The organism is Providencia sp. PROV114 (assembly GCF_032704305.1).
Classification (GTDB): domain Bacteria; phylum Pseudomonadota; class Gammaproteobacteria; order Enterobacterales; family Enterobacteriaceae; genus Providencia; species Providencia rettgeri.
Genome location: NZ_CP120528.1, coordinates 2595211 through 2652881, shown reverse-complemented (window position 1 = coordinate 2652881; position 57671 = coordinate 2595211). Strand labels below are relative to the sequence as shown.

The window sequence follows — 57671 nt, the reverse complement described above, 5'->3', positions numbered from 1 at the left end:
GCAATTGCGGATGCCTTAAGTGGTTTTTCCAATGACCTAATCTGGTTAATTGGTATTTCTATTATGGTTTCCATGAGCTTGAATAAAACAGGTTTAGGGGCGAGGATAGGTTATTATGTCATTTCTTTATTTGGTAAAAAAACATTGGGTATTGCTTATTCATTGGCAATAGCAGAAACAATTTTGGCTCCTGTCACACCAAGTAATACTGCGCGAGGTGGGGGAATTATTCACCCAATTATGCGCTCGATTTCAGATAGTTTTGGGTCAAAGGCCGAAGATGGAACCGCAGGTAAAATAGGGCGCTACTTATCACTCGTTAACTACAATATTAACCCGATTACTTCCGCAATGTTTATTACGGCGACAGCCCCCAATCCATTAATTGTTAGCTTGATAATTAGCGAGACTAGCCAAGAAAATGAATTAACTTGGGGGATGTGGGCTATTGCCGCATTTGTTCCAGCCATCGTGTCATTAATATTAATGCCCTTGGTTATCTATTTTATGTATAAACCAGAAATTACCTCAACACCGGATGCACCAAATTTCGCCAAAGAACGTTTGCAGCAATTAGGTCCAGTTTCATTGCCTGAAAAAATAACGCTTGGTGTTTTTGGGTTATTACTTTTGATGTGGGCAGGTGTACCTGCAATGATTTTTGGGCCTGCATATAGTGTTAATGCTACCACTGCTGCCTTTATTGGGTTGAGTATTCTATTAGCGACAGGGGTCATTAATTGGGATGACGTGCTAAAAAACAAAGGGGCTTGGGATACGGTTGTCTGGTTCTCCGCTTTAGTGATGATGGCGAGTTTCTTAGGAAAACTCGGTCTCATTAAATGGATGTCATTAACAGTTGGTGCAACCATTGATGGAATGGGCATTAGCTGGGTATGGGGAATGTTAATTCTTGTTTTAATTTATGTGTATTCCCATTATTTCTTCGCGAGTACAACGGCGCATATTACGGCAATGTATGCGGCATTTTTCTCCGCGGGTTTAGCGCTTGGCGCTCCACCAATGTTATTGGCCTTAACGTTAGCATTCTCATCATCACTAATGATGTCATTAACACATTATGGTACAGGAACAGCCCCGATTATCTTTGGGTCAGGTTATGCCACTCTTGCTGAATGGTGGAAAACTGGTTTTGTCATGAGTGTGGTTAACTTAGCCATTTGGTTCTTCATTGGTAGCGTTTGGTGGAAATTCTTAGGTTATTGGTAATTAGCTGAATTAGTTATTAAAAACAACCAATAGAAATCGGGCTATCGGCTCGATTTCTTCTTTTTAATATCCCTTGCTACAAAGAAGTGGCTATTGTGACAACAAGGCCACTTATTATAGAAATCAACATCACTTTCCCCCAACTACAGACTGACGATGATTTTAATGCGTGTTGCCATAACAGACTTATTTCGTTGGCATGTGCATACTTTCTTTTATTGATCGCCGCCTTTACCTTTTTGATTGTATCGTTATCTATCGGTAATGTTTTTTGAATAACCATGCTATGACCTTCCATTAAGTTGAAGATGAAACTTCAATCGGTAAGATTGACACTGTTCGCCTGTCTTAATTATCTCAGGTCATACAAGAAGAAAAATTGATGAGCTTTTATGCAAACTTCCTCTTTTATCCTATTTGAAATGAGATTTAATCTATTTAATAAGGAAAAAGGTAGCTTAAGAGAAAAATCCTCTTTATTAAGAGGAAATGGCTCTTGATTTAAGGTTACATTTATTATTTTTGGGCGAGATATTTTTTATTTAGAGAAGTCGGAGATAAAGGCCATAAATGTGATTGGTTTACATGCAAAAGCCAGTATGATGTAGCTGCGAGTCAGTTAATTCATTCAGAGGAACACATGTATTCACAAAGGAAGGCAGAATTTTTCTTGGTGCTTACCACGATAATTGCAGCTTGGGGATGGGTATTTTCCCGAGAAGCTGTGCAGGGAATGCCAATATTTGCCTTTCTTGGTAGCCGTTTTTTACTCGCTGCTATCATTTTAGCCCCTTTTTGCCGAGGGAAAAAAAATAGAATAACGCTGAAGCAATTACCAAAAATATTAATGACAGGCGGTTGGATGTCATTAAATATGGCGCTCTGGATCCACGCGGTGGCAATAACAGACTCAATTGGCGAAGGGGCTTTTATTATGAGTCTCGCTATGTTATTTGTTCCGTTAGTTGCATGGGTCATTTTAAAAAATAAACCTGTCCGTTATTTCTGGGAAGCACTCCCTGTTGCGGTATTAGGGCTGGCATGCTTAACCCTATTTAAGGCTCAGCTTGAATTTAAAGCAAGTCAACTGTGGTTTCTTGGCGCGGCAATTGTCCAAGCTATCTATTTTTGTTATACCAGTTTATATACCCGAACAATTCCTCTTTTACCGTTAACGGCCATTCAACTTGCTTGTACAGGAATGACAGGGCTAGTCTTGTCATTCTTTTTAGAAGAATGGCCGAGCAGCATGACAACGCCTACCATGATGTGGTTTATTGCTAGTGTGGTGATAGCAACGAGTTTGCGCTTTGTGTTACAGCTTATTGGTCAAAAAAATACCACAGCAGGAAATGCGGCAATTATTATGATCCTTGAACCCGTGATGACCGTTTTTGTCGCGGCGATTTGGTACCATGAAAGAATGCCTTTTATCCAAATTGTGGGTTGTGTGCTAATTTTATCATCATTATTCTACTATCGATGGCGCTGTTCTAATTCATTGCCAAGGTAGAATATACATAATAAAAAATGGGTTAATACAGCTTTTTTACCAGAAAACAGCTATGATTGTTATGAATAGTCAGTGATAGGGATATTAATCTTAATAAGAGCGTCTTATTTTGCGTATTAAGATTAATGGTATTGAAAATATAAACGATATATCCAAAATAGCGTGAACTAGGAATAATAGCGGTTTATTATTATCACCTTAGTTAAAGCTGAATAGGAAATGGGCATAAAATGAAAAAATTAGCATTAATATTAGGTATGGCGGGAGCGATGGTTGTGTTGTCTGCATGTTCTGATGAAAAATCAGAAATTGCGGAGTACAAAGAGAATTTTGTGAATACCTGTGTTGTTGCATCAGGAAACCCGCAAGGTGAAACGGCAAATGCGGTCAGTGCAATTTGTGGTTGTGCCTACGATAAAACAATTGAAAAATATGGTTTAGCTGAGTTTAAACGTATGGATGCGGAATTAGAAAAATCAGGTACTGCAGAACCTGAATTCCAAAAAACCATGATTGAATTTGTTCAACAGTGTTCGACTAACGCGCGTTAATTGTTTATTACTCGCAGCTATTTATTATCAATCAACAATAGCTGCGAGTTTATTATTTTTATTTAAATAAATGTTTAAATTGATGTGGAGCACTGCGCAAGTATTGTGGCGCAACATCTATCTGTTCATTCAATTCGCTCGCTGCTCGCCAAGGCCAACGTGGCTCAAATAGGATCCCTCTGCCAATAGCCACCAAATCTGCTTGGTGGGTTGCAATAATGGCTTCAGCTTGTAAAGGTTCAGTGATAAGACCTACAGCAATGACAGGCATCATGGTATTTTCATGAATAGCTTGGGCTAAAGGGACTTGGTAATTTGGGCTCAATGGTATTTGTTGCTCTGGTGATAGCCCACCTGACGAAACGTGAATGTAGTCGCAACCCAAATCCTCTAGTAATTCAGTAAGCTCAATAGATTCAGGTGTATTCCAACCCGATTCAAGCCAGTCTGTTGCAGAGATCCGCACGCCAATTGCAATATTAGGGTTAATCGCTTTTCTCATTTCATGGAAAATATTGATAAGTAATCGAGTACGCCCCTTAAAGCATCCACCATATTCATCTTGTCGTAAGTTTGATACTGGTGATAAGAACTCATGCAGTAAATATCCATGAGCGGCATGGATCTCAATAACGTCAAAACCTGCTTTTTCAGCACGAATAGCTGCATCAGTAAACTGTTGTTTTAGCTGTAAAATTTCTTCAATGGTTAATGCATGTGGTACCGCATTATCACCAAAAGCGAGCGCAGATGGTGCAACAGTTTGCCAACCATTAGGTTGTGTGGGCTGGATACTTTTACCTCCCAACCAAGGTAAATCAGTTGATGCTTTCCTGCCTGCATGAGCGATTTGTACCCCTAAGCGTGCATCTGAAAACTGCCTGATATCGTTGAGCATTTGTTGCATTGCAGTCATTTGTTCATCATTCCATAAACCAAGATCTTTGTAGGTAATACGCCCTTCAGGAACAACAGCGCTAGCTTCTACAATAACTAAAGAGGCACCAGATAAAGCAAGGTTCATATAGTGGGCTTTATGCCATGCTGTTGGCATGCCATTTTCTGCGGAGTATTGGCACATAGGGGGAACAATAATTCGATTTTTCAGAGAAACTTGGCCTATTGATACAGGTGAAAAAAGGCGGCTCATTGAAACATTCCTTATTAGCAAACTTAAATTATTCTAATATTATACTCGGTTAGCCAAGTTTTTTTTGTGAGATGGTGTGGTTTTACGGGGAAATTTTATTTTTAGACGGATCGTTGATAGAAAATCAAGTAAAATTTTGCATATTTGATCAAAACCATAAAAAGTATATTTCCCTAGCAACATAATGAAAAAAGAGGGAAAAAATATAAAAAAATGAGATAAAAAATAAAATATAATAATAACTATTATTTTTTGATTGTTATAATTCTGTAACTTATAAATAAAATTAATTACCACCAACTTAGAGTGGCGTTAATTTATGCTTATGGTTTTAATGGTTCTAATAGAGAATAAAGCTATTTTTTTATTTTAAATGATAATTTAAATAAGAATTAATGCATTGTTTGTGAAGCAAAAATATAAAATATTCCTTGCGGTTATATTCAATGGTTTATATAAGAAACAAGCTTGTTAAGCTAATGCGAGCCAAGCTAAATTTTGTGTTCACCTGAAAAATATAATTCTAAGAAGGAAGTAGATGTGCTGACAATTATTGGTATTTTAATCATTTTATCGATAGTAACATTATTGATGATGGGGAAAGTTAGCCCAATTATCGCAATGTCTTGTATCCCCTTTATTGGTGCTTTATTTGCTGGTTACTCTGTTGCTGAAATTTCAGTATTCTTTGAAAGTGGTATTAATAAAGTGTCAAAAGTCGCTGCGATGTTTTTATTTGCGATTTTATTTTTTAGCTTAATGAAAGACCTGCACATTTTTGATCCGTTGATTCGTTTTATGGTTAAAATGACGCGTGGAAATATTATTATTGTTTGTATTATGACAACGTTAATTGCGGGGGTTGTCCATTTAGATGGGTCAGGCGCTGCGACATTCTTAATTATTATTCCTGCCTTATTACCTTTATACCGCCAACTAGGGATGAGCCCTTATTTAATGTTATTGCTGATGTGCGCCAGTATGGGGGTCATGAATATGGTACCTTGGGGTGGCCCATTAGGTCGAGCTTCGGCAGTCACTGGAATTGACGCCTCGACTCTATGGCAACATTTGATCCCTGTACAATTAATTGGCATGGCTGGCGCAGTGGTATTTGCTATTCTGATGGGATTACGTGAGAAAAGACGTATTGCAGCGGCAAGTTTGAAAGGCACTACGCCATATGAAATGGATTCTTTACTACCTGTTAGTGATGACACTGCAGATATAAGCGATACAGTTCAGAAACCCAAAAAACCACTTATCAATGGTGGGTTAATCATCGCATCTGTTATCTGTTTAGCATTCGGATTATTATCAGCGCCTTATGTTTTTATGATCGCACTTTCCATTGCTTTAATGGTTAACTTCCCTAACCCTAGGGACCAAATGAAAATTTTGGCAGCCCATGCACCGCAAGCGTTGGGAATGGTGGCCATAATATTAGCAGCGGGAGCATTCTTAGGTATTTTATCTGAAGGTGGGATGCTTGAGTCAATTGCAACAGACTTAACGGCTATTTTACCAACAGAATGGGTTTCTAAAGTCCATATTTTTGTCGGTATTTTAGGTGTACCGATGGATATTTTTACGAGTACAGATGCTTACTATTTTGCTTTATTACCAATAATTCAACAAATTGCAGCCACAGTTGGTGTTGACCCATCTTCCGTTGTTTACGCCATGGCGATAGGTAACAACGCGGGAACCTTCGTGAGCCCATTTTCACCAGCAGCTTGGTTAGCAATGGGTTTGGCTGGAATTGATATGGGCCGTCACTTACGCTATTCATTTGGTTGGATTTGGTTGTTTAGTTTCTTTTTGTTAGCAGTTGGGGCGCTACTCGGCTTGTATTAATTTGCTCGTTGGCTTCAAAAGTAAACCCTAGTCACATACTTGTGTATGCTCCTAGGGATTTACTTTTTTGCGGCCTAGCTGTGACATGAAATCCTTAGAGCAAATTATCTCTTCTTAAATCCTTATATCAAACCATCTCCATCTTGCTTGCCACCGCGTTTTTGGCTTCAAAAGTAAATTCTAGTGATAGGTAACTAGGGTTTGATTATTTTTTAGCTATTCAACTATCACGTATTAACTATCAGATAGTTACTATGTCGTAATACGAATGGCTATGACATGATTTATTGGTTAATTATATCAATAAGGTTTGTTATGCGTAGGCCACTTTCTTCCTATCATCCTATTCTCTATTGGCTGCGCGTGACTCAAAAGCGCTTAGTTCGAAGATTGCATTGGGTATGTTCTGCCAAGCATTATGCGAAGTCAAAATCCAGTGAACGCCTTGAGTATCGCTACAACAAGCATACATCTAAGCTGATCCGTAAATTAGGTGAATCAGACCTACGTTTGCAATACAACAAAGTAACGAACTTGCGTATTGCTGCCGAAGCGATGAATGGGGTTATTATTTACCCAGGAGAATATTTTTCATTTTGTCGTCTCGTAGGAAAACCGACTTCGCGCAGAGGTTTTCTTGAAGGTATGGAACTTTCATTTGGTGAAGCTCGTTCAGGGATTGGCGGGGGAATTTGCCAACTAAGTAATTTAATTCATTGGATGGTATTGCATTCTCCATTGCAAGTGGTTGAGCGCGCTAATCATAGTTTTGACCCATTTCCAGATGAAGGTCGTGTATTGCCTTTTGGTTCAGGGGCGGCAATCTTTTATAATTATATCGATTTGGTTTTCTATAATCCGACACAAAGTGCTTTTCAATTGGTATTTAATATCGCTGAGCATCAACTCGAAGGGGAATTATTGAGTTGTACCTCACGTGAACATAAATACCATATTTATGAGAAAAACCATAAATTTACCCGAGAAAATGGAGTTATATACCGGCATAACGAAATTTGGCAAAAAGTGACAACTAAAGGACAAGAACCTAGTACTTTGCAGGATAATTGTTTGTATCGTAATAAGGTGATAGTGAAATATTCCTTAGATGAAAGCCAGATAGTGGTTGAATAATATCGCTAGCAATGAGATTAGGAATAAATTGATAGCCTTTTTCTTGACAATTAGACTAAAATTCAACTGTTTTCCTTCAATTTCGCTAATTTTGACCCTTAGCTAAGTAAAAATGAGGCCGTTACTCGGAATAGATATGTAATACCTACACTTGATTTCTCAACAATTAAAGACGCAAATCTAGCAAAAAGATTTGTGGTTATTTCTATTTCTTTAGAGAAAGCATGATGAATATGCAATCAAGAAAGTATGGTAGAACGTATCACTATCCGTTCTCCCCTGGTACGACTAGTGATGATCGCATTAATCGCGATTGGTGGTCGCACATCCAAAATATAGACAAACTGGTTCACACAGAAAAACTGGACGGTGAAAATAATTGCTTAAACCGTTATGGGGTTTTTGCGCGCTCTCATGGGGCTCCAACTCAATCGGCATGGAGCCAGCAAATTCGCCAACGTTGGCAGTTGATTAAAGACGATTTAGGGGATATTGAACTATTCGGTGAAAACCTTTACGCAATACATTCCATTGAATATCAACATATTGAAGATTATTTCTATGTGTTTGCTGTTAGGCAAGGGGAGTATTGGCTTAGTTGGGAAGAGGTGCAATTTTATGCGGCTTTATTTGATTTTCCAACTGTCCCCCAATTAGATTTATCACTCAGTAAACATATGGACAAGCAAGAATATGCAAGTTTATTAATTACTGCTGCATCTTTAGATAGCCAATTTATTGCGCGTGATACTCACACAGGGAAAGCCTGTAGCATGGAAGGGATTGTGAGCCGTGATAGCCAAGGGTTTCATGTGGATGATTTTATGGCACATGTTTTTAAATATGTGCGTAAAAACCATGTCAAAACGGATATCCACTGGAAGCGGCATTGGCAGCGAGCCAAGCTGGCCTTTGAATTACAAGGAGAACAACCATGAGTTGGCAATTAACCCAATATCGTGATTGGGCACAGCTTGAAAGAGAGTTCGATTTTGTGCGTGATATGCAATATGTGCAGCAAGACCGTTTGCACCATGCGGAAGGCAATGTGGCTATTCACACTCAAATGGTGTTAGCGGCTTTGGAGGGGTTACCTGAATATCAACAGCTTCCAGAACTTAAACAACAAATCGTTTGGGCGGCAGCGTTGCTACATGACGTCGAAAAACGCAGTACAACAAAAGAAGATGAAGAAGGGCGAATTCATTCGCCTGGACATGCCAAAAAAGGCGAGTTATCGGTACGCAATATATTATTTCGACAAATAGAAACTCCTTTTGCTATTCGTGAACAAATTGCAGCTTTAGTTCGATTTCATGGTTTACCGCTTTGGTTAATGGAAAAGCCAGATCCTGAACGCACGTTATTTGCCGCCTCGTTGCGCGTTGAAATGTCTTTATTGTGTATGCTAGCGAAAGCCGATGCGATAGGGCGTACGTGTGAAGATAAAGCGGAATTGTTGGTCAGAATCGAACTATTTGAGTTGTTCTGTCGTGAGCAGGGTTGTTGGGATCAACCTAAATCATTTGCTTCGCAAGCTGGGCGTTTCCATTATTTTCATCACCAAAAGGGTACTACAGATTATCAACCTTTTGAAGAAACTGGGAGCGAAGTCGTTATGCTATGTGGTTTGCCGGGGATGGGAAAAGACCATTTTATCAAACAGTTTTACCCACGAACTCCGGTGGTATGTTTAGATGATGTTCGCCGAGAACATAAAATTAACCCAGCAGATAAAAATGCCCAAGGCTGGGTGGCGCAGCAAGTGAAAGAACAGGCTAAGGTTTTTTTGCGAACGAAAACGGATTTTATATGGAATGCGACCTCATTAAGTGCTTCGCTACGTGCCAGTATGATCAGTTTATTTGAACGCTACCAAGCCAAAGTTCATTTAGTTTATTTGGAAGTGTCATTTAAACAGTGGCGACAACAAAATCAACAGCGTAAATATGCGGTTCCAGAGCTGGTTATGGAAAAAATGGCAGGGAAGTTAGAATTACCAACGCCAGATGAAGCCCATCAGGTTTCCTATTATATTGACGGTAATTTTGAACCGTTACTTGCAGAAAAGTAAAATTAATCGCCTGCCTCTTAGCTAGAGGCAGGACGTGATATTAGTTTTAAGGAACGTACACATCGCCCTCGAAGAGTTTTCTCGCTGTACGAATAATTGATGCCTGAATCCCTTCCGGTGAATTGCCTTGCTGGTTTAACGATACGTCAAATTTTCCACTTAAATGTTCAATGGAAATATTATTCATATCAACAGAGTGAATATATTGCTGAGTAATACTATTAGGAACAATAGTACTTGTCGCAATGGCGATAGCACCAGTCACGGCAAGTGCGCCATGGCATTTATGTGGCATAAAATAACGGACATTAATTGTTCCACCGTGAATGGCTGGTGAAATCAATATAGGTTTAGGAATAACTTTTTTGCTAACATCACCAAGTCCCATCACTGCGCCTGCTTGTATACGAATAGCTTCGAGCTTTTGCATAAATTCGGCATCGGCTTCAAGCTGTTCCGCGGTTTCATAACCAGTTTTGTTAAGCTGAGGGGCATCAATTAACACCACAGGCATCGCCATATCAATACAACTAACATCAATACCTTCAATGGTGTCAATTGCATGGCCAGTCGGGAGCAATTTTCCTGTTTTAGTTCCACAAGCATTTAAAAATGTCAGTGCAACAGGCGCGGCATGACCGGGTACACTCGCAATTTCGGTGTCACCATCATAATCGACATGGCCATCAGGCGTTTGTACAGTAGAGTTGACGAAGGTGTTTGTATTGACATTACGGATCCTCACAGTCGTTGTTTCTCCTGTGATGGGCACCAAGCCTTTTTCAATAGCAAAAGAACCTACGGCACAAAGAATATTGCCACAATTTGGTGCCGTATCAACAATGCGCTCAGTAATAGAAACCTGAGCAAATAAATAATCAATATCAGCATCACTGTGAGTTGAAGGGCTAATAATAGCGACTTTACTGGTTTGTGGGCTGCCACCACCAATGCCATCAATTTGCAAAGCATGACCAGACCCCATAATCGCTAGGATCAGCTCATCCCGTTGTTTTATGTCTTTAGGAAGGGAGTCTGCTAAAAGGAATACGCCTTTCGAGGTGCCGCCACGCATTAAGGTACAAGGAATTTTTTTCATCTGTTTACCCGTTATATTTCACGCTATGCCTGTGTTTGCTACGCTCAGTCACCCAAGTCACATACTTTTGTATGCTCCATGGGATGCCTTCACTTGCCGCCTTGCCACAACGTGAACTATTTAGGGTAAACCCGTTCAGCTTCCCGCAGTGGCGGTGTTGGCTACGCTCAGTTACCCAAGTCACATACTTTTGTATGCTCCATGGGATGCCTTTGTTTTGCCGCCTTGTTACAACCCGAACTATTTAGAGGATTAGCGTGAATTACCGTTATATTTGGGTTTAGGGCACAATTTGCATTGCGCCCCATGGAATAATTTAATGAGAGATTAGAATAGAGCGCATTAAATCAGCCCCATGCTAATCAAGATCTCCCACCAACCTAAACCGATAGTCATGTGAACGAATAAGCTAATGAAGGCCACTAACCCGCCAATGATCCACCAAGAACGGATATCGTTATAACCCGCACCGAATACGATAGGTGCTGCGGCGCCGCCATAGTGAGTTACGCTTCCGCCGTAAGCATTCGAGAACAGCAAACCTAGAGCGAGTAACATCGGAGGAGCCCCTGCAACCATACCGACAGTGGCAAATACCGGAACCATGGCTGCAACATACGCACCACCAGAGGCAAATAAGTAGCGAATGGCAACACTGATGAACATGATGACAAAGAAAGCTAGCATCGCTTGGTCACCGAAGGAGAGATATTGACTCATGGTATCGGCGAGCCACTTGAAGAAGCCTGCTTTTGTGAGAACACCAGACATACTGATGATACCACCGTACCAAATCAGGGTATTCCAGCCGCCTTTATTCTTCAGTACGTCATCCCAAGTTACAACACCTAGGATCAGGGTTAATGCCATGACCGCAATCGCGACGCTAGAAGCGCTGACACCGATAAGGTCAGAGAAAATCCAGCCACACAGCGCGATAATGAAGACAATTCCCAGCAATTTTTCACGCATAGTCATTGGGCCTAAGTCTTCCAGGCCTTTGGCCGCGATCTCTTTGTTATTCACCTTTTTCAACTCAGGTGGATACAGTTTGTAGATCATTAACGGTGTCAAAATCAGCATGATTAAACCCGGTACAGAGGCTGCAAGTGCCCATCCACCCCAACTTAAATGGATTCCCATAATGTCACTCATCATGGCAAGAGCGAGTGCATTTGGCGCCATTGCGGTCAAGAACATATAGCTGGTGGTTTTAGTCACCATATAAACGTTGACGAGGAGATAGTGGCCTGCTTTACGTGGACTTTTTTCTGGATCAGACCCTAAAGCAACGGCGACACTATTGATGATTGGGAAAACAATCCCTCCTGCACGTGCGGTATTAGATGGTGTTGCAGGCGCGATAATTAAATCAAGGATTGCGGTTACATAACCGAGTCCTAACGTTGTACCACCTAACTTACCAATCAAGATATAAGAAAGACGTTTACCTAAACCAGTAATAACAAAGGCAGCGCTCAGAGTAAATGCAGCAAATACAAGCCATGTCGTACCGGATGCATATCCACTTAAAACTTCACTTGCTTTGACATCTTTAGTACCTGTTACTCCAATAATTACTGCACTTGCAGCAATAGTGGCTAATAAAATAACAGGCTCTGAATATGGTTTAAGTACCAAACCAACAATAGCGGCAAGATAAAGACCGAATAACAACCACGCAATATGTGGTAGCCCCGCTGGTGTAGGTATTAAAGCAATAATAATTGGAATGGCTATTAACACGAATAGCTTCCATATTTTTTCTTTTTGCATAAGCCAATTTCCTTGATTAAATCAATATTAAATTTATTTAATATTAAATTGAATGAACTTTAATATTAGGAATTTGTTAAAATGATAATTTTTAATATGGCTGTATCTTGAATGAAATATAATGATTTTAATTTTCATTAATAATTCACTCTAAGGTGTATAATTTAGTTAAATAATTAATTGGTTTTTATTTGGTTAAATTGTTTTATTTTTAAATTATTCCTGTTTTATTAATGTTAAAAAATTACGTAATGTTAAATAAAGGATTGGTTGGGTAATCGAGCAAAAAACCAAGTTAGAATTAGTAAATCCGCACTTCCCCCAGGACTCACATTTAGCTGAATACATTCACTATCGAAATGTTTAACCTTAACTAAGTCATCATGAGTATTTATACCAGCAGTTAATAGCTGTTTTGCACGTTGCTTGATCCACGTTAAACTCTTGATACCACCACGATTGACAATATTCGTATCATCATTCAGGCTCATGAGTAAAATTAAAGTATCAAGTAGAGCGATATCGGCGAGTTTGCCTTTAGCAAGTTGCTGCAAATAATAAGGAAGTGAATGTTTGATTACTAACGAATAACCGCCCTCAGCTTCACCTCTTGCACCTGTTAACCCATGTCTCTGATATAAGCGATGGCCAGCAGTAGGGTTTTCGGTTTTTTGTTTAAGTTCATTGGTAATTCCCATACACATACTAGCAACCAATAAGCTGATATTTTCAGGTGAGACACATTGTTGTTGTGCAATCAAACGGCCTATTGCGGTTAAGACTAAACCCAAGGAAAAAATACTGCCTTTATGGGTATTAACCCCTTTTGTTGCACGAAACATCGACCTTTCACAATCCATTCCGATAGGACGAATGTGGGGTAATAGTTGCTCTACAGGACAATTTTTGTGTTGAGCACCGGCCTGCAAAAATCGTGGAAAATGTGTCGCGATGGCATTGGCACTTAAATGAAAATCTGTCAGTGCCATATCTTTATGGGCACCGGTATTATGTTTATCCACTAACCCAGGTTTAGGGGTTAAGTTTACTTCAGCTAACATCGCTTGCCATGCTAATTGGCTGTAATAGTGGGTTAATTTATCATTTATATGGCTGAGTTGTTTAATGGGTTGCATGCGCTAACTCCTCGATACGATTAAGTATCTCAACCAATGAATGTGTCCGCTGACGAGCACAAATTTTCGCTTCATTTTCACAAATTAGGCATTGTCTTGGTGGCAGATTTAATTGACTACGTGAATATTGCTGCCCCTTGGCATCAAACACATCAAAATCCCATAACCGACCAACAGCAGACGATTCTTCCATGCGAATTAACGCTTTTTTAATCTCGATAGCATCTCCGTCAACGGCAACCAAGCATTCCGGCCCCGTTTTTAATGCCCAAGATTGTTGTGATAAAAACACCCACTGCCCGCATGAAGCAATTTGTTTAAGCGCATTTAGGCCCTGATTAAACACATGTCTAACAAGAGAGTTGTCTTTGACAGCTCCAGGAAAAACGACAGTAAATGAAATCAAGGTTACCTGATGGAGACCAATCCACGCTTGTTGGCGAGCCTGACGGGCATCTCGGCTATCCAACAGTTCAGGTAAAGAAATATCAAATTGCTCTTGAGTATCAGGCAGTGGGTAAAACATATTTACTCCTTCACTTGATGAACAACATCAATGACTGAGCCATCACGATAACGAACAACCGCAACAGCTTTATCTGTAAATTCAATTGGGTTAGGAGTACCAGTTAATAATTGTGCTCGTTCTCGTAACCAGTTCATTGAAACGGTTTTAATACCTTGGCTTTCAAGTTGCTGTTTTAATTCAGGACGAGCAGGGTTAACTGTAATTCCATGGTCAGTGACAAGAATATCGACACTGGAACCAGGTGTAACACACGTGAGCACTTCATCCACTAATGTTGGAATACGGCCACGTACCAGTGGTGCAACAATGATAGATAATTTTGATGCAACAGCTGTGTCACTATGGCCACCAGATGCACCACGAATAATGCCATCAGAACCCGTTAACACATTGACATTAAAGCGAGTATCGATTTCTAACGCGCTGAGCACAACCACATCAAGCATATCAACGGAAGCACCTTTTGAATCAAAGCACGCATATTGGTTAGCACTGATTTCAATATGATTCGGATTGCGAGCGAGTGATTCAGCTGCCGCTTTATCAAAACTTTGGACATCCAATAATTTACGAATTAACCCTTTTTCATGCAGATCAACGATAGTTGAGGTAATACCGCCAAGTGCGAAGCCTGCTTGAATATTATGGCGTCTCATTTTGTCTTCAAGGAAGCGAGTGACGGCAAGAGAAGCCCCGCCCGTACCCGTTTGTAATGAAAAACCATCTTTGAAGTAACCTGATTTTTCAATAACATCAGCTGCAGTACGAGCAATCAGCAGCTCACGAGGGTTCGACGTCATACGTGTCGCATCAGCCCCAATTTTATCGGCATCACCCACCCGTTTAACTTTGACGATGTAATCGACTTCATCTTGCTTAATACTGGATGGGTTATGGGGGTAATCTAATATCTCTTCAGTGAGCATCACCACTTTTTTCGCGGTTTCAGCATCAATTTTGGCGTAACCTAAAGAACCACAACTTGCGCTTCCGGTGTAGCCATTGGCATTACCGTACTCATCGCAAGAAGGAACCCCGATGAACGCCACATCAATAACTAGTTCACCGCTATGAATTAAATTAGCTCTTCCACCATGCGAATGAATTTGTACAGGTTCTTCTAATTCACCACGTGAAATGGCTTCAGCGAGTGGGCCTCGGATACCAGAGGTATAAATTTTACGGATAACACCATGACGAATATGTTCAACAAGTGGTGAATGGCAAGCACTTAATGAACTAGATGCAAGAGTTAAGTTGCGAAAACCCATTTCAGCAATGACTTGCATCACCATATTGACCGTAAGATCTCCACCACGGAAGGCGTGATGGAAAGAAATAGTCATACCATCTTTAAGACCAGAACGACGGATCGCGACTTGTAAGTCATCACATAATTTGCGATTTCTCGGCTTTTGTACCTGTTGTTGTACTTTGCCGATATCTTTAAATTCACGTAGTACATCGTCAGTATTTGGTTGTAAGTAGGCTGATACGCGAGCCTGGCGCTGAGTATTATTTGTCATTTTATTGCCCCTCACTCTTCCCGAATTCCTGATAATGCTGCTCGTGATAACACGAGGCGAGCTCTGTCAATAACTGGGCCATCGACCATTTTCCCGTTCAATGAAACCACACCTTTACCTTCAAGGGCTGCAGCATCAGCGGCTTCAACAACACGCTGTGCATGGTCGACTTCTTTTTGAGTTGGTGCATATAAATTATGAAGTAACTCAATTTGTCTTGGGTTAATTAATGATTTGCCATCAAAGCCGAGCTGTTTAATGTGAGCGGCTTCGCGTAGGAAACCTTCTTCATTATTCGCATCAGAATATACGGTATCAAACGCTTGAATACCGGCTGAACGAGCGGCTTGTAAAATGGCGCACCGAGCATAGAGGAGTTCTACGCCGTCTGGAGACCGCTCGGTGCGCAAATTGCGGACATAGTCCTCGGCACCTAATGCGATGCCTATAAGTCTTGGTGATGAATGAGCAATATTGACTGCTTGAGTGATGCCCATTGGAGATTCGATAGCGGCGAGCAAACCCGTGCTACCTTCTTCGCGGCCACAACTTTTTTCTATACGTAAGATTTCACTTTCAATATCAATAACATCTTGCGCAGTATCTGTTTTAGGAAGGCGGACAATATTTGCACCACCACGAACAACGGCCTCAAGGTCAGCAACACCAAAGGCGGAATCTAATGCATTGACCCGTACAATGGTTTCAATATCTTGATAAAGCGGGTGCTGCAATGCATGGTAAACCAAGCGACGAGCCGTGTCTTTTTCGCGTAAAGTTACAGAGTCCTCAAGGTCGAACATTAAAGCATCCGCTTTATAAATAAAGGAATTGCTTAACATGGCTGCATTGGAACCGGGCACAAATAACATACTTCTGCGTGTACGTGATTTTTGTTCTGGAGTCATTATTTATCCTCCCAAGGCAGATAGTCGATATCACAGGCGCGAGCCAATAAGGCTTCTAAACGCGCTTTAAGTACGCATTCCAGTGCACCTTTATCATCTACAATGATTTGTGCTCCTTGAATATCATGCTGCTGAATCATTTCTTGTACGATTTTTGCGATAGCATCCCCAAACTGCTTTTCAACACTACTGGTAATTTGTATTGAGACCTCTTGAGTGTCTTCTAGCGGTTCGATACGAACCATGACATCACTTGATTCAAGTGTGCCAGCTACTGCTGCGTGTTTTATCTTCATATTTCACCTATGGCTAATTCAGAACTTTCGGTGTGGCTTTGAGCGGATGCGACTTGATTGGCGACCATCTCTTGTAAATATTGATAGGTTGCCTCAGGTACAATCGGCTTAATCGCCGCAAGATCTTTTTTAGCGAGCAATCGTCTAACTTGTGAGGCAGAAACTGCCGTTCCATTGATGATTGTTCGCGGAAATTCAACGAGTTCTATAGGTGGAAAATTCATAGCATCGGTTTTTAACCAAAAGCGCATGTCTTGGTTATATTGGTTGGTGACTTGGCAAAATGGTTCCGAGCCTACGAATCGATGGGTTATCCCCAGAGCAGGGGCGATATATTGACGAAATATCTTAATGTCTATTTCGGTATAACAGTTATTGGCAACCGTTTTGTCTTTAATAAAGTAACAAGGAAAAGTCGCCCGAGAAATAATATACTCGGAGCCTTTGTGGATAGTGAGATTTTCTATTCCTTTAGTCCCAGCTTCGATTAAATTTAATCTAACTTTATAAGGGAAACGAGAGGTATCTTCTTTGACAACAAATAGGTGTAGCCAGTCACAGGCCTTCGCGGCTTGTTCTATTAAATAGCGATGGCCAAGGGTGAAGGGATTGGCATTCATGACGATTGCGCCAATTTTTTTTCCTTCCTTACGTTGTGCTTTTAAACTTTCGATATAACGTTTTAGATAACAGCAACTGTTTTCCATTAACACCATAATATCAGGAACGGTGGCAATAGTATGGAAGCCACATTGTTGGAATAAGCTTTCATTTTGAAATTTAGTATAAATAAACAAATGAGTTGTATTATTTTCGTAAGCAAGATTAACCAGTTCTGTTGCTAATTTTAATGCAAGGCCTTCACCTCGAGCATCATCACTAATAGCAACGCATTTAATAACATTTTTTGCTAAGCCTCCGCACGCAATTAATTTTTCATTGCGTGAGATTGTAATAAAAACGTCAATGCTTGAATCAAGCTCTAAATCGTTTTCCTTTAAAAACTGAGTTATTTCAGCAAGTTTCCTGTTCTCATGACGTTTTACTTGGTTAAACGTTATGTTTTCGAACATAATAGTATCCTGCATCTCATTTAGAGATGTTTTTAAAATGTTGCTAATGTTAAAGTTAATTAAATAAATATTTTTGGTTATTCTTATAGAATTAAATATAAATTCTTATTTAATTATCCTCTCTGATATTTATATTAAAGATACTGTATTTAATATATTTGACCTATTTCATGTTTCTTAAATGAGATTGTATTTGTTTAATGGTTTTAAAGTTTTTAATTATTGGATATGTTTTTTATTGCTTGGTTTTAATGTGTTTAATTATTAATATGTGTATTATACCTTTGGCTTGAATCCAATTTATCGGTTATCCTACCTTTTTTGAATTAACAAATTTTTTACTTTTCAGCCAGTAACGAGATATAACATGAAAAAAGAATATGCATTCTCTTCATTGAAAAAAGTAAATTCAGTTTCATTTTCAGTACGAGTTTTTTTTCTGTTATTGATTGTTTCTGTTTTTTTAACGTTCGGGTTGGGCAAATATTTCACGGATACGGCTGAAAATCGATTGATTGCAAACATTCAATCGTTAGCGATGAGTCAAGCAAAGCTGATTGCTTCTATTGATGGTGTGGTGCAATCAGTAAAGAATAGAGATATTCCGAGACTGAAGGTTATTGCTGACAAACTAAACCAAGATTCCAACTATGATTATGTAGTTATCGGTGATGAAAAATCAATTCGGTTATATCACCCAAATAGCCAAAAAATTGGTTTTGAAATGCAGTGGAACAAACCAGGCGCCTTAGAGAAAGGGGAAAGCTATTTCATTAATGGCGAAGGCTCGATGGGAAATGCTGTTAGAGCCAAGACCCCTATTTTTGATGAACAAGGTAAAGTGATTGGCGTTGTTTCTATTGGTTACTTATCCAACAAAATTGATACGTCACGCAGTGAATTGTTTGTGCAAACAGGTGCTACCTTTTTAGGAATATTGATTATTTTGCTGTTTTTATCTTGGGGGTTTTCACGTTTAATTCAAAAACAAATGTTGGGAATGGAACCTGAAGAGATTACTCAACTGGTGTTAGTACAAAAAGGAATATTTGAAGCCGTTTTTGAAGGTGTGATTGCGGTAAATACACAAGGGCAAATTATCAATATCAACTCAAATGCGAGAAAAATGTTATCCCTAAGTAAGCCATTGGGCCAGTTAACAGGAACATTTGTGTCAGAGCATATATCGCCAGCTGATTTTTTTATTACCGACCTTGAAACAACTAAGCATGATGTGATTGGCGAGTTTAATGGTTTAAATGTGATTGCAAACCGGGTTGCGATTCGTGATGGTGAGCATCTGGTGGGGGCGGTTATTAGCTTTCGTAGTCAAAACGATATTGAATCGTTAAACTCTCAGTTGACTCAAGTTCGTCAATATATTGAAAATTTACGCACTTTACGGCACGAACATCTTAATTGGATGTCAACATTAAGTGGGTTATTGCAAATGAAAGAATATGACCAAGCGTTGGCTTTGATTAAAGGGGAATCAGAATCTCAGCAGCAATTAATTGATACACTCCGTGGGCAGTTTTTTGATAAGCAGGTTGCAGGTTTACTATTTGGTAAGCACCATCGAGCCAAAGAATTAGGGCTACAATTAAAATTTACTGCCGGTAGTCAGTTGCATGAATTACCTGATTCGTTAAATAGTACGGAATTTTGTGCCATATTGGGAAATTTACTTGATAATGCATTTGAAGCAAGTTTGAAAAATAATCAGGGTAATAAACAAGTGGAATTATACCTTTCTGATGAAGGGAAGGAGATTGTCATTGAAGTCGCGGATCAGGGGTGTGGTTTCCCATCAGAAATGCAAGATAAATGGTTCGAGCGCGGTGTGACAACGAAAACCGATGTGACAGATGGCCATGGTATCGGGTTATATCTTGTTGCGTCTTATGTTAAACGCTGTAATGGTGCGGTTATTATTGAAGAAAATCAACCGCATGGTACAGTATTTTCAATTTTTATTCCGAAAGTGAAGATATAAAATGATTAAGATAAAAATCCTCATTGTGGAAGATGAGTTACTACTTGCTGAAATGCACAGTGAGTATATAAAAGCCTATCCCGCATGTGAGAAAGTGTGGCTTGCAGGTAACCTTGCTGAAGCGAGAAAAATGATTGAATACATGAAACCAGACCTGATTTTATTAGACAACTATTTACCAGATGGTAAAGGGATTGAGCTGGTCCATGAGTTAATACAAGAAAGGAATAATGCAGATATTGTATTCACTACGGCTGCAAGTGATATGGATACGGTTTCTGAAGCTATTCGTTTAGGCGTTTTTGACTATTTAGTGAAGCCAATTGCCTATGAGCGTTTAGGCCAAACATTGGATAGGTATATTCAACGTAAATCTGTTGTACAGGACAATAGCAAAACCAACCAAAGTAAAATTGATGATATGTTCAATACCTATGCGCGAGGGGAATCAAAGGAAGAACTTCCAACAGGCATTGATATTATTACACTTGAAAAAATACTCGCTTTGTTCACTGAACCTGATGTGCAATATACGGCAGAAAGTATTGCTGAAACCATCAAACTCAGTCGGACCACGGCAAGGCGTTATTTGGAGTATTGTTTAGCGAAGGATAAAATTGAAGCCGAAATTGAGTATGGCAAAGTTGGCCGACCGCAGCGAATTTATCGCGCTAAATTGTGAGTGTCTGAACTAATAAGTATATGCCTATAGAAGCTCTGCATTGGCTATAAACAATGCAGATTTTCTTTATCTTACTTATATTAGTGGTACAACAGTAAGTTGGAAAAATAGAGTTTATTGTTGCTGGTTTTCTAAAATTAACACTTTCTTTTCAGCCCGCTCATGGCCTTTAGCGGCTGCGAGTTGATACCAGCGTAGGGCTTTTTTATCATCGGCTTCAACACCCATACCATATTGGTAGCAAGCTCCTGCTGCATATTGCGCATCGACACTATTTTGCTGAGCGGCTTTTATAAACCAGTGACACGCTTTTGCTTGGTTAGCCTTGATACCATCACCGCGTGCATAGATAAGCGCAACATTAAATTGAGCCGAAACTTCACCTTGTTCAGCGGCTTGGGTTAGCCATTTTATGGCTGATTGGGTATTTTTTGGGGTGCCTTGCCCGGTTAGGTACAGCATACCTAAGCTATTTTGGGCGGGGGAAAAGCCCAATTCTGCGGCACGGGTAAAATATTGAAAGGCAAGAGGGTAGTTCACCTTATCATACATGCCTACAGCAGCCTGATAACCCAATAAATAGAGTGCTTGAGGATGGTTTTTTTCAGCAAGAGCAAGATATATTTTTTGGGCTTTTTGCGGGTCTTTTGTAACAGCTTTTCCCTCTTCATACCAATAGGCGAGGGTGAGCATAGCAGGTTGGAAATGTTGTTCGGCCGCTTTTTCTAGCCACTGTTCTGCTTTTTCTGGGTTTTTCTCTAATAAATTATCAAGGCCGTATAAGGTATATTCGGCCATATTCATTTGGCCAATAGGATCACCATTTTCGGCTGCTCTGCTCATCCAGTGCAGCATTTGTTTCTCATCTAACTTAACCCCGGTACCTTGTTGGTACATCAAACCAAGGTTAATTTGTGCTTTTGTAAAGCCTTGATTAGCAGAGAGAAGATACCAATGTAAAGCTTGGTCAAACTGATGGTGAGACTGATAAAACATACCTAAATTAAACTGAGCTTCGGCTTGGCCCTGTTCCGCAAGTGCAATCAGCGTTTTTTCATTAATTAGTGGCGTCGCTTCTTCTGCAAAGGCAGGAGAGAAAAATACGTTAATAAAGATAAAAAACAGTAAAAATACTTTTTTCACATGACATCCTTTGGACTAAGCTCTTAACGGCTACGTTATCTTGTTAGATAAGTTCCTGCAATGATATGAAGGCCATTTTATATTAATTCTACTAAATCAGATGGTTAATTGTTGCTATTAGCGCATAGAGCAAAAAATACATAAATAATTTAAAAAAAGATGAACTTTTTTCAGTGATACTGTGTCTTAGTAGTATCTATATACTGTTTGCTTGCGTAAACATTCATATATTTACCCTCATCATTCATTTCTTTACACGAAGTAATGTAATAATGCACCTACGTAGTGATAGTTTGAATTTAGCAAAAAGATCCTTGAGTAGAATGCATTATGCCCAGTTTTTAACTGGGCTTTTTTTTATCCAAAATTCCAGTTTGAATGTCTCTTTAGCTGCGACTCTCTAAATCCTTTCTTATCATAAAAGATCATAAAAGAAAAAAGTGTTCATTTGTTATGGATATTTTTAGTTTCCCATAACGTTTAAAGCAATAAATCATAGAGTTATAAACAGGGTGTTATAGTTTCACTATAGAATAATGTTCTTAACATTTAATAAACAAATGACTAATTAGTAATCGATAATAATTTGGTGATTTTGTAAAAAATTGAAGTAAATCACGATTAAATTCAATTCAAGCAGTAATTAATACTAGCTAATTCTTTAATTTTGGTGCATAAATAACGTATATGGCTTAATTGATTATTGGGTTCTGGGCGGGTTATCTGCCAATTAATGTTGAATAAATAATCAAATGTGCTTTAACTCATTGAATTTATGTTTGAGATCCATAAACAAGTCTACACACAGTATTGTTTGTTTTGAGGTCAGGGAATGATACTCCTCCTACCAAAAGTGAATCTTTTCAACTTTGAATTCTTGAGATCATAACAATGCGAGAGCGCATAGAGCGTTCCGTGGTTTTTTTGCATATGTACAGGTTGTACTAGAGGTAACTTGTGTCCACAACAAATAACAAAGAGGAAGTCAGTCTTAACGCGTTTAAGCAACCTCGCTCATTCTATCTTATTTTTTCTATCGAACTCTGGGAACGTTTTGGTTACTACGGTCTTCAAGGGATCCTTCCAATATACCTAAGCCAAGTGCTGGGTATGTCAGAAACAGAATCAATTACACTTTTCTCGGCGTTTGCAGCATTAGTTTATGGTTTTGTTGCGGTAGGTGGTTGGTTAGGGGATAAAGTTCTCGGAACAAAACGTGTTATTGTTCTTGGAACGATAACACTGATTGCGGGGTACGCATTTGTTGCTTTCTCAGGGCATGACGTGTCGATGGTGTATGTTGGCTTAGCGACTATTGCAGTTGGTAATGGTTTGTTTAAAGCAAACCCATCATCACTGTTATCAACCTGCTATGAAAAAGACGACCCTCGTTTGGACGGTGCATTCACCATGTACTATATGTCCGTGAATATCGGCTCATTCTTCTCAATGATTGCAACACCATGGTTAGCAAAACATTATGGCTGGGATGTTGCGTTCTCTCTTAGTGTTGTAGGCCTGATTATCACATTGATTAACTTCTATATGTGTAAAAAATGGGTTTCTCAACATGGCTCAAAGCCTGACTTCGCTCCTGTCGTGATCTCAAGGTTGGTCGCAACTGTCGCTGGTGTTGTTGCACTCATTGCGATTTCAACATGGCTATTGCATAACCTCGGTATTGCTCGTACAGCATTAGCGATTATTTCTTTGGGTATTTTAGTTATCTTTATCAAAGAAACATTAGCACTGAAAGGTACGGCGCGTCGCCGCATGATTGTTGCATTGATTCTAATGCTTGAAGCGATTGTATTCTTTGTTCTTTATAGCCAAATGCCTACATCGCTAAACTTCTTTGCATTACATAACGTAGAGCATGAAGTTTTTGGTTTTTCTATTGAGCCTGCACAATACCAAGCTCTGAATCCATTATGGATCATGATTGGAAGCCCAATTTTAGCTGCAATTTATAATAAAATGGGCGACAACTTACCGATGCCACATAAATTTGCTATTGGTATGTTGCTATGTTCCGCGGCATTCTTAGTTTTGCCATTAGGTGCGAAATTTGCAAATGAAGCTGGGATTGTTTCTGTTCAATGGCTAGTTATCTGCTATGGCTTCCAAAGTATTGGTGAGCTGATGATCTCAGGTCTTGGCCTTGCGATGGTAGCTCAGTTAGTTCCACAGCGTTTAATGGGCTTTATTATGGGCGCGTGGTTCCTGACTAACTCAGCAGCAGCATTTATCGCAGGGTATGTTGCCTCAATGGCAGCGGCACCAGAAGGTGAACTTACTAGTAAAGTTGAATCTTTAGCTGTGTACAGTGACGTATTCCTGAAGATTGGTTTAGTGACTGGTGTGATGGCAATTTTGATGGTTTTAACTGCTCCGATGTTAAATCGTATGACTCTTGAGCGTTAATTTTCATCTTAAATAGTTGTAATCAAAAGGGCTGAAAAGCCCTTTTGATATATATGACATACTGTATTGTTGCATTAATTAAAATAGCGATTATTAATCAGTTTTAGCGAACGGTCACGGCCATTAACCAAAATGGTATTTGAAATACGGCTGTAAGCATCTATTGATACACCATCCATCAAGATTGTTGGTGTGATAGCTGTGGCGGCAAATATGACATCAGAAGTACTCACCATCTGGTCTAAAGATAACACCTCACCAATTTCTAACCCCATTTGCTGACAGCGCAAAATTTCTTGTGCCGCGAGCTGTTTGTTTTCTTCGCTATCACCTTTGGCTTTATCTCGAGAAATTAGCCTTGCTTGCATATCACCGCCTAAAGCGCGTGCGATGGCTGCACTGATAATGCCTTCAGGAGCACCACCAGTCCCATACATCATATCAATGGGATGCTCCGGAAGAATGGTAAGTAATGAGGCGAGTACATCACCATCAGGGATGGTAATCACATTCGCACCAAAATTACGGATAGTTTTAATAATATGTTGATGGCGAGGTTTATCAAGCACTGCGATTGAAAGATTTGAAATGGGTTTATTCAGTGAGGAGGAAAGAAATTCTAAATTTTTTTCTAGGGGATTTGCTAGGTGAACAGCTCCTTTCGCTGCGGCACCAACAACCAGTTTTTCCATATACATATCAGGTGCTTGAAGCAGTGTTCCCGTTGGCGCGGCAGCAAGTACGGCAATGGCATTTTTTTCATTACAAGCCACCATACGTGTTCCATCAATAGGATCTACTGCGATATCTAACCCAACAGACCCGGATTGTTTGCCAACTTGCTCGCCAATATATAGCATGGGAGCATCGTCGATTTCACCTTCACCAATGACAATTTTGCCATGAAAATCAATTTCATTTAGGCGATTTCTCATTGCTTCAACAGCGGCTTTATCTGCGGCATTTTTATCTTGTTTACCTACCCAATCGAAGGCAGCTACAGCAGCGACTTCAGTAACGGAAGCGATAGCGGAAGCTAACTCATCACTAATTTTCATTTTTTGTTCGTATCCTAGGTGTATAAAAGAAAAGTACTTATCTCTATGATACGTTTTTTGTGATCTGTCTGGCAAATTATAGGTGATAAAAGCAACAGAGAATTTAGTGCCGCAATGAAATGGCAGCCTATGTTTAGGCTACCATTAATTTGAAAGCTAAAGCATTTCGACGATAGTGATACCGCCAATAATCGAAATTAAGGCAGCAAGTGTACTTAATAACACGGTTCCAGCAGAGGTTTCCGTATAGGCCTGATTACTAATTGCTAATGCAGGAACAGCGGTCGCGGTGGGTAATACACCAATGATAAACGCGGCTTTAAGTAAATCATCTTGTAATCCTAAAGCGAGCCCAGTCCCTAAAATAAGAGCGGCTTGAACAAAGTTTTTTATAAAGACGTTAAATATAATTTCCTTACTTATTGTCAGTTTGATTCCTGAAAGGAGCAATCCAAGGAAGAATAAAGCGACTCCGCCTGCTGTTTTACCTAATTCATTAACTGAGTTTTGTAATATTTCAGGTAATTTGACACCAAAAATAGCCAATAATGCCCCTAGAATAGGAAGAAAAACTAAGGGCTGGGCAATGGCTTTCCCAACAGATTTAAAGACACTATGCCCTTGCTGTGAGCCACTGATCATTAAGAGAGTAAATGGGATAATAATGACAGTATAAATAAGGTTGCCTAATACCATAGCGATTAAGCCTGATGACCCGACAGTTGCGAGCAAGACAGGTGGCCCACAGTAGGCCATATCAGGAAAAGACACCGACAATGCTTGCATTGCAGCATCTTTCTTATTGTGACGAAAAATAAACTTACCAAAAATAAAACCAATCACGTATGTTGCAATTAGTCCTACGGCTAATGCTAATAAGTAGTCAATATTGAGCAATACCGAGGGTGGAGCCTGTGCAGCAGCTAGAAATAATGCAAATGGTAATGCTATTTTAACTACAAAGTCAGCAAAGGCTTGGGAATACTCTCTTTTGATAAACCCATATTTACCCGATAGCCAACCGACGGCTAATCCAAGAACAATGGGCCCTAAAGCAGCAAGTATAATGTGAGTTAACATTAAAAATTCTCCCGATATTATGCGATAGGCTTTGTCGAATAAAAAATCTGTGGAATGACAGTTAACATTTTCCCGTGTGTTAACTTTATTTAAATTAAAACATTTATGTTTTTATCAGTGCTTAATTAAGAAACTAATTAACATAATTATAAATGACTTTAGTCATTTAAGGATAATAAGTATTAGAGTAATGTTTGCAGATAAAGCTATTATATAGATAACATAATAAAAAAAATTGTACTAATAAAATTTTAATGACTAATTTTTTGAGCATCTAAAAAGGAATATTAAGAATAGATAGTTATATCAGTTACCTATTCTTTATGAATGAAATTATCATTAAATGATGATTAAGGGTTTTCTTAGTTACTAAAATAACTAATGGGAGTATTAATAAGTCATACATAAAAGAAGGGAAGTATCGCTTCTTTTTTGTCTAAGGTATACCTAAAAGCAGCATGTAACGAATTATTTTGTAACAGTTTATTACATTTAGTTGGCAAGGGGATCAATGCTATTTACACTAGCAGTAATCGTGGTCATTATTTTCCAGATTCTCAATTGTGAATTTTATTATGAGGAAACCTATTTGTGGATACTTGGATACTAGTAGGACTCGTATTAGTTTTTCTGCTAGTGCTAGCTCCGATTCTTGCTATCATTGCCATCAATCGAACAGGTCGGTTGCAGTACCAAATTTCGCTGTTAAATCAGAAGGTTTCCTCATTAGAGACTTTGCTTTCAAAAGCAAAATATACGCAGAGTATATCCGTTTATGGTGTGGCATCTCCTCAACCAGTTTTAAATGAAATACAGGATGCGCCTGTAGAGCAAGAGGGAAATGAATTCTCTTCTAGTGCGGACGTTAAATTAGACAACGAACAGGGAGCAACTCAAGAGCTTGCCTCGATGAGCCATGTTGCTTACCAGCAAGCTGAAAAAGAACATGGTTTATCTGATAATGTGAATTCAGCTCCGATGAGGGAGCAATCTACTCATGAAAATACCAATCCAAATAGGTTTGATAACACGCTAGTACAGCAAATTGACCCAAATCGATTTAATCGTAATAAGCCTAATACAAATCAAAGCAATCAGCATTCGGTTAGTCACGATAAATCAATATTCAGCCATTTCTTTAGTTGGCTATTTAAAGGAAACCCGGTTGCGAAAATAGGTATCCTACTGTTATTCCTAGGTGTGGCATATTTACTGAATTACAGCGTGCAAAATGAAATTATTTCACCGCAAATGCGGTTAATTTTCAGTGCAGTAGGGTGCTTAGCTTTACTAGGGGTTGGCTGGTGGTTACGAAACAAAAAGGCATTATTTGGGTTGATTTTACAAGGAGGGGCGATAGGCTGCTTGTATATCACTATTTTTGCTGCCTTTAAATTATATACGATAGTGCCATATGGAATGGCATTCGCGTTTATGTTACTTATTTGTGCAGCAAGTATAGCTTTGGCATTATTGCAGCGAACTATTAGTTTAGCCGTTTTAGCATCAATAGGTGGGTATTTAGCACCGGTATTGCTTTCTACTGGCGGTGGAAGTCATGTTGTCTTGTTCTCTTATTACCTGATGCTGTCCATTGGTATTTTGGTTATTAGTGTGTGGCAAGCTTGGCGCCCTTTAAATTTAGTTGGTATGGTGATGACTTATGGTGTTGCCATTTTATGGGGATTAGAAAATTACCAACCAGGCTATTATTTATCTTGCCAACTCTTTATCATCGCTAATTTAGTTGTATTTAATGCCTTAACTCAACTGTTTTCACTGCGTTTTGAACATAGCAAGCAACTGATTGTTGATAATACACTTCTGTTTGTTCCACCTTTTATTAGTATTGCCCTTCAATTCTTTATTTCACAAGGGGAAGGTCTATTACCAGCCTTTATTTCACTGATGGTTGGTTTGTTATATCTGATTACTGGATCACAAGTACATAAGCGCTATAAATCTGCTGGCAAAAATATGGCATTAGCGAATATTATTATTGGTGCTGGTTTTATTACTTTAGCTATTCCACTAGCGTTAACATTTGAGTGGACTTCCATTATTTGGTCATTAGAAGGGCTGTTAATTCTTTGGTTCGGTTTACAGCAAAACCAGAAAAAAATGGCGGCTATTGGCTCTTTATTGATTGTTATTAGCGCAATAACCTTATTAAGTGATTATCCTTATTTATATTGGAGTCGCAGTAGTACTTATATGGTGCCAGTGCTATTAATCGCATGTTTTATGGCCGGAGGGCTTTTCCATACTCGTCGTCATGAAGACAGCAACTTTACTTTATTTAGCTATGGTTTCTTAATTATTGGCTTGGTGACTTGGTTTTGCTGGCTCCCCTTATTTACGGATATTTTATCATGGAGCCGTGAATCTGAAGGCTTTATTATTTTAGTTTTGGTCGTTATTTCTGTTTGGTTCTGGCGTTTATATGCTATCCATATAAATTGGGTGCCATTGCTACTTTGCCAATCCATCCTATGGATTGCGGGATATTATTATCTTGGTTTAGATTTCTTAAATGACCAAAACCCGATGGGGCGTGGCGAAGGTTCTCTTATATGGCCAGTTGTATTGGGTAGTTCTGTTTTATTTGTTATTCATGCGTATAAACTTCGTGATCGCTGGATGCAAAGAGTACTTCATAGCGCTAATTTATGGCTAATTCTTGCATTTATTGGTACTCAGGTGAATTGGTTTGTCTCCATTTTGCCATGGGGAATGCACGAAGTGGGGTATTTTATTTATGTCATGGCGATAACGCTAACCGTGATTGTTCTTTATTGGCTACAACAAAATAGAATGCCACCAATGAAACGTAATGGGTTAATTTACTGGTATGCAATGCTCCCTGTGACAGTGGGGTTAATTGTATTATCTTGCTATGCGAATTTAGAAGATGGCAAATTGACCTTTTGGAGTTATGTGCCGTTAATCAACCCATTAGATGAAGCTGGGTTATTTAGTATTGCGACTCTAATTTTAATACGTAAAGGTTTCACTCAAAAAATACGCAACATGACAGTGGCTAATTTTTGGATTCTACGTAGTTTATTAGTGGCTATAATTGCACTTTCTGCTTATTGGTTTAACGGTATCTTAATTCGTGCAATAGCAGATTTCGCTGAGCTAAATTGGAACTATGATACTCTTTATGATTCGCGCTTATTGCAAACTGTGCTTTCTATCAGTTGGGCATTGGCTGCACTAGCCTGTATCACTATTGCCGCTATTAAGAAAAATCGTATTTGGTGGTTTATGGGAGCCGGTATTTTTGCTTGTGTTATTGCCAAGTTATTCTTAATTGATATTTATGGGCAGGGTGGTATTTCTCGCGCAATTTCATTTATTGGCGTTGCATTATTAATTTTAATTGTTGGGTATTTTTCACCATTACCACCAAAAGAAACAAAAGGGAAAGTCGAACAGGAGAAACAATCATGAGTTTAATAAAAAATACCGGGCTAAGAAGGTTTTTTGTAGTCTTCTCTTTGTCATTATTGTTTTCAAGTTACTTAAATGCGCAGACAGTAGAAGAGACTACACCTTATAGCTTTTATCAAGGCTCAGAAATAAATGTACTCGATACATCGACTCCTTTTTATTGGTTAGAGCTCCCTGTAAATGCATACATTAATTCAGCGTACCCCAAGACCTTGCAAGATGTTCGCGTCTTTAACGGTACGGGTAATGAAATTCCTTCAGTCTTATTTTCTGATACGGAAAAGTCCATTTCTAATGAGAAGGTGACTTTTACGCCACAACGTTTAGTGACGCAGGTTGATAGCGTTAATTCTCATGATGATGTGCGTAGAGAAAGGCAACATCTATTAGTTGAATCTATTCCAGGCAAGGTAGATAGAATTGAGTTGCCTAGTATGCAGGTAAAAGACAATGTTGCTTATCAGGCTTATTTATTAACGAGAAATCAAAGTCAAACCAAAGATACGCCAATTAAAAACCTGACATTAGACTGGGCTAAAAGTGAGAATGAATGGCAGGCAAAGGTATTTGTTTTTTCCAGTGATGACAAAGAAAACTGGCTAAATATAGCAACAAACCAGCCAATTATGAATTTGAAGTTAAATTCTGAAACTATTGCAAGTAATAATATTGAATTATTAAATGGTAATTCAAAGGCATTGAATGCACCTTATCTTATGGCTGTGATTGTCAGTGGCCCTGATATTGTTATCCCTGACTTATTAAAAGTAAATGCTACTTCTAGTATACTTAATTCAACTTATCGCCAGGAATTATTCCATTTTGAAATGACCAATGATGGAGTTTCAAAAGACCATGTTATATATCAATTGCCAAGAGCTCAGCCATTAAGTGAATTACAAATACAATTGCAGCAATCAAATCGCGTGATCCCACTAAAAATTGAGTATTCATCTGATAGAGGTGAAAGTTGGAAATTACTCACTAATGTTGTTGCATATAATCAAATAATAGATGGTGAATTAGTTAGTAATCCGAGCACTACACTTTATGGCGAAATGGTAGGTAAAGTAAGAATTTCTGCACTCAAAGGCAGTTGGGAGGACCAACCACCAAGGCTAACGGGGAAACGAGATGCTTATAACCTTATTTTTAATTTACAAGGTCCCGCTCCGTATTTGCTTGTTTGGGGGAATAAACAAGCAAGCTTTGATAAATTGACCACAAGCCAGCTGATAGGGAAACCAGATAGCATTGATGAACTAATGACGAATTACCCTCAGCTTTTTCTTGATAATACAGTCATTGAATTGGGTGGTGTAGATAGGTTAACTGCAACAGACGCAGTTGATGATAATTTTAACTGGCTGACAATTACCTTATGGGTATTGTTATTTATTGGAATATTAGTATTAGGGTATTTTTGCTGGTATTTATTAAGAGAAGTTAACTCTTCAGATAAAACAAATAATGAAGAGCTATAACTAGATTTTTATTAACCAAATAGGGAATGGTTCCCTATTTGGTATTAATTTACGTCGTTGACAGTTTTGACATCTCTTTACTTAATCATGATAACTCTTACTTGTAGTCTGTTTTTTCTGACGGGGATTTGCGCTAAAACAGTTCTAACAGAATAGGAGATGATGATGAAAAAAACATTACTGGCTCGTATATTTATTATGGTTGTTATTTTGACTGGTTTTTCAATAGCTGCCCAAGCTACGAGTAATACGGTATTAACAGAAATTGCAATGCATAATAAAGTGACGTATGAATATGTACTACAAAACACAGATGGAAATGATGCAGATATTGAATTTGAACGGGAAACGAAAGAATTTGATAGTTCACAGCTGCGCAGTATTGTTAACGATAAACGTTTTAGCGGGCGACAATTCAGAATAGATGAAAGGTAAATCATCACTTAACTTTTCTGCGGACATGTTCATATTGAGATTATAAATCTACGATCAAAATAAAGGGGATTCTATGCATCAAGGCCAATGTTTGTGTGGTTCTGTAAAAATCACAACTACAAAAGATATTAGTCATGTCAGTGTATGCCATTGCGGAATGTGCCAAAAATGGAATGGCGGCCCAGGTTTTAGTGTTGATTGTGGTAACGATTTAATAATTGAGGGGCAAGAAGCTGTGACAATTTTTGCGTCATCTCAATGGGGAGAACGTGCATTTTGTAAAAATTGTGGTTCACACCTTTTTTATCATTTACTTTCACCTTCAACATATTATGCATCAGCCGCTTTATTTAAAGAGAGCCAAGATGCGCAAATGAGTATGCAAATTTACATCGATAGCAAGCCTAAGTATTATAACTTTGTAGAAAAAACACCTATGTTGACAGAGAAGGATATTATGGAAATGATGTCCCCATCATCTGACTAAAGTTTCTAGTTATAGTATTAATAGCAAGAAATAGGCAATTCGGCAGTAGCTATTCAGACTGTATTTTTTGATTTTATTGGTTAAATTAAGTTCTTATTTGTCATGCGAACGACTTAAATTTGTTTTACAATTAAGGTAATAAATAGACTTAGAAGTTGTTCAGAGGGATAAAAAATGAACAGTATGAAAGGAATGCGTCATGCGAGTAATATCGCGTGGGTACTGCAATGGATATTAAATATAGGCTTGATAGCACTCGCTGCTGTACTTGTATTCTTCTTAGCTAAAGAAACAGTGACAATGGCTTCATTAATGTTTGGTAGCTCAAAAGGAGCAACGGCTTATGAGTTACTAGAAGGTATTGTCATTTATTTTCTGTATTTTGAGTTTATTGCTTTGATAATAAAGTATTTTATGTCGGGCTATCACTTCCCACTAAGGTATTTTATATATATAGGTATTACCGCAATTATTCGCTTAATTATTGTTGACCATAGTGACCCAATGACAACTCTGTTACATGCAGGGGCGATTTTGGTTCTTGTTGTAGCACTTTATATTGCAAATACTGAAAAATTAAAGCGTGAATAATATACATTAGTGTAATTTACTTGCATACAAAAAAAGGTGTAATTATTATTCCTTTTTTTGTATGCGTAACCACGAAGCCAAACACTTAAGTGATATATTCTACATCTAAACCTATAAGTTTATAAAATTTAAGATATAGCATATTTGAAATATAAAATTAATATAAATAATTCTAATGTTTTAATTTGCAACTGGTTTATCCTGTTAAAACTAATCACAAAAGTATTTTACTTTTATATATAGGTTATTTACTGTTATAAAGTTTCTATTCTAATAACATAAGTAGCTTGTAAATATGACAACTAAAACACTTCCCAAGAAAAAAGGGTTCTTAAACCGTGTTGAGCGCATTGGTAATGTTATGCCTGATGTGACTATGCTGTTTGTTTATGCCCTGATTATATGTTGGTTTTTATCTTATCTACTTTCTTTCGTAGATTTTAGTTATTACCATCCTATTTCAAAAGAAAAAATTGCTATAGTTAATATGTTTCAGTATGAGGAAATAATATTATTTATTACTGCGGCAGTTAAAAACTTCATTAATTTCCCTCCTCTCGGTATAACGATAGTGGCAACGTTAGGTATTGGTATTGCTGAAAGCAGTGGTTTTATTAATACTGCATTGAAAAAAATGTTGTCGTTTATTTCTCCTAGAATGTTAACGCCTACCGTGGTGTTTGTCGGGATTGTTTCTCATATTGCTTCAGACTCTGCCTATGTGATTTTAATGCCAGTGGCAGCGATGATGTTTTATGCGAGTGGTCGTCATCCATTAGCTGGGATTGCTGCTGCATTTGCAGGTTTAGCGGGGGGATTTACTGCAAGTTATACGCCGTCAATTATTGACCCAATAATGCAAAGTTTTACGCAAGATGCCGCACAAATGCTAGCGCCAGGTTATAGCGTAAATGTTTTATGTAACTATTTTTTTAGTTTGGGTGGTACATTTGGGGTTATTTTCACGTGTTGGTTTATCACTGAAAAGATTGTTGAACCATGGTTAAATAAAAATTGTCCGATCAATTCAAACGAAGTGGATACTGATTCTGAAAAAGATTTAGGTAAAATTACGGCCACTGAGAATCGTGCTTTTCGTATTTCAGGTTTAGTGCTAATTGCGTTAGGTATCGGATTATTTGCATTGTTATGGCCAGAGAATTCTCCATTACGCGGGCCTGATGGCAGCTTAACTAGCCCTAAAGCACCTATTATGCAAATCGTTGTGCCTTTACTGTTTATTTTCTTTGCTTTGCCAGGCATTGTTTATGGTTATATGACGAAATCTTTTACGTCAACAAAAGATGTTGTTAAGGCAATGGAAAATATTACTAAGTCACTTATCCCATTTATTGTTTTTGCTTTTTTTGCTGCCCAATTTTTATATTCATTTCAACATTCTAATTTAGGCACATTATTAGCACTTTCAGGAGCGGAGTTATTACGTACACTTGATATGCCATCTGGAATGACTGTTTTTGGCGTCATTCTATTAACCGCTATTTTAAATATCATGATTACTTCAGCGACATCAAAATGGGCAATCATGGCGCCAGTATTGGTACCGATGCTAATGGCAGTGGGAATTTCACCTGAGTTAACACAAGCGGCATTTCGTGTCAGTGACTCAGCAATGAACGTGAGCACACCGATGTTTCCGTTTTATCCGTTAATCCTGATGTATTGTCAAAAATACTATAAAAATGCAGGAATAGGAACATTGTGCTCAATGATGATCCCGTTTACTGTTGGGTTATTAATTATTTTGACTTCAACATTATATTTGTTCTGGGCTTTTGATATCCCAATTGGTTTCGACAGCGGTTACACATGGCATCCTGCACAGTAAGTAGGGCCAATACCTTATCTATTAAGTAAGTAGATAGGGTAAATATAGTCAATGCAAGGAATATGAAATGAACGAATTAGGTAAACAATTAGAGCAGCGTTTTTACCGCTATCTCGCTATTGAAAGCCAAAGTGACGCAGCAAGCATAGTTGTTCCAAGTACAGAAGGGCAACGTGAACTAGCAAAATTATTAGCTCAAGAGCTTGAAAACTATGGTCTGAAAAATGTTTATATTGATGACCATGCCATCTTATATGCAATGCGTCCAGGAAATAAGCCTTCAGCGCCAAAAATAGGTTTTGTGACTCATTTAGATACTGTCGATGTTGGGTTATCTCCCATCATTAAGCCTCAAACTTTGAGGTATGAAGGCCAGGATTTATGTTTAAATGAAAAAGAAAACATTTGGTTTAAGACTGCCGAGCACCCTGAAGCTGCACCTTATATTGGTGAAGATATTATTTTTAGTGATGGAACCAGCGTACTGGGTGCTGATAATAAAGCCGCTGTAACGGTTGTTATGGAATTAATGCATAAACTGCAATATGCCGATTTTGATTGTGGGGATATCTACGTTGCGTTTGTACCTGATGAAGAAATTGGTCTACGCGGTTCTAAAATTATGGATTTAACCCGCTTTAATGTTGATTTTGCTTATACTATTGACTGCTGTGCGCTTGGTGAGGTTGTGTATGAAACGTTTAATGCAGCTTCTATCGAAGTTTCAATTAAAGGTATTACCGCACATCCCATGTCAGCTAAGAATGTATTATTGAACCCTATTCGGGTTGCGCATGATTTTATTGGCTGTTTTGACCGTTTTGATACCCCAGAGCACACAGAGCATCGCGAAGGCTATTTTTATGTCACAGATTTAATCGCAAACCCTGATAATGCTAAAATTAAAATGGCGATCCGTGATTTTGACCGCCATAGTTTTGCAGCTCGAAAACGTTTTATAGAACAAGCTATTGAATTAATAAAAGCACGTCATCCAAGAGCAAAAATTGAATGCAGCATTGTAGATGTGTATAGCAATATTAGTGACTCGTTAGGTGATGATCGTACAGCGATTGATTTAATTTTCGATGCATTGAAAATTCAAAAGGTTGAGCCTAAAGTGATCCCGATGCGTGGTGGTACGGATGGTTCAGCTTTATCAGCAAGAGGCGTCTTAACCCCAAATTATTTTACTGGCGCACTTAATTTCCACTCATGCTTTGAATTTTTACCAATCAGTTCTTTTGAGAAAAGCTACCTAGTATCAGAAACTATTTGTCGTTTAGTTGGAAAAAAATAACGCATCAGTTAACTCTTAATAATAAGACCACTTAATAAGGTGGTCTTTAATTATTAATTTCCATGAGTCATTCACCTAAATTATAATTTAATATTATTTTTAATAAAACAAAGATAAATTAAAAAGTGTATATGACTTTTTTATTTATTCATTTATTATTTTCACAATTAATTTTAAAATCCAATAGGGGAATTAATTGATTAATATTATAATAATTGACGATAATAATATTGCAATTCGTGGTTTTGAGGCAGTTTTTTCACGTCATATACGCTATAAGGTTGTTGCTTCTTTTCCAGGTGTGGAACATGCGATTACATGGAATAGATGCCAGAAAGCAAATATGATTTTAATCAGTAGTGATAGCTTCCGTTATGATTCACTAAAAACAGTCCAGACACTGCGCAGAACTCAACCGGATGTTGGGATCATTATATACAATGTCAGAAATAATCCGTCATTTTTTTTAAAAGCACTAGATATCGGTATTTTTGGTTTATTAAGTATCAATGTAACAGAAGAAGAGCTCATTGAAGCTATCCAGATTGTGAGTGTTAAACGGCGAATTATCTCTCCGGATATCGCGCAAGACCTTGCTCTCCAGCGGTTAATCTATAGCAATCAACAAGATATATATGATTTATTATCAGGGCGTGAATTGGAAATCATGTTAATGATTACTCAAGGGATACCTATCAAACGGGTGGCAGAGTCGCTTTCCTTAAGCCCTAAAACAGTAAATACCTATCGATATCGAATGTTTAGTAAACTTAATATCTGTAGTGATGTAGAATTAACTCATATAGCCATCAGTTATGGTTTAATTACAGCAAAACAGGGTTTATCCGAGTGTCAGAACAGTTCGAGCCGAAAGCTTTCTTAAAAACAGTCACTAATCAACCTGGTGTATACCGTATGTATGACGCTGGGGAAACGGTCATATATGTAGGGAAAGCAAAGGATCTTAAAAAACGCTTATCCAGTTATTTTCGTGAAAATGTGGGAAGTCGTAAAACAGAGCAGTTGGTTAAGCAAATCGCCTCTATTGATGTGACGGTGACTCATACTGAAACAGAAGCACTATTACTTGAACACAACTATATTAAGTTGTATCAACCACGTTATAACGTATTGCTGCGTGATGATAAATCTTATCCTTACCTATTTTTGAGCAGTGAAACACATCCTAGAATTTCGATGCATAGAGGGGCGAAACATGCGAAAGGTGAGTACTTTGGCCCTTTCCCCAGTTCTTATGCGGTGAGAGAAACACTGGCGTTAATGCAGAAGTTATTTCCGATACGTCAATGTGAAGATAGCATGTATCGAAATCGCTCAAGGCCTTGTCTGCAATATCAAATTGGCCGTTGCTTAGGTCCTTGTGTTAAAGGCTTGGTTTCCGATGAAGACTATAATCAACAAGTTGAATATGTCCGTTTATTTTTAACCGGAAAAGATAAACAAGTTTTGGCGGGTCTCGTTGAGCGTATGGAAAAGGCAAGTTTAGAACTACGCTTTGAAGATGCCGCACGTTTTAGAGATCAAATTCAAGCGGTAAGGGCTGTTACGGAAGAGCAGTATGTATCTGGGGACAGCGATGACCTAGATGTTATTGGCGTTTCTTTTGAGTCTGGCCTTGCTTGCGTGCATGTACTTTTTATTCGTCAAGGGAAAGTCCTTGGCAGCCGTAGCTATTTTCCTAAAATTCCAGCAGATACTCAGCTTGAGGAAGTGGTGCAAACCTTCTTAGGTCAGTTTTATTTACAAGGCAGCGAAAATAGAACGCTACCGGGTGAAATATTATTAGATTTTGCATTAACAGAAAAAGAATTATTAGCGGAGTCTCTTTCTGAGATAGCCGGACGTAAAATTAATATTCAAAGCCAGCCGCGTGGTGTGAGGGCTCGTTACTTAAAATTAGCGAGAACGAATGCATCAATTGCGCTTTCTACAAAATTAGCGCAACACTCGACGGTACAACAACGCATGGCAGCACTAGCAAAAGTCGTTAATTTAGAAAATATTAACCGCATGGAGTGCTTTGATATTTCACATACGATGGGGGAGCAAACCGTCGCCTCTTGCGTTGTATTTGATAAATCAGGGCCAGTTAAATCAGAGTATCGGCGCTATAATATTACAGGGATCACTCCGGGGGATGATTATGCGGCGATGCATCAAGTCTTAACGCGTCGTTATGGTAAACATATTGATGAAAGCAAAGTGCCTGACATCATCTTTATTGATGGTGGTAAAGGCCAACTAGGGCAGGCAAGGGATGTATTTAATTCACTTGAGGTCGATTGGGATAAAAAACACCCATTGCTAATTGGTGTAGCTAAGGGAAGCGACCGTAAAGCGGGGCTTGAAACGTTATTTTTAAAACCTGAAGGTGAAGGTTTTTCATTACCACCAGATTCTCCGGCGTTGCATGTGATCCAGCATATCCGAGATGAGTCGCATAATCATGCGATTACAGGGCATCGACAACGACGAGCAAAGGTCAAAAGTACTAGCGCATTAGAATCTATTGAAGGGGTTGGGCCAAAACGTCGGCAGATGTTGCTAAAATATATGGGCGGGTTACAGCCTTTACGTAATGCAAGTATAGAAGAAATCGCAAAAGTGCCCTCGATCTCATACGCCCTTGCAGAAAAGATTTATAATGCATTGAAACAGTGAGTGTCTTAGGGCAACATATTCATAATATCCAACTTGGTCAAAAAGTTAGTGAGCGTGATGAAATTAAACATACCAACGTGGTTGACATTATTTCGCGTCATCCTAATACCGTTTTTTGTATTAGCCTTTTATCTCCCTGTTACTTGGGGGCCGTTTGCATGTGCGCTTATTTTTGTTATCGCAGCGGTAACTGATTGGTTTGATGGTTTTTTAGCCAGATTGTGGAAGCAAACTACAAAGTTTGGTGCTTTTTTAGATCCAGTTGCTGATAAAGTCATGGTTGCAACGGCGTTAGTGTTAGTCACAGAAAGTTATGATGTTTGGTATGTGACTTTACCTGCGGCAACTATGATTGCACGTGAAATCATTATTTCATCTTTACGTGAATGGATGGCAGAGATAGGTAAACGTAGCAGTGTGGCTGTTTCTTGGATCGGGAAATTTAAAACAACAGCTCAAATGATGTCATTAGTCGGTTTATTGTGGCGCCCAACACCATTAATTGAAAACCTTTCAATTGCACTTATGTATGTGGCTGCTATCTTAACATTTTGGTCAATGTTCCAATATTTAAAGGCTGCATGGGGCGATTTGAGCGAAGCGTGATCGAAATGATTGAAAAAACAGCGAACGATCCAATTATTTCAATAATTGTATTGACTCGATAGGTGAAATCAGTAGAATGCAACGCATCGAACGGCAACATGGTTTACGAAAATAAATAAGTAAATCAGCCAGTTTGAAAAGCATAAGCTGAAAAGTGAAGCTTTACGCGGGAATAGCTCAGTTGGTAGAGCACGACCTTGCCAAGGTCGGGGTCGCGAGTTCGAGTCTCGTTTCCCGCTCCAAATTTCGAAAGAAATTCGGATAAGGCGCGTTAGCAAAGCGGTTATGCACCGGATTGCAAATCCGTGTAGCTCGGTTCGACTCCGGGACGCGCCTCCAAAATTTAGCCCAGGTGGTGAAATCGGTAGACACAAGGGATTTAAAATCCCTCGGCCTTTAGGCTGTGCGGGTTCAAGTCCCGCCCTGGGCACCATCTTAAAGTAATTAAACACCATTAAGTGTTTTATTTTAAGTTAGCTAACCACTATGCATCGTTATTGAATATATGGTTAGTTGGGTAAATTAATAATTTATCCAAGTTTGTGAGAAAGACAATTTGGCCCAGGTGGTGAAATCGGTAGACACAAGGGATTTAAAATCCCTCGGCCTTTAGGCTGTGCGGGTTCAAGTCCCGCCCTGGGCACCATCTCAATTTCAATCAGTGATGATTTGAAATTAACAATTAACCACCTATAGGTGGTTTTTTTGTATCTAATCCTCTTTAAATTCGTTGTATCTACTCAACTAATATCGGTTTGTTAGTTATATTTCTTCTTTATATTCAATGAATTATTTTTATAAGAGCGCAAAAGTTGCTTTGTTGTGTCAGCTAACGCGTAATTCGTGTAAAAAACCGTAAGTCAGACCGTTCTGTTGATGTTTTGTGTCACTATTTTGATTCTTGAAGAGGATCGAGCTATGTCTAACATGAAAACTGAAGTTGTTGTTGTACGATTAACGAAACACGAACGAGCACTACTAGACACAGTAAAAACAAAACCTTTATTAGCGGATTGGCTGAAAGAAATTGCTATGGCAAAGGCTAAACAGCAGGAGAGTAAAGAAGAATAAGATGGCCTTAACTACGCAGAAATTAATCGAGTCATTTAATGTAATGATAGAAAAGTTAATTTTTGATTAATTATTCGTTTTTGGTAGTATCAAATTAGATGACTTAATTGGAATTTGAGAAGTGATGAATAAAGGGATTTTGTTTACGTTAATACTGGTGTTTGCTTCTGGTTGTACAACGAAAAAATTGGATGCCCCCTATGGGTTCAAATGGGGGCAAACCCCCGTTGATATAAAAAAATTGCATTTAAAAGGATTACAATGCACTGAATTTGAAGAGGGAGGTGCTTTATGTTCATCAGAAAACTCTCCTCAAATAGCAAATAAACTGTTTTTATTGATGTTTTCTCGGGAAAAAAATACATTAATGTTAGTTTCTTCTCAAGGAAAAGATAGCCGCGACCAATCAGTCATTTTGGCCGAGTATGATGCGATTAACCAGAAAATGTTTGAAGCATATGGTTTGCCAAAGCAAACAATCGAGCGTTATAAACGGGATATTTATTTCTTAGATAAAATATCTGATGACGAAACAACGCCATTTAAGCGAGTTTATGAAAAAAATGGCATGCAGATTATGGTTGGTATTGTTAGTAATGCCCATTTTCGCAAAATTCACGATAAAAAAGATATTGTTTACTCAGTTATGGTTATCCATAATTTAATACCAACTAAACCGCAATAAGCGGCTATCAAGTTATTTGACACACGCTAATGTTGTTTTTTATTTCGTTTAGTTATCAGCTCGCACATATCTTTTTGCCGCTGGATGAGTTCTTTAATTTCTGTCGCATAAGTGTCGATAAAGCTGCATTCGAGAGTGGTGGCTTCACCATCGAAAACTTCAACAAAAGTTCCATCCTGTTTTACGCCCCAATAATGGTTACCGTCACCCATGATTTTTAATAGTGGCAAAACATCGGTTAGCTCATAAAGTTCAACTAAACTTTCATAGGCATTTTGTATATTAGCCCATTCAGGAAGATCTTCTGCTTCGATTCCTAAAATGACTAAACCTCGATGAAATGTCCACGCTGGGCCAACATCGAATAATTTAGCTTCAGGCCATAATTCTTCTCGGGCCATGATGCAAAGTGCATTAGTTTTTTGCGAAAAGGCTAAAAAATCTTTGGGTAATGCTATTCCTGTGGATGTAGCTAAATTGGCAATTGCTTTATCCGTAGGAGGTTTAGCTGCAACAGCATGAAATTCATTTTTGTTAATATCTTGCAGTATTTCCCACATGCGGTCATGGAATTGATCTGGGGACATGATTATAAATTCCTTCATCTCAACAGTGTATGTTTCAAGAATAGCTATCTTTCAATATTTTATACATAAGTGCGATGATTATTTAACTAAGATAAATCTCGTAGATGAAAATACTCATAAATGTTGGACTAGTAGAAATTATTTTATGAGTTATATCAGGAAATTATCATGAGAAAAACGTTATTAGTCGCTCTCTTGGCGCTATTTATCCCATTTTCTTCGCAAGCAGGCTCAAAATACTATGATTGCGGAAAAACGCTCATGAGTTTAGAGCAGCAACTGCGTCACGCTTCATACCATGGTAATAAAAACAAAGTGTCCAAAATCAGGAAGAAAATCCATAAAATTAGTGATAAGTGTTATGATAGCCACTCTGGCGCTACTAGAATATATGACCATTATTCTAGAGGAAAAGAAACTAGCCTTGAGCGGGAATTAGATTCATTACGTCGTGTTATTGAAGCGCTTAACGATTTAAAATAGATAATTAATGAGAAAATAAGCCATAAACTGGTCTGTTCTCCCTATTTATTTTCACTCTGTCTTAAGTAAATGGATAATATCAGGTATATTAGACCCTGATTGTTAGCTACCAAGAAAAAATGACTATGATTATCAAACCTAAAATTCGTGGTTTTATCTGCACTACAGCTCATCCGGCAGGCTGTGAAGCCAATGTGCGTGAGCAAATTGCCTACGTGAAATCACGTGGTGAACTGAAAAACGGCCCTAAGAAAGTTTTAGTTATTGGTGCATCTACCGGTTATGGCCTGGCCTCTCGTATCAATGCTGCATTTGGCAGCGGTGCGGCTACCATCGGTGTATTTTTTGAAAAGCCAGGCAGTGAAGGTAAAACAGGCTCTGCGGGCTGGTACAATTCTGCAGGTTTTGACAAAGCAGCGAAAGAAGAAGGCTTGTATGCGAAAAGCATTAATGGTGATGCTTTTTCTGATGAATGCCGTCAAACCGTTATTGATTTAATTAAACAAGATTTAGGCCAAATTGATTTAGTAGTTTATTCACTGGCCTCACCTGTGCGTAAAATGCCTGAAACAGGTGAAATCGTACGTTCGGCCTTGAAACCTATTGGCGAACCGTACAAATCTGTTGCTCTGGATACCAACAAAGATGTGCTAATTGAAGCCGTTGTTGAGCCCGCAAATGAACAAGAAATTGCAGATACAGTAAAAGTCATGGGCGGCCAAGATTGGGAACTGTGGATGAATGCATTAGATGAAGCAGGTGTTTTAGCTGATAATGCACAATCTGTGGCTTATTCTTATATTGGTACAGATTTAACATGGCCAATTTATTGGCATGGTACATTAGGTAAAGCAAAAGAAGATTTAGACCGTGCGGCTCATGCAATTAACCAAAAATTGCAAGCTAAGGGTGGGGCAGCGTATGTTGCTGTATTAAAATCTGTCGTAACACAAGCCTCTTCTGCAATTCCTGTAATGCCTTTATATATCTCTATTGTCTTTAAAATCATGAAAGAGAAAGGGATCCATGAAGGTTGTATTGAACAAATTCAACGCTTATTTGCCACTAAATTATTCAATGACGCAGTGCCAGATACCGATGAAAAGCATCGTCTACGTTTAGATGATTGGGAATTGCGTGATGATGTTCAAAATACATGTCGTGAAATTTGGCAGCAGTTGAATGATAATAACATCAATGAGCTAACAGATTACCAAGGTTATAAAGCTGAGTTTCTCCGTTTGTTTGGCTTCGGTCTAAACGGTGTTGATTATGATGCTGACCTTAGCGGTGAAGTGAATTTTGAAGTAAAAGAGCTGATTTAGTCGCTTTGTCCTTGATTGTTAATATCTTAGAAACCCGCTAATTGCGGGTTTCTTTTTTAGCTATTTTGTAAATCATATGCTTCTGCTTTATTTTGTTCATTAAATTATTCTACTACGATGGCCTTACCATCACGGATCAGTGTTTTAGAAATAATCGCTCCATTTTCATCAAATTCAGTTACTGTGCCAACAAGTTCTCCATTTTTAAAAGTACCAGTAATGCTTGGTTTTTACTTGGAGTGTTATGGTAGATTTTAAATGGTGCCTTATAGCGCGGTTAATTCGATATCGATACGGCCATTCTCATAGTAGGTTTTGATGTATTTATCCAGACATCCTTTAGATACCCAAGTTTTGAATTTTGGCTGGCCATTATCGTACTCAGTTTCAAATGCGCCTTCAGCAAGATCTTTAGGTGTTTCTGTGGAAGGAAACTCTATCGCTTTTAACTCATTTAATTCCCCAAATTTTGAATCTGAGTTTGAATTGGAATTTGTAGAGCCCCCAAGTTGACATCCGGAAATAAAAATAAAGAAAGTAGTGCGATAGACTTAATTAGTTTTAGCTTGAAAATGTAGCCTCTATTATTACGATAAAAAATAATGGATTCAATTGCATATAAAACTATAGCCTTTTTATGACTCACATATTGTGATAGTTATCCTAAACTATTTGTTTCTAATAGATTATAGGTGACTTTTGAAGAGCAGTTTTGCTGAATAAATATTAATGTTAGTCAGCTTAATAATAAGGTAATTTAGCAAGTTAATGTAATTTGCATAATAAGGGAGTTATGGATGTTAGTTGTTGAAATGTTGAGTACTGGCGATGAGGTTTTACACGGACAAATAATTGATACAAATGCCGCTTGGTTAGCAGACTGTTTTTTTCAACAAGGTCTCCCTTTGAGTAGCCGAACAACTGTTGGTGATGATTTAGATAGTTTAGTCGCTACTTTCCTTGAACGTAGTTTATCTGCAGATGTTCTGATTGTTAATGGTGGGCTTGGGCCAACAAGTGATGACTTAAGTGCTTTGGCAGCGGCTAAAGCTGCGGGAGTTCCATTAGTTGAGCATTCACAGTGGATTGAGGTTATGGAGCGCTATTTTATTGCCAGAGGGCGAGTTATGCCTGAGACAAATCGTAAGCAAGCGCTACTTCCTGCCAATGCGGAATTAATTGATAACCCAGTCGGAACAGCTTGTGGCTTTTCATTAGTTTTGAATGGTTGTCTAATTTTTTTTACACCGGGGGTTCCTTCAGAGTTTAAAGTTATGGTGAATGAGCAAATTTTGCCGAGGTTACGTGAACGGTTTACATTGCCAGAGCCACCAATTTGTTTACGTCTAACCAGTTTTGGTCGTAGTGAAAGTAGTCTTGCGAAGCAATTTGATAGCTTACCTTTACCTGAAAATTGTGTTTTAGGCTACCGCTCCTCAATGCCTATTATTGAATTAAAACTGACGGGGCCTGCATCACAAAAAGAATTGATGGAGAGAGATTGGCAACTCGTGAAGCAAGGAGTAGGGGATAATCTGATATTTGAAGGTACTGAAGGTTTAGCACAAAAAATTGGTAACTTATTAAAAGAAAAGAAATTAAACGTAATAGCTAGTGAACAATATAGTGCTGGGTTATTAAATTGGACATTGGATTCAGCAGGAATCGTTATTTCTGACAGTCAAATTTTACCACTTGATGTGGAGCAAACATTAGAAACTCTAGCGCAAAGAGCTCAGAATATAACGATTAACCACCCCTTATCTATTGGTTTAGTGATTGGTGAATATCAGGAGCAGTATCTAAACGTTGCATTATCAACCCCAGATAAGTGTTATGTGCAAAGAATTCACTATTTACCAAATAATCATTCGCAGAAAGAAAAGCAAGAAGTCAGTGTAATGTTAGTACTAGATATGCTGTCTCGCTGGTTAAATGGTCGTGAGGTTATTGGCTATTATGAATGGTTAGTACAAACAGAAACACTTATCTTAGAGAGTTAGTGGGTTATGAAATTAAAAGATTATGCGTATATCCCTGTTCTTGAGGAAAGGCCTTTTCAATCGGAATTTCAGTTAGTAATAACAGAATCTATTTACTGGCTGAGTCACATACTAAAAGAAAAGCTCCATAGCCTATATGTTTATGGCAGTGTTGCAAAGGGCTGTGCAAAACCTCAACAATCAGATTTAGATCTGTGCATCATATTACGTGACGATCTTACCCAATTTGAGACAACCAGACTTAATGAAATACAACTACAACTAACGATTAGTCACACCGAGATAAGCAAAATTGATTTTGATATTGGTATACTTACGGATGTGATGAGTGAGGCTAATTTATATAGTTGGGGATATTGGATTAAGCATCATTGCCGTTGCATTTATGGGCATGATTTAGCTACATATTTTAGCCAACTTATCCCTTCGCGGGAAATAGCAGAAGCAGTTAATGGTGATTTTGTTAATGTACTCAATGATTATATTGACCAAATTAATCATTGTAATGATGACGCTGAACTAAAGTTATTATATCGGGCGGCATCGAGAAAACTCATTCGTTCGACCAACATTTTACGTTGGAAAAAAGACAATGACTGGCCAGAAACATTATCTGAATATACACAGAAATTAGTCCAACGTTATCCTGAACGGCAATTTGAGATAAATTATTTTTTATATCAAGGAACTGTTCCGTTTGCTGATGAGCAATTCGTGGGGAAATTAATCCAGTTTATCAATTGGTTAGATTGTGAGCGCTCTAATAGTATTAATAAATAAACCCGTTATAGCTCATCAGGCTGCAGTGCATTAACGATATAATTAATACTTGAAACACCCTTTTTGCAGGCCTTGTCTTTTAATATAGTCGGAGTTTTATCAATAGCCATTTTTACTGAAGACAGTTGATCTGTGTAGGTTTGTGCCCCAATAATCTCTGGATTATTATTTAAGTATTCAATAACTTCATCAACTTTTTGATAAAATTGGCCACAGGAGTCACCATCAATTTCTAAGGTTTTTAATTCATTTAGCGTATTTGGAATCAGTTGCTTGGTTTGCTGTTGTACCTGCTCGATATACTTTCCTGTTTTTACTTGCTCAACGATAGTCATTACCTGATTTTTCATGTTAAAAAACAAGGTAATAGATGTAATTAAGGCGATAGCAAGAATAATGTTGATGCTTATACTGATCCAGAGAAAGTATCTTTTCATTACATTCCTTGAGTGAAAAATAAACCTGTAATATATAGCCTAGTAGAGTGAATAATGTCGATATGTAAGCTTAACACGAAAAAACAAGGTAACCCAATAATAGGTTACCTAGGTTATTATAATTGATAGTGGTTATCGAACCGTTAAAACAGAAATTTTTGAATTTTGAATAACCATTGATGCTGTCGAACCTAAAAAATATGTGGACATACCGGGACGCTTTGAGCCAATTACAATTAAATCAGCAGAAATTTCTTCAGCAACGCGTAAAATCTCATCTCTTGGTGTTCCCATTAAAACTTGCGCGCTGTACTTATCACTTGAAAGATTAAATTCTTTAATAATCTCAGTGAGTTGTCTTGTTACATTATCTTGTTCACTATCCGCTTTTTCAGCAAAACCAAATCCCATCGTGGTATAGAAAGGGATAGTAGGAATAATCGCTAAAAAATGAATGTGTGCTTTTTCATATTCAGCAAGGTATTGAATATGTGCCATAACTAAATGTGCTAAGCTTTTTTCTGTTATATCAATCGGAACCAAAATCTTATTATACATATTTTTCTCCAGCTTTTATTTATTGAGTTCATGCAGTAATCGGGTCGTTAGTTTATAAAGAGTAGAGCTGTTAAATTAGTAAATGGCCGAGTCAATCAAAATAATGTTAATTTACATATAGGAATTACATACCTCGGGCTCCATCATAGCGGATCAACAAAATAAATACTTTGATGGCGGATTTAACTTAAGAAACTTAATGGTGATATTTATAGGCTGTTTTTCATGCGCTTTGTGCTATACAAAACGTGAGTACTTTGAATCATCACCTTCCTGTTATATGATCTATACATGGTTTGTATACATATCATATTGTTGAGGTTATTTTGGGTATCGTAAAAATTTCAGATGAATTGCATGATTATCTACGCCATGCGAGCCAAGTTATGTCCCGGTCGATTAATTCACAGGCAGAATTTTGGATTAAAATTGGAATGCAAGCTGAATTAAACCCGAATAAGACATTTACTATGTTAATCAATGAAATGTTAGAGAAAGAGTCAATTGAATTAAAAGGAAAGGTTCATGAATAATATTACAATTAAAACAGCAGAAGAAATTGAACTGATGCGTGAGTCTGGACGACTTTTGGCTAGTGTTTTTAAGATGTTGGATTCATTTATCGTACCTGGTATTTCTACGATGGAAATTAATGATAAAGTTGAAAGCTATATTGTTAATGAGTTACAAGCAAGGCCTGCCAGTAAAGGGCAATATGGCTACCAATATGTTTTGAACACGTCTCTAAATGAAGTCGTTTGCCATGGCGTTCCAAAAACAGATGAAATTTTAAAAGCAAAAGACATTATTAATGTTGATATTACGCTAGAGAAAAATGGTTTCATTGCCGATTCAAGTAAAATGTATGTGATGCCGGAAGCTTCACCACTGGCACGTAAGTTAGTTAAAGATACTTATGCCGCTATGTGGGAAGGCATAAAGCAAGTTAAACCAGGCGCAACGTTAGGTGATATTGGTTCTGCTATTCAACATTATGCGGAATCTAAAGGTTATAGTGTTGTACGTGAATATTGTGGGCATGGTATTGGCCGTGAAATGCATGAGGACCCGCAAGTTCTTCATTATGGCGTACGAGGGAAAGGGGTAGAATTAAAAGAAGGAATGACATTTACGATAGAGCCAATGATCAACCAAGGTGGAATGAAAATTAAAACAAAAAAAGATGGCTGGACAGTCGTAACGCGAGATAAAAAATTATCTGCTCAATCGGAACATACGGTATTAGTTACTAAAGATGGTTATGAAGTTTTAACACTACGCGATGAAGAAAAATAGCGTTAAAAATAGAGTTTATAAGCTTGCTGCCATTATGGTAACAAGCTTTTTTTATGCAAATTTTTACTATTGTCTCAGTGCTATTGCTATACGATTAAATGCACTCATTAAACCAATAGCGATGGTTAGATCAGAAATTTGAGCATCAGAAAAATGGTGTTTTAATTCATTAAAGAGAGCATCTGATGTACCACTGGTAGCTATATTAACAACCGCTTCTGTCCAAGCTAATGCAGCGCGTTCTAATGAATTAAAATGATGACTGACCTGCCAGCCAGCGAGAGTATCAATTTTTTTGTTACTAACGCCATTTGAACGCAATGAATTTGCATGCATATCTAGGCAAAATGCACAGCCATTGATTTGTGAAACTCTTAAATAGATGAGTTCTATCAGTTCGTTATCTAACCCGCTCTTATCCAATGCATTTTTGCAATCAATAAGCCCTTTATAAGCTTCAGGTGATAAATTGTAATAGGCTAATCTCAGTTCACTCATGAGTGATTCCTTACATATTTTGTTGTCAGATAAAATGCAATGTTTGGTGCGGTTTGGTTGGAAGGTTGCGCTACTTTATTTTATAAAGAAATCACGTTCAATAGCATTAAGTGGCATTTGTGGAAACCAATATTAGATTAGTACGACAAGAATCTATAAATTTTTGATGAATATCGAGAGGAAGTTGGTTGTCTGTAATAATATCTGTGAATTCGTCTATTTGAGCGACACGAAATAATGACCATTTACCGTATTTACTACTATCAGCAAGCATAACAGAACGTGTAGCATTTGTTATTAGATCACGTTTTAGCCCAGCTTTTTCTTCTGTTGGTGTTGTAATTCCTTTTTCTAAACTCCAAGAGTTACAACTAATGAATGCGATATCAGGATAAATACTACGTAATAAAACGCGCCCATGCTCACCAATACAAGATTGGCTACTATCGTCAATTCGTCCACCAACAATTGTGACTTCAATTTGTTTGAATTCAGAAAGAAAAAGAGCAATATGGAGGTCAGAGGTGATAACACGCAGGGGCATATGAGTGAGCTCCCGCGCTAGCTCAAGCATGGTTGTTCCTGCGTCAAGTAAAACTGTGCTACCTGGTTCAATTAAACGGGCTGCTGTTTTCGCAATAGCCCGTTTTTCTCTTAGATTACGCTGGTTTTTTTCCGATGTAGTGGGCTGAACAGGAATGAAACGATTGAGGGTTACACCGCCATGTGTGCGAGAGATAACCCCAGTTTCATCAAGTTTAATGAGATCACGCCGGATAGTAGCCGCTGATACGGATAGTGCTTGTACTAGTTCCTCAACAGTGACGAGGTTATGCTGTTTAAGATACTCAAGTATTAAATCTAATCTATCCATTGTGCTCATTAGTTATACTACATTCATCGCAAGTTTAAGTGAGATGGCCATACTTTCAGGATTTGCTTTACCCGTCCAAGCAATATCAAATGCGGTACCGTGATCGGCTGATGTGCGCAAGAACGGAAGACCCGCAGTGATATTAACACCATCATAAAAACCTAATAATTTCAAAGGAATATGACCCTGGTCGTGATACATGGCAACGACAATGTCATATTGCCCTTGATAGGCTTGTAAAAATACAGTATCTGGAGGACAAGGGCCATAAACATCAATACCTTCAGACCTTACCTGTTCTATAGCTGGTTGTAAATATACGATTTCTTCATCACCAAATAAACCATTTTCCCCAGCATGAGGATTAACGCCTGCGATAGCAATACGCGGTTTTTCATAACCAACGCGTTTTAAAAAGTCTGATGCGATACGAGACACGGTTATGATACGCTCGCTATTTAATGTATCTAAAAATTTACGCAATGCAATATGTGTCGTGACATGGATGACTTTTAATTTTTCTGTATAAAGCACCATGGCATAATCTTTGGTATTGGTTAGCTGGGCAAGAAGTTCAGTGTGACCTGGGTAGTTGTGCCCAGCAAGGTGTAATGCTTCTTTATTTAAAGGTGCAGTAGCAATCGCTTTCACTTCGCCTGCGAGTGCTAGTTCAGTCGCACGTTTAATACAACGAAATGCTAAGTCACCAGCTTGAGCTTGGACCTTGCCCGCAATAAGCGCGCTAGGATCGGCTAAGGGTTCATCAATAATATTGATGGTATCCGCTGAAAATTGAGCTTCTTTGATATTTTGTATCACATTGATTTTTACCTGAGGAACTAACCCCGATTTAATTAATCGCTGCATTGTTGATGCACAACCGATAACAACGGCAGAGGCTCCTGCAAGTTCACCTTCTGCAAGGGATTTGACGATAATTTCTGGGCCAATACCAGCAGGATCTCCCATCGTAATAGCAACAACATTATTTTTCACAATAAATTTCCTCAATATATTTGATGGCTTCGCATAAAGTGGTTATTTGACCAAACCCTCCCGCTTTGGTGATCACGGGTAAATCATCAATTTCACTGTCAATAAAAGTGCCGCAAGGTATACATGGCATTACTTCAGATTGAATTCGATAACCTTTTGCTCCCAAAGTATTGGCAACCGCAATCGCAATATCTCCACCTGTTAAAAAAAGTCCCCCGATGCTGGAAACAGACAGCGTTTTTAAGGTCAGCAAACTAATAAAGTCGCTGATATTTTTTCCCAATTCATTACGTGTCATACCGTAGGTAGTGCATAGGTCATCAATATGATGCCTATCTTGCACATCTCGGCTGGTTCGTATGATGGTGTGTTTTTGTTGGTTTAATGTTTGACTAATTTCTTTGATGAGCGCAGCCATATAGTTATCTTGTGTAGTGGCTGCAAGTACTTGCGTTACATCAACATCAATAACACTGGCATCACAATGCGTTTGTGCATAGTTTACCTGTTCAATTGTTGCGCTGCTCATTGAGCCAGCGACAATAAATAACGGTAGCCCTTGCTTTTTATCCATGAAAATATTCTCAGGCAATGCATTTGCAAAGCCCGCAGCTCCAACGAGTAGGCAAGGTTGAGCTATTGAAAATACAGCCTTAGCAATTAGGGTTAGATCTTCATCATTTTCAGCATCCGTGACGATGATACTGGCTTGCGTTGGCTTTTGTGCTTGTAACCATGTTACGAATTGGCCTGAACGTATTTGGTCTAGATACACTTCAATAACAGGCAGGGTAGTCTGTTGATGGACGATAGTTTGGATGCGTGATGAAACTATTGGTGTTTTAGGGTCAGAAGCAAATTCAGTTTCAACAAGTGCTTTTCCATGAACGAGGCATTCACCATTTAACGTTACGCGTCCTGCCGCAGGAATAGCTGCGGCAACAATAGCAAATTTTAAGCCTGTTTCTGACATAATTGTCTCTATTTCTGCACCGATATTACCGCGAAATGTTGAGTCAATTTTTTTATAAATGACAGGTTTATCCTTCTGAGATAAAAAAGGTTTCAGGCTATTTCGTAGGTTTTCTGAAGCAACTTGTGCATTTAATGCACGACTTTCTGTGTTAAGCACAACGACATCAGCAAACCAAGAATGTTTTTGTGTACTATCAAGAAGTATCTCTGTACGCGCATGCTTTTTAGCAAATTGAACACCGGTATCATTTGCCCCTGTAAAGTCATCCGCAATAACTAATAGCTTCATAAATAACTCCTTACTCTTCAGTTTGTTGGGGTTGTCTTGCTTGTTGACGTTTAGCAACCCAAGAGGTCAGGATAGGGGTTAGAATAGCGGTGGTAATCACGGATGCAGCAATCAATGGAGCCGCAGAAAGCGCGATAGCCTCTAAGGATGGGTCGGCTTGTGCGATAGCGAGTGGTGTTGCCACTGCATTTCCTGCGGTACTTGAGGCTGCAGCACCTGCTATACCAGAGCCTCCAACTAGACGGTCTGCTCGAATATTAAACCAGCCGCCAACAAACGTAGTCAGCGCACCGAGTAAAATACCCGCGAGCCCACCTTGTAATAGCATTTCTAAGTTGATCCCTGCGCCTAGTGCAAACGCGAAGAAAGGAATTAATATTGGCCCACCTTTTGTTAGAAAATCGCGCATATGTGGGTCTAGATTTCCTAAGATCATACCAACAATTAACGGAACAAGAACCGCAACTAATGCCATTAAAGGGATATTTGCCATACCAGCTGCGCCTAGCGCGATCATCGTAAAGAAGGGGCCATCATTAAGAGATAAAATTGAGATAGCACCAACGTCTCGTTTATTACCAAACTCCCCAACTAAAGCGGCATATAAACCACCATTTGAATTACTCATTGCTGCAATAATTGCAACACCAGTTAAACCAAAAATCCCTTCCATTCCAAAGAGATAATCGACTCCTAGGCCAAGAGCAATCGCAACGACTAATTTTGTTAAGGTAATTGTACCTCCTTGTAATAAAGCTTGAGGTGCTGCCTTGAAACTAATTCCTGCACCCATACAAAGCAAGAATGCGCCAATAAGAGCAGGAGCACCATTTTTAAATAGTGATGTCGTAAAGCCACCGATTTCGAGAGCTTGAGGAGCAAAGGTGTTGATTAGGGCACCAAGTACTAATGGCACAACCATCATGCCACCAGGTATACGTTCAATCGATTTTTTTATTTGCATGGTTTTCTCCGCCATGATTTATTTTAGTCACAATGATTATATTTAATCAATCAAAAACAACAGTGATCAAGATCGCAATAATCCCCTTTATTATTAATCGGCGTTACATGCTTAAAATTGCTGTTTTTTTGGTTAAAAATAACGATTTATTGATTTTAAGATGGGGTGAACGTCATCTCAACTGATTAAGGTGGTGATTATAAATAATCATTCATATGTTTTATGATTGAAAATAAGCAGTAATAATTTAAAAGGATAAAACTAGCTTTATAAAAAAATTATCTGTAATGACTTAGCAATACATTTTTACCAAGATAGAAACAGTAAATTTAGTGTTTTTAAATTTAGGATTATTAGACTTGTAGTTAGAAAGCAAGTAGTGACAATAGGCGCTTTATTATAATTATTATTTGATAGGGATTAACTCATGCAATTTAAATCAATGATTAAATTGGTTGTTGGCGCTGCATTACTACTAGTTATCGGCCTTGTAGGTATTAACTCATATACCATTGTCCAAGATGGTTCGGTTAAGGTAGGAACATTTTTAGGAAAGGTCGATCCAGTTGCTTATGATGCAGGTTTACATTTTCCAATTAACCCGTTTACAACGTTTGATACGTACTCAACAAAAGATATTCGTGTATCACTAAAAGAGCTAAGAGTACCTTCACAAGATAAACTAAAATCTATTGTTGATATTACGGTAATGCTTCAGTTTGATGGTTCTAAAGCTCCGGTATTACGTATTAATGGTGGTACAGAAAGTGAAGCTTTAGATAAATATGTACGCCAAAAATTGATTTCAACGATTTTGGAATTTGGTAAAGATGTTGCTAATGCGCAAGATCTTTATACAGCAGATACACAAAGAAAATTACAAGAATCTATTCGTGATGCTATTCAAGGGTATGCATCCCCTTATGGCTATACAATAAAAGAAATTATGATCCAAGATATTACTTTGCCTGAAGTTGTACAAGAGCAAGTGGTTAATACTAAAATGCGCCAAGAGCAAATTAACCAAGCAAAAGCAGAGGCAGAAAAAGAGCGTGAATTAGCTCAGAAAAAGGTTGTTATTGCTGAAGCGGAAAGAGAGTCTGCTGAACAACAAGCCATCGCTAGAGAACGTAATGCACAAGCAAGTTCATTTGCGATGCGCCAAGAAGCGGATGCAAAATTGTATGCTGCACAGAAAGAAGCTGAAGCTAATGCGATATTACAACGTACTATTACCCGTGAAATGATCAATTGGAAACAGTTAGAGATTGAACAAATTAAAGCTCACAAATATAAAGGTGAGGTGCCTAATATTGTGGTTGGTGCAGACTATGATGGCAAAATGATTATGGATATGCGTAATAGCCAGTAATTCTCATTAAAAGAATGACTATATTTACAACCTGTTCTATTAAGCTTGAAGTAACCACATAAAGTTGGGCACTTTTAGTCAATTGATTGTATAGCCTGATTTCGATATATAATCGGAATCAGGCTATTTAATATATAGAAGGGTACGTCCAATACTTTTGTTATGCTAAAAATAACTTATTTGCATGATTGGTGAAAATAATTCTGTTATTACCCAATATTCCTATAAATCAATTACAAGATGGTTTACCGGTACGATGATTTAGTGCACCATTATCAATAAGGAATTTTTGCATTTCTGGAAGATTATTTTTACATGCATAAGTTAATGCACTTTGGTCATAAGAAAACATGGTTACATCATCAGTCGTTGTACTTCGGTTAATATCTGCGCCTTGCGATAATAAGTATTTAACCGTTTCCATTCTATTATTACTTGCAGCTACCATGACTAATGTTTCACCATCACTTTCAATTTGCTGATTATTCAAGTCTACTTCGTCTTTCATTAGCTGATGGACTTTTTTTACAACATTGACATTATTACCGAGTACCGCGGATTTTAGTACGTTATATACGTCACCTGTATCGGTTGCCCAAAGATTAGCATTTTGGGATATAAGATAATCAACCATTGCTTCATCACCAATAAAGGCCGCCCATCCCAGAGCCGTTTGGTCTAAGCTACCGGTGTCTTTGGCTTCTATATCTTGCCCCTCAGTAACCATTTGTTTTACTTTGTCTAAATCTCCCTGCTTTACGGCATCAAACCATTCGGCATTGACGCCTTCACTAGGACTTTCATAGAAGACTCTCCAAGGTAAACGTTCTTTATTCGCTAGTTCGACCATCGTAGCGTAATCTGTTTTAAAATGCCTATATTTTAAAGGGTTATTATTATTAACAACTTGGGCTTGTGATACTGACCCAAAAGTAAGTAATGAAAAAGCAAATATAATTTTTTTAATATACATATTTAAACCTTATTAATATTTAGTTATTTATCAGTATTGAAAAATAAACGACACAAAGCAATACAAATCATACTTATTGTATTTTTATGCGGTTATTCCGATTTATTTTACTTGAATATATTAAATCTAAATTTTACCTCAAGGAACGATGACATAATCTGGAGCGGCGATAGCAAATAGCTCATTTTTTTCTAATTCAGGCGGGTATATCCACTTAGTATTTATTTCTTGTTTTATTTTTTTCCCTTCCTTTTTAATATAATGTATTTCTCTCTGCCAACCTTCGGTATAAAGAGCCCCCCAAGCCCCTAAATCAAGGCAGGTTACATATTTAGGCTGACTGTAAGGATGAAGAGGAAGCCCTAACAGTTCAGCGGCTGCATTATGCCCTGCAACACGGCCTAAACTTAGGGCATGTTGGCAAGTCATTAAATTATGATTTCCTTGATTATCAGTGGGAGCTTTGACAGTATCTCCTGCGACGAAAACATTTGAGACAGCTTGTGCGTGTAAATAATTATCCGAGATAATCCTATTACTAGCGTCACGTTCACCGCGAATCTGTTCCGTTAGAGAACTTGCTTTTACTCCTGTCGCTAATACGACAGTATTTGATTCTATGTACTCACCGTTTGACAGAGTAACTCCATCATGGCTTAGTGCTTCGACTCGTAATCCCGCGCGTAATTCAACGCCACATTCAATTAAAGCTTGTTGAATTACAGGAGAGATGTCTGCTCCCATTCCGGCTCCCACAGTGGGTTCTGAGTCAATTATAAATACTCGGCTCTTTGTAGATCCACCTAGAATTTTTTTCAGGCGTGTTGGCATTTCCGCGGCGCTTTCTATGCCTGTTAACCCTCCACCTACTACCACAACGGTGTTTCTAGCTAAAGTTTCCGGTTTGTTCTTTAGTGCTTGTAAATGTGTTTCAAGACGATGCGCAGCTTCTAATGAATCAACATCAAAGCCATACTTATCAAATCCAGGAACAGGAGGTACGTTTAATTGGCTACCCGTTGCCAGAATAAAACGCTCATAAACTAGTGAAGTTTGGTTGCCATTAGCTAGATTAATGGTTAATAATTTTGCATCTGTATCGATATTTTGGATTTTACCTGCAATATATTCAACTCCGACGGCAGCTAGCTGCTTTGAAATATCTGGGGACATATTATCCAGCTTTGCTTCATATAAACGCGGTCGTATAGTGAGGTTAGGCCTTGGTGAAATTAAAATAACTTTGATGCTATTTTCTTTATTAGCTTGTGAAATTACCCGCATTGCTGAAATAGCAGCCCAAAAACCAGCAAAACCCGATCCTGCAATAACAATTTTAGCTGTCATTATTTAATTCCATTGAAGATTAACGTTAAATGCTCATTTGCAAATTTTAAATAATAAAAACCCGCACCAGTGAAGATGTTATTAATTAAATACAAACGATGTGAATTTAAGGTAAGGCTATAGGATTATATGTTATGTTTTCCCACGACCTCCTTTGTTTGAACGAACTGTTCTAGCCTCAATTTTTTGATCCATCCAGGAGTTTACATCTCTATAAAAGCTATTAGGCGCGATTTGACATAGACGCTGCGCCACATCAGCAAGGGTTTGGTTAGCTAATACATCTCTCATTGCATTTTCAGCTTGAAGAATGACTTTATGTACGGAGCAGGTACCAGAAATAGCCCATTGTGGTAGACCATTTTCTTCGAAAACAGCACAACGGCGCCGTATTTCCTGGCACTCGAAAAGAGGTTTATAGCCTTCTATTGCATCAATTATAGATAGAAATGTAATTTTTTCAGGAGGCAATGCCAATCGATATCCACCTCTAATTCCCTCATTCGAACTCACGATCCCAGCCTTTTCTAACCGAGGCAAAATTTTTGCTAGAAAACTTGGAGAGATGCCTTGTAACTCTGCAAGTTCTCTACTGCTAAGAGAGCGTTCGGGATTATCAACAAACCAAAGTAGACAATGGATACCATATTCAACACTGACAGTAATGTGTGCCATTTATTTAAATTTCCTAAGCATCTATTTATAAACAAGGACAATACAGGTCTCCGTTTTAATTGTCAATAGAACTAAGATAAGGTTAGTCCGCGTTATTAATGTAAGCTGCAACAAGTTGCATTATGGCATTTGATAAATAGAGCTATGGGGCTACAAGCGCTGTCCTTTGTCGTACATATTTCTATGTATGATCCTTAGTTAGAGGCGCTTCATCTTAAGATTGAACGAATTTTTATTGATATATTGAATGAAAATCTAAATGCGGTTTGGTTTTTGCTGAGCTTTTTTGCTATCTGTTCAAATATTCTTATTGGTTACAATATACGCGGAACAAAAGGGAAAAATTGGTTGATACTCA

At 38.2% G+C, this 57671-nt stretch carries 52 protein-coding genes, 4 tRNA genes and 1 pseudogene (2 of these 57 only partly in view); 34 read left to right on the top strand and 23 right to left on the bottom strand.

The genetic code is table 11. The annotated features are described in order from the left end of the window. The 3 genes from P3L37_RS11835 to P3L37_RS11825 all read left to right on the top strand — a co-directional run. On the top strand, positions 1-1230 hold the 3' portion of the coding sequence (locus tag P3L37_RS11835; RefSeq protein WP_004910038.1) for an anion permease. 243 nt of this gene lie to the left of the window's left edge; the window shows 1230 of its 1473 coding nt (coding positions 244-1473); its start codon lies off the left edge, out of view; it ends in the stop codon at positions 1228-1230. A gap of 640 nt (positions 1231-1870) precedes the next feature. Beyond that, the gene (locus tag P3L37_RS11830; protein WP_109911189.1) at positions 1871-2743 is read left to right on the top strand and encodes a DMT family transporter; all 873 of its coding nucleotides are present in this window, start codon (positions 1871-1873) and stop codon (positions 2741-2743) included. Positions 2744-2973: 230 nt separating this feature from the next. Continuing rightward, positions 2974-3294: a hypothetical protein gene (locus P3L37_RS11825; RefSeq protein ID WP_004910043.1), complete on the top strand. Its 321-nt coding sequence runs from the start codon at positions 2974-2976 to the stop codon at positions 3292-3294. A gap of 58 nt (positions 3295-3352) precedes the next feature. Here P3L37_RS11825 and P3L37_RS11820 read toward each other — a convergent pair whose 3' ends face one another. After that, entirely contained in the window at positions 3353-4444 is a 1092-nt protein-coding gene (locus P3L37_RS11820) for an NADH:flavin oxidoreductase/NADH oxidase (RefSeq protein WP_109911190.1), read from the bottom strand. Between the two features lie 540 nt (positions 4445-4984). On the opposite strand from P3L37_RS11820, the gene P3L37_RS11815 reads away from it, so the two are divergent. From P3L37_RS11815 to P3L37_RS11800, 4 genes are all read left to right on the top strand, one after another. Beyond that, positions 4985-6301 (top strand): CitMHS family transporter, encoded by a 1317-nt coding sequence (locus P3L37_RS11815; protein ID WP_109911191.1) that lies wholly within the window; start codon positions 4985-4987, stop codon positions 6299-6301. Positions 6302-6616: 315 nt separating this feature from the next. Further along, positions 6617-7435 (top strand): VanW family protein, encoded by an 819-nt coding sequence (locus tag P3L37_RS11810; protein WP_110731862.1) that lies wholly within the window; start codon positions 6617-6619, stop codon positions 7433-7435. Between the two features lie 227 nt (positions 7436-7662). Continuing rightward, on the top strand, positions 7663-8373 hold the full coding sequence (locus P3L37_RS11805) for an RNA ligase family protein (protein ID WP_110732277.1): 711 nt from the start codon (positions 7663-7665) through the stop codon (positions 8371-8373). After that, positions 8370-9509: an AAA family ATPase gene (locus P3L37_RS11800; RefSeq protein WP_272578717.1), complete on the top strand. Its 1140-nt coding sequence runs from the start codon at positions 8370-8372 to the stop codon at positions 9507-9509. The genes P3L37_RS11805 and P3L37_RS11800 overlap by 4 nt, the downstream gene beginning before the upstream one ends. 46 nt (positions 9510-9555) lie before the next feature. On the opposite strand, the gene P3L37_RS11795 is transcribed toward P3L37_RS11800, so the two are convergent. The 8 genes from P3L37_RS11795 to citC form a co-directional block, all read right to left on the bottom strand. Continuing rightward, on the bottom strand, positions 9556-10608 hold the full coding sequence (locus P3L37_RS11795) for a 4-oxalomesaconate tautomerase (RefSeq protein WP_109911195.1): 1053 nt from the start codon (positions 10606-10608) through the stop codon (positions 9556-9558). A gap of 342 nt (positions 10609-10950) precedes the next feature. Further along, the gene (locus tag P3L37_RS11790; RefSeq protein ID WP_109911196.1) at positions 10951-12384 is read right to left on the bottom strand and encodes an anion permease; all 1434 of its coding nucleotides are present in this window, start codon (positions 12382-12384) and stop codon (positions 10951-10953) included. Between the two features lie 254 nt (positions 12385-12638). Next, positions 12639-13520: a triphosphoribosyl-dephospho-CoA synthase CitG gene (gene citG / locus P3L37_RS11785; RefSeq protein WP_109911197.1), complete on the bottom strand. Its 882-nt coding sequence runs from the start codon at positions 13518-13520 to the stop codon at positions 12639-12641. Next, complete coding sequence (gene citX, locus P3L37_RS11780) at positions 13507-14046, bottom strand: citrate lyase holo-[acyl-carrier protein] synthase (protein ID WP_004910064.1); 540 nt, start codon at positions 14044-14046, stop codon at positions 13507-13509. Before citX ends, citG begins: the two co-directional genes overlap by 14 nt. 2 nt (positions 14047-14048) lie before the next feature. After that, positions 14049-15575: a citrate lyase subunit alpha gene (citF, locus tag P3L37_RS11775; protein WP_004910067.1), complete on the bottom strand. Its 1527-nt coding sequence runs from the start codon at positions 15573-15575 to the stop codon at positions 14049-14051. Between the two features lie 11 nt (positions 15576-15586). Beyond that, positions 15587-16483 carry a citrate (pro-3S)-lyase subunit beta gene (gene citE / locus P3L37_RS11770; RefSeq protein WP_004910068.1) on the bottom strand — a complete coding sequence of 299 codons (897 nt, stop codon included), beginning with the start codon at positions 16481-16483 and terminating at the stop codon, positions 15587-15589. Then, the gene (citD, locus tag P3L37_RS11765) at positions 16483-16779 is read right to left on the bottom strand and encodes a citrate lyase acyl carrier protein (protein ID WP_004910070.1); all 297 of its coding nucleotides are present in this window, start codon (positions 16777-16779) and stop codon (positions 16483-16485) included. The genes citE and citD overlap by 1 nt, the downstream gene beginning before the upstream one ends. Then, a complete protein-coding gene (citC, locus tag P3L37_RS11760; protein ID WP_180359458.1) occupies positions 16776-17852 on the bottom strand; it encodes a [citrate (pro-3S)-lyase] ligase in 1077 nt (358 codons plus the stop codon). Before citC ends, citD begins: the two co-directional genes overlap by 4 nt. A 367-nt stretch (positions 17853-18219) precedes the next feature. Here citC and dpiB point away from each other — a divergent pair, with 367 nt between their 5' ends. Both dpiB and dpiA read left to right on the top strand, forming a co-directional pair. Continuing rightward, complete coding sequence (gene dpiB / locus P3L37_RS11755; protein WP_109911200.1) at positions 18220-19848, top strand: sensor histidine kinase DpiB; 1629 nt, start codon at positions 18220-18222, stop codon at positions 19846-19848. A gap of 1 nt (position 19849) precedes the next feature. Further along, on the top strand, positions 19850-20530 hold the full coding sequence (gene dpiA / locus P3L37_RS11750; RefSeq protein WP_109911201.1) for a two-component response regulator DpiA: 681 nt from the start codon (positions 19850-19852) through the stop codon (positions 20528-20530). A 114-nt stretch (positions 20531-20644) separates the two neighbouring features. On the opposite strand, the gene P3L37_RS11745 is transcribed toward dpiA, so the two are convergent. Next, entirely contained in the window at positions 20645-21673 is a 1029-nt protein-coding gene (locus P3L37_RS11745; RefSeq protein ID WP_004910134.1) for a tetratricopeptide repeat protein, read from the bottom strand. 957 nt (positions 21674-22630) lie between these two features. Here P3L37_RS11745 and dtpA point away from each other — a divergent pair. Further along, the gene (gene dtpA / locus P3L37_RS11740) at positions 22631-24097 is read left to right on the top strand and encodes a dipeptide/tripeptide permease DtpA (RefSeq protein WP_109911202.1); all 1467 of its coding nucleotides are present in this window, start codon (positions 22631-22633) and stop codon (positions 24095-24097) included. A 74-nt stretch (positions 24098-24171) separates the two neighbouring features. On the opposite strand, the gene glpX is transcribed toward dtpA, so the two are convergent. Together glpX and P3L37_RS11730 are read right to left on the bottom strand one after the other, a co-directional pair. Continuing rightward, positions 24172-25149: a class II fructose-bisphosphatase gene (gene glpX / locus P3L37_RS11735; protein WP_196719069.1), complete on the bottom strand. Its 978-nt coding sequence runs from the start codon at positions 25147-25149 to the stop codon at positions 24172-24174. A gap of 162 nt (positions 25150-25311) precedes the next feature. Next, a complete protein-coding gene (locus P3L37_RS11730; protein WP_004910140.1) occupies positions 25312-26235 on the bottom strand; it encodes an AEC family transporter in 924 nt (307 codons plus the stop codon). A gap of 591 nt (positions 26236-26826) precedes the next feature. Between P3L37_RS11730 and P3L37_RS11725 the strand changes: the two genes are divergently transcribed. The 16 genes from P3L37_RS11725 to P3L37_RS11650 all read left to right on the top strand — a co-directional run bounded on the left by P3L37_RS11725 (position 26827) and on the right by P3L37_RS11650 (position 40881). Beyond that, a complete protein-coding gene (locus P3L37_RS11725; RefSeq protein ID WP_110731866.1) occupies positions 26827-29691 on the top strand; it encodes a DUF2339 domain-containing protein in 2865 nt (954 codons plus the stop codon). Then, positions 29688-31175 carry a DUF3999 family protein gene (locus P3L37_RS11720; protein ID WP_109911204.1) on the top strand — a complete coding sequence of 496 codons (1488 nt, stop codon included), beginning with the start codon at positions 29688-29690 and terminating at the stop codon, positions 31173-31175. Before P3L37_RS11725 ends, P3L37_RS11720 begins: the two co-directional genes overlap by 4 nt. Positions 31176-31340: 165 nt before the next feature. Beyond that, the gene (locus tag P3L37_RS11715; protein ID WP_109911205.1) at positions 31341-31610 is read left to right on the top strand and encodes a hypothetical protein; all 270 of its coding nucleotides are present in this window, start codon (positions 31341-31343) and stop codon (positions 31608-31610) included. Between the two features lie 73 nt (positions 31611-31683). Beyond that, entirely contained in the window at positions 31684-32097 is a 414-nt protein-coding gene (locus tag P3L37_RS11710; RefSeq protein WP_109911206.1) for a GFA family protein, read from the top strand. A gap of 183 nt (positions 32098-32280) precedes the next feature. Further along, positions 32281-32688, top strand: coding sequence for a phosphate-starvation-inducible protein PsiE (gene psiE, locus P3L37_RS11705; RefSeq protein ID WP_371021253.1), 408 nt, complete (start codon positions 32281-32283; stop codon positions 32686-32688). Positions 32689-32983: 295 nt separating this feature from the next. Further along, a complete protein-coding gene (locus P3L37_RS11700) occupies positions 32984-34537 on the top strand; it encodes an AbgT family transporter (RefSeq protein WP_109911208.1) in 1554 nt (517 codons plus the stop codon). A 67-nt stretch (positions 34538-34604) separates the two neighbouring features. After that, positions 34605-35837 carry a peptidase T gene (gene pepT, locus P3L37_RS11695; protein ID WP_109911209.1) on the top strand — a complete coding sequence of 411 codons (1233 nt, stop codon included), beginning with the start codon at positions 34605-34607 and terminating at the stop codon, positions 35835-35837. A 196-nt stretch (positions 35838-36033) separates the two neighbouring features. Then, positions 36034-36720: a LuxR C-terminal-related transcriptional regulator gene (locus tag P3L37_RS11690; RefSeq protein WP_109911210.1), complete on the top strand. Its 687-nt coding sequence runs from the start codon at positions 36034-36036 to the stop codon at positions 36718-36720. Next, complete coding sequence (uvrC, locus tag P3L37_RS11685) at positions 36687-38519, top strand: excinuclease ABC subunit UvrC (RefSeq protein ID WP_109911211.1); 1833 nt, start codon at positions 36687-36689, stop codon at positions 38517-38519. Before P3L37_RS11690 ends, uvrC begins: the two co-directional genes overlap by 34 nt. Before the next feature lie 57 nt (positions 38520-38576). Beyond that, positions 38577-39125, top strand: coding sequence for a CDP-diacylglycerol--glycerol-3-phosphate 3-phosphatidyltransferase (gene pgsA / locus P3L37_RS11680; RefSeq protein ID WP_004263394.1), 549 nt, complete (start codon positions 38577-38579; stop codon positions 39123-39125). 166 nt (positions 39126-39291) lie between these two features. Continuing rightward, a tRNA-Gly gene (locus P3L37_RS11675) sits at positions 39292-39367 on the top strand. Between the two features lie 23 nt (positions 39368-39390). Then, a tRNA-Cys gene (locus P3L37_RS11670) sits at positions 39391-39464 on the top strand. Between the two features lie 7 nt (positions 39465-39471). Then, positions 39472-39558 (top strand) — tRNA-Leu (locus P3L37_RS11665). Between the two features lie 126 nt (positions 39559-39684). Continuing rightward, a tRNA-Leu gene (locus P3L37_RS11660) sits at positions 39685-39771 on the top strand. 272 nt (positions 39772-40043) lie between these two features. After that, a complete protein-coding gene (locus P3L37_RS11655) occupies positions 40044-40196 on the top strand; it encodes a hypothetical protein (RefSeq protein WP_042851570.1) in 153 nt (50 codons plus the stop codon). 124 nt (positions 40197-40320) lie between these two features. Next, entirely contained in the window at positions 40321-40881 is a 561-nt protein-coding gene (locus P3L37_RS11650) for a hypothetical protein (protein WP_109911212.1), read from the top strand. Positions 40882-40907: 26 nt separating this feature from the next. Here P3L37_RS11650 and P3L37_RS11645 read toward each other — a convergent pair whose 3' ends face one another. Beyond that, a complete protein-coding gene (locus tag P3L37_RS11645) occupies positions 40908-41468 on the bottom strand; it encodes an SMI1/KNR4 family protein (RefSeq protein WP_109911213.1) in 561 nt (186 codons plus the stop codon). Positions 41469-41636: 168 nt separating this feature from the next. Between P3L37_RS11645 and P3L37_RS11640 the strand changes: the two genes are divergently transcribed. From P3L37_RS11640 to P3L37_RS11625, 4 genes are all read left to right on the top strand, one after another. Next, positions 41637-41951, top strand: a complete 315-nt coding sequence (locus P3L37_RS11640; RefSeq protein ID WP_109911214.1) for a DUF1090 family protein — start codon at positions 41637-41639, stop codon at positions 41949-41951. A 125-nt stretch (positions 41952-42076) separates the two neighbouring features. Further along, positions 42077-43276: an enoyl-ACP reductase FabV gene (fabV, locus tag P3L37_RS11635; protein WP_109911334.1), complete on the top strand. Its 1200-nt coding sequence runs from the start codon at positions 42077-42079 to the stop codon at positions 43274-43276. Positions 43277-44073: 797 nt separating this feature from the next. Beyond that, entirely contained in the window at positions 44074-45279 is a 1206-nt protein-coding gene (locus P3L37_RS11630) for a nicotinamide mononucleotide deamidase-related protein YfaY (protein WP_109911215.1), read from the top strand. Between the two features lie 6 nt (positions 45280-45285). After that, positions 45286-46059, top strand: coding sequence for a nucleotidyltransferase domain-containing protein (locus tag P3L37_RS11625; RefSeq protein WP_109911216.1), 774 nt, complete (start codon positions 45286-45288; stop codon positions 46057-46059). Positions 46060-46064: 5 nt separating this feature from the next. On the opposite strand, the gene P3L37_RS11620 is transcribed toward P3L37_RS11625, so the two are convergent. Together P3L37_RS11620 and P3L37_RS11615 are read right to left on the bottom strand one after the other, a co-directional pair. Beyond that, a complete protein-coding gene (locus tag P3L37_RS11620) occupies positions 46065-46496 on the bottom strand; it encodes a DUF5339 family protein (protein ID WP_042851572.1) in 432 nt (143 codons plus the stop codon). A 132-nt stretch (positions 46497-46628) separates the two neighbouring features. Next, positions 46629-47054 carry a universal stress protein gene (locus P3L37_RS11615; RefSeq protein ID WP_004910195.1) on the bottom strand — a complete coding sequence of 142 codons (426 nt, stop codon included), beginning with the start codon at positions 47052-47054 and terminating at the stop codon, positions 46629-46631. A gap of 326 nt (positions 47055-47380) precedes the next feature. Between P3L37_RS11615 and P3L37_RS11610 the strand changes: the two genes are divergently transcribed. Further along, on the top strand, positions 47381-47587 hold the full coding sequence (locus P3L37_RS11610) for a ParD-like family protein (RefSeq protein ID WP_004910200.1): 207 nt from the start codon (positions 47381-47383) through the stop codon (positions 47585-47587). Further along, entirely contained in the window at positions 47580-48350 is a 771-nt protein-coding gene (gene map, locus P3L37_RS11605) for a type I methionyl aminopeptidase (RefSeq protein ID WP_004263445.1), read from the top strand. Before P3L37_RS11610 ends, map begins: the two co-directional genes overlap by 8 nt. A gap of 66 nt (positions 48351-48416) precedes the next feature. Here the strand turns inward: map and P3L37_RS11600 are convergent, their stop codons facing one another. The 5 genes from P3L37_RS11600 to P3L37_RS11580 all read right to left on the bottom strand — a co-directional run bounded on the left by P3L37_RS11600 (position 48417) and on the right by P3L37_RS11580 (position 52946). Next, positions 48417-48848, bottom strand: coding sequence for a carboxymuconolactone decarboxylase family protein (locus P3L37_RS11600; RefSeq protein WP_109911217.1), 432 nt, complete (start codon positions 48846-48848; stop codon positions 48417-48419). Positions 48849-48954: 106 nt separating this feature from the next. Next, positions 48955-49731: a DeoR/GlpR family DNA-binding transcription regulator gene (locus tag P3L37_RS11595; protein ID WP_109911218.1), complete on the bottom strand. Its 777-nt coding sequence runs from the start codon at positions 49729-49731 to the stop codon at positions 48955-48957. A gap of 3 nt (positions 49732-49734) precedes the next feature. Next, positions 49735-50718, bottom strand: a complete 984-nt coding sequence (locus P3L37_RS11590; protein WP_109911219.1) for a D-threonate 4-phosphate dehydrogenase — start codon at positions 50716-50718, stop codon at positions 49735-49737. After that, complete coding sequence (gene dtnK / locus P3L37_RS11585; protein ID WP_109911220.1) at positions 50708-51982, bottom strand: D-threonate kinase; 1275 nt, start codon at positions 51980-51982, stop codon at positions 50708-50710. Before dtnK ends, P3L37_RS11590 begins: the two co-directional genes overlap by 11 nt. Positions 51983-51992: 10 nt before the next feature. Continuing rightward, entirely contained in the window at positions 51993-52946 is a 954-nt protein-coding gene (locus tag P3L37_RS11580) for a 2-keto-3-deoxygluconate permease 1 (RefSeq protein WP_109911221.1), read from the bottom strand. Positions 52947-53373: 427 nt separating this feature from the next. Between P3L37_RS11580 and P3L37_RS11575 the strand changes: the two genes are divergently transcribed. Beyond that, complete coding sequence (locus P3L37_RS11575; protein ID WP_004910213.1) at positions 53374-54318, top strand: SPFH domain-containing protein; 945 nt, start codon at positions 53374-53376, stop codon at positions 54316-54318. Positions 54319-54547: 229 nt separating this feature from the next. Here the strand turns inward: P3L37_RS11575 and P3L37_RS11570 are convergent, their stop codons facing one another. The 3 genes from P3L37_RS11570 to P3L37_RS11560 all read right to left on the bottom strand — a co-directional run bounded on the left by P3L37_RS11570 (position 54548) and on the right by P3L37_RS11560 (position 57313). Beyond that, positions 54548-55168, bottom strand: a complete 621-nt coding sequence (locus P3L37_RS11570; protein WP_231136806.1) for an ankyrin repeat domain-containing protein — start codon at positions 55166-55168, stop codon at positions 54548-54550. Positions 55169-55429: 261 nt separating this feature from the next. Next, on the bottom strand, positions 55430-56638 hold the full coding sequence (locus tag P3L37_RS11565) for an NAD(P)/FAD-dependent oxidoreductase (protein ID WP_109911222.1): 1209 nt from the start codon (positions 56636-56638) through the stop codon (positions 55430-55432). A gap of 132 nt (positions 56639-56770) precedes the next feature. Then, complete coding sequence (locus P3L37_RS11560; RefSeq protein WP_004910219.1) at positions 56771-57313, bottom strand: RrF2 family transcriptional regulator; 543 nt, start codon at positions 57311-57313, stop codon at positions 56771-56773. 258 nt (positions 57314-57571) lie between these two features. On the opposite strand from P3L37_RS11560, the pseudogene P3L37_RS11555 reads away from it, so the two are divergent. Next, positions 57572-57671, top strand: a pseudogene (locus tag P3L37_RS11555) (hypothetical protein) (its annotated part continues 143 nt past the right edge of the window); the annotation flags it as partial.

Excerpts from the sequence above, each read along its gene's own strand:
- map (WP_004263445.1), top strand. The coding sequence starts at position 47,580 with ATGAATAATATTACAATTAAAACAGCAGAAGAAATTGAACTGATGCGT.
- P3L37_RS11800 (WP_272578717.1), top strand. The coding sequence starts at position 8,370 with ATGAGTTGGCAATTAACCCAATATCGTGATTGGGCACAGCTTGAAAGA.
- P3L37_RS11710 (WP_109911206.1), top strand. The coding sequence starts at position 31,684 with ATGCATCAAGGCCAATGTTTGTGTGGTTCTGTAAAAATCACAACTACA.
- citF (WP_004910067.1), bottom strand. The coding sequence starts at position 15,575 with ATGACAAATAATACTCAGCGCCAGGCTCGCGTATCAGCCTACTTACAA.
- P3L37_RS11580 (WP_109911221.1), bottom strand. The coding sequence starts at position 52,946 with ATGCAAATAAAAAAATCGATTGAACGTATACCTGGTGGCATGATGGTT.
- P3L37_RS11790 (WP_109911196.1), bottom strand. The coding sequence starts at position 12,384 with ATGCAAAAAGAAAAAATATGGAAGCTATTCGTGTTAATAGCCATTCCA.
- P3L37_RS11595 (WP_109911218.1), bottom strand. The coding sequence starts at position 49,731 with ATGAGCACAATGGATAGATTAGATTTAATACTTGAGTATCTTAAACAG.
- dpiB (WP_109911200.1), top strand. The coding sequence starts at position 18,220 with ATGAAAAAAGAATATGCATTCTCTTCATTGAAAAAAGTAAATTCAGTT.
- P3L37_RS11620 (WP_042851572.1), bottom strand. The coding sequence starts at position 46,496 with ATGAAAAGATACTTTCTCTGGATCAGTATAAGCATCAACATTATTCTT.
- citD (WP_004910070.1), bottom strand. The coding sequence starts at position 16,779 with ATGAAGATAAAACACGCAGCAGTAGCTGGCACACTTGAATCAAGTGAT.
- P3L37_RS11720 (WP_109911204.1), top strand. The coding sequence starts at position 29,688 with ATGAGTTTAATAAAAAATACCGGGCTAAGAAGGTTTTTTGTAGTCTTC.
- fabV (WP_109911334.1), top strand. The coding sequence starts at position 42,077 with ATGATTATCAAACCTAAAATTCGTGGTTTTATCTGCACTACAGCTCAT.
- P3L37_RS11630 (WP_109911215.1), top strand. The coding sequence starts at position 44,074 with ATGTTAGTTGTTGAAATGTTGAGTACTGGCGATGAGGTTTTACACGGA.
- pgsA (WP_004263394.1), top strand. The coding sequence starts at position 38,577 with ATGAAATTAAACATACCAACGTGGTTGACATTATTTCGCGTCATCCTA.
- P3L37_RS11645 (WP_109911213.1), bottom strand. The coding sequence starts at position 41,468 with ATGTCCCCAGATCAATTCCATGACCGCATGTGGGAAATACTGCAAGAT.
- citC (WP_180359458.1), bottom strand. The coding sequence starts at position 17,852 with ATGTTCGAAAACATAACGTTTAACCAAGTAAAACGTCATGAGAACAGG.
- P3L37_RS11825 (WP_004910043.1), top strand. The coding sequence starts at position 2,974 with ATGAAAAAATTAGCATTAATATTAGGTATGGCGGGAGCGATGGTTGTG.
- P3L37_RS11655 (WP_042851570.1), top strand. The coding sequence starts at position 40,044 with ATGTCTAACATGAAAACTGAAGTTGTTGTTGTACGATTAACGAAACAC.
- psiE (WP_371021253.1), top strand. The coding sequence starts at position 32,281 with ATGAAAGGAATGCGTCATGCGAGTAATATCGCGTGGGTACTGCAATGG.
- P3L37_RS11575 (WP_004910213.1), top strand. The coding sequence starts at position 53,374 with ATGCAATTTAAATCAATGATTAAATTGGTTGTTGGCGCTGCATTACTA.
- P3L37_RS11820 (WP_109911190.1), bottom strand. The coding sequence starts at position 4,444 with ATGAGCCGCCTTTTTTCACCTGTATCAATAGGCCAAGTTTCTCTGAAA.
- dpiA (WP_109911201.1), top strand. The coding sequence starts at position 19,850 with ATGATTAAGATAAAAATCCTCATTGTGGAAGATGAGTTACTACTTGCT.
- citX (WP_004910064.1), bottom strand. The coding sequence starts at position 14,046 with ATGTTTTACCCACTGCCTGATACTCAAGAGCAATTTGATATTTCTTTA.
- P3L37_RS11805 (WP_110732277.1), top strand. The coding sequence starts at position 7,663 with ATGAATATGCAATCAAGAAAGTATGGTAGAACGTATCACTATCCGTTC.
- P3L37_RS11715 (WP_109911205.1), top strand. The coding sequence starts at position 31,341 with ATGAAAAAAACATTACTGGCTCGTATATTTATTATGGTTGTTATTTTG.
- P3L37_RS11700 (WP_109911208.1), top strand. The coding sequence starts at position 32,984 with ATGACAACTAAAACACTTCCCAAGAAAAAAGGGTTCTTAAACCGTGTT.
- citG (WP_109911197.1), bottom strand. The coding sequence starts at position 13,520 with ATGCAACCCATTAAACAACTCAGCCATATAAATGATAAATTAACCCAC.
- P3L37_RS11600 (WP_109911217.1), bottom strand. The coding sequence starts at position 48,848 with ATGAGTGAACTGAGATTAGCCTATTACAATTTATCACCTGAAGCTTAT.
- P3L37_RS11625 (WP_109911216.1), top strand. The coding sequence starts at position 45,286 with ATGAAATTAAAAGATTATGCGTATATCCCTGTTCTTGAGGAAAGGCCT.
- P3L37_RS11640 (WP_109911214.1), top strand. The coding sequence starts at position 41,637 with ATGAGAAAAACGTTATTAGTCGCTCTCTTGGCGCTATTTATCCCATTT.
- P3L37_RS11810 (WP_110731862.1), top strand. The coding sequence starts at position 6,617 with ATGCGTAGGCCACTTTCTTCCTATCATCCTATTCTCTATTGGCTGCGC.
- P3L37_RS11795 (WP_109911195.1), bottom strand. The coding sequence starts at position 10,608 with ATGAAAAAAATTCCTTGTACCTTAATGCGTGGCGGCACCTCGAAAGGC.
- pepT (WP_109911209.1), top strand. The coding sequence starts at position 34,605 with ATGAACGAATTAGGTAAACAATTAGAGCAGCGTTTTTACCGCTATCTC.
- dtnK (WP_109911220.1), bottom strand. The coding sequence starts at position 51,982 with ATGAAGCTATTAGTTATTGCGGATGACTTTACAGGGGCAAATGATACC.
- P3L37_RS11615 (WP_004910195.1), bottom strand. The coding sequence starts at position 47,054 with ATGTATAATAAGATTTTGGTTCCGATTGATATAACAGAAAAAAGCTTA.
- P3L37_RS11730 (WP_004910140.1), bottom strand. The coding sequence starts at position 26,235 with ATGTTAACTCACATTATACTTGCTGCTTTAGGGCCCATTGTTCTTGGA.
- P3L37_RS11650 (WP_109911212.1), top strand. The coding sequence starts at position 40,321 with ATGAATAAAGGGATTTTGTTTACGTTAATACTGGTGTTTGCTTCTGGT.
- citE (WP_004910068.1), bottom strand. The coding sequence starts at position 16,483 with ATGACTCCAGAACAAAAATCACGTACACGCAGAAGTATGTTATTTGTG.
- P3L37_RS11560 (WP_004910219.1), bottom strand. The coding sequence starts at position 57,313 with ATGGCACACATTACTGTCAGTGTTGAATATGGTATCCATTGTCTACTT.
- P3L37_RS11570 (WP_231136806.1), bottom strand. The coding sequence starts at position 55,168 with ATGGTCGAACTAGCGAATAAAGAACGTTTACCTTGGAGAGTCTTCTAT.
- P3L37_RS11565 (WP_109911222.1), bottom strand. The coding sequence starts at position 56,638 with ATGACAGCTAAAATTGTTATTGCAGGATCGGGTTTTGCTGGTTTTTGG.
- P3L37_RS11830 (WP_109911189.1), top strand. The coding sequence starts at position 1,871 with ATGTATTCACAAAGGAAGGCAGAATTTTTCTTGGTGCTTACCACGATA.